Source organism: Streptomyces sp. NPDC041108 (assembly GCF_055592645.1).
This window is the reverse complement of sequence record NZ_JBVIYK010000002.1, coordinates 167388-224850: the sequence shown is the minus strand read 5'-3', so window position 1 is coordinate 224850 and position 57463 is coordinate 167388. Positions and strand designations below refer to the sequence as shown.

The following is a 57463-nucleotide window of genomic DNA, read 5'->3' as shown; positions in this document are numbered from 1 at the left end:
GACCCTGTCCGCGCTGGCCACCGGCGTACTCGGCCTCGGGCTGCACTACTCGACGTACACCGCCGAGGTGTACCGCGCCGGGATCGACGGTGTGCCCGCCGGGCAGTGGGAGGCGGCGACGGCGCTCAGCCTGCCGCGCTCGCGCACCTGGACCGCGGTGATCCTGCCGCAGGCACTGCGCCGGGTCGTGCCCGCTCTCGGCAACTACGTCATCGCGATGCTGAAGGACTCGCCGATGCTGATGACCATCGGTGTACTGGAGATGCTCGGCGAGGCCCGCCAGTTCGGCTCCCGGACCTTCCAGATGAACGAGGCCATCGTGACCGTCGGCATCGCCTTCATCCTCATCGCCTATCCCGCCTCCCTCCTCCTGCGAGCCCTGGAGCGTCGTCTTGTCCGCTGACACCCCGACCGACACCCCGCTGACGAACGAACCCGAGTCCGCCGACCGGCGTGTGGCGGACACGAACGAACTGATCCGCTTCGAGAACGTGACCAAACGATTCGGCAGCAACACCGTCCTCGACCGGCTGGACTTCTCGGTCGACGCGGGCAAGCACGTCACGCTGGTCGGCCCGTCCGGCTCCGGCAAGACGACGATCCTGCGGCTGCTGATGACCCTGGCCAAGCCGGACGAGGGGAGAATCACCGTCGGCGGGCAGCAGCTGTACCCGGCGAGCGAGAAGCAGTGCCGTGAGGTCCGCAAGAACATCGGCATGGTGTTCCAGCAGTTCAACCTCTTCCCCAACATGAAGGTGCTGCGCAACATCACCGAGGCGCCCGTCAACGTCCTCGGCCTCTCCAAGGACGAGGCCGAGGCGCGCGCCCGCGAACTGCTCGACATGGTGGGGCTCGCCGACAAGTGCGACTCCTACCCGAGTCAGCTCTCCGGCGGGCAGCAGCAGCGCGTGGCCATCGCGCGGGCGCTGGCCATGCGCCCGCAGGTGCTGCTCCTCGACGAGGTGACCTCCGCGCTCGACCCCGAGCTGGTCGCGGGCGTCCTCGACCTGCTCAGGGACATCGCGCGCACCACCGACATCACGATGCTCTGCGTGACCCACGAGATGAACTTCGCCCGGGACATCTCGGATCAAGTTCTGATGTTCGATTCCGGCCAGGTGATCGAATCGGGCAGCCCCGAGAAGATCTTCGGCGATCCGTCACACGAACGTACGCGCGAATTTCTCGGTGCGGTCATCTGACTACGCCGAGTGAAGCGGTGAACGCGTGGGAACATCCGAGGTCCGCCCGCCGGGCCATGCCTCAGGCATATGCCAGAGTGCTGGTCCGGCAGTTGGGAGGGTGGAGGGCCCGGGGAAATTCTCGTGAACAACCCCTCCGCGCAGGGCCCTTGAGCCGTATCGTGGGAAACGGCAAGCTGTCCGAAAAACGGCCCGAGAAGCGCAGGGGGAAACCGTGGCGCTCAAGCACGAGCCGACCGCGCCGTACCACTCGGCCCAGGACGCCCTGCGCGTCCTGGAGACGGTGGCGCGGCACGCAGGTGGCGTCACCGACGCCGAGATCGCCCGTCGCACCGGCGTCGACAGCGAGCGGCTGACCGCGCTCCTGCGGATGCTGCGTCGCGAGGGATACGTGGAGCAGACCACCGACGGCGCCTACGTCACCGGTGCCGCACTAGCCAGGCTGGGCTCGACGGAGGGTCACGACCAGGCCCTGCGCGAGCAGCTCCAGCACACCCTCGACCGGCTGCGCGACTCGCTCGGCGCCGCCGTCTACGTCACCCGTTACCTGGACGGTGAGATCCAGGTCACCGGCTGGGCCGACAGCGCGGCCATGCCCGCGGTCCACGAGTGGGTCGACTTCCGCTCCTCCGCCCACGCCACCGCCTTCGGCAAGGGCCTGCTGGGCCAGCTCGACCTCAACGGCAGGCGCGACCACCTCTCGCGCCACCGCCCGGCCCGGCTCACCGCCCGCACGATCACCAACGAGAAGGTGCTGCTGAGCAAGCTCGACGCCCAGACACCCACGGTTCCGGTCCTCGACCTCCAGGAGTACGCGCCGGGCACGGTCTGCGCGGCCGTCCCCCTCACCGCGGGCTCCGCCGTCGGCTGCCTCGCGCTGTCGCTCCCACTGGAGCACGCGCACCGGCTGCGGGCGGCGGCGCACACGCTGAACCGGGGAGCGGCGCCGGTACTGCTGTCGCTGGCGATCTAGACAACCCGGATCCCGCGGAGATCCAGCTCACGTTTAACTGGTCGAAGGCACCCCCGCGGACCAGGTAGTATTTTCTCTGTCGCCAGCCGCGAAGGCGGAAGAGCGACAGAGTCTGCGCCGCTAGCTCAGTTGGTTAGAGCAGCTGACTCTTAATCAGCGGGTCCGGGGTTCGAGTCCCTGGCGGCGCACAGAAAGAAGGCCCCTCGCTCCGGCGAGGGGCCTTCTGCGTGACCCCTTCCACGCCCCCGTCATGCCCGCAGGTACGCCAGCACCGCCAGCACCCGGCGGTGGGTGTCCTGCGCCGGCGGCAGGTCCAGCTTTCCCAGGATGTTGCCGATGTGCTTGCCGACGGCCGCCTCGGTGACGACCAGCTCCCGGGCGACGGCCCCGTTCGACCTTCCCTCGGCGACCAGCGCGAGCACCTCCCGCTCGCGCGGGGTGAGGGCCGCCAGCGGATCACGCCGACGCCGCAGCAGCTGTCGTACGACCTCGGGGTCGACGACCGTACCCCCGGCCGCCACCCGCTCCACCGCCTCCGCGAACTGTTCGACCTGGCCGATGCGGTCCTTGAGGAGATAGCCGACGCCGCTGCCGTCACCGGTGTCCAGCAACTCGGCCGCGTAGGCCCGTTGGACGTACTGGCTGAGGACCAGGACGGGCAGGGAAGGGTGTGCGGCACGCAGGGCGAGGGCGGCGCGCAGCCCCTCGTCGGAGAGGCCGGGCGGCATCCGTACGTCGGTGACGACGAGGTCGGGGGCGTACGACGTCACCGCCGCCGTCAGCGACTGCGCGTCCCCGACCGCCGCGACGACCTCGTGCCCGAACCGGGTCAGCACGCCGACCAGACCCTCCCGCAGCAGCACGCTGTCCTCGGCGAGCACGATCTTCAGCGCTGGGGGCACGGGATCTCCAGGGACAGGACGGTCGGGCCGCCGGCCGGGCTGTGGACGGACAGTGTGCCATCGAGCACGGCGAGCCGGTCGGCGAGGCCGGTGAGGCCGGTGCCGTGCGCGGGGTCGGCACCGCCCGTCCCGTCGTCCCACACCTCCACCCGCAGCACACCTCCGGCGTACCGTCCGCCGATCCGGGCCCGCCCCGCCCCGCTGTGCCTGCCGATGTTGGCGAGGGCCTCGCGGACCGCGAAGTAGGCCGCCGATTCCACGGGTTCGGCGAACCGGGGCAGGTCAACGTCCAGTTCCACGGGTACGACGGACCGGTCGGCCGCGTCCGCGAGGGCGTCGGGGAGGCCGTAGTCGGCCAGCACCTGCGGATGGATGCCGTGGATCAACTCCCGCAGCTCGCCCAGGACCCGATCGGCCTCCTCATGGGCGGCGGCGAGCCGGCCGGCCAGTTCCGGCGGGGCGTCGAGGCGGGCCAGGCCCAGGATCATGCTCAGGGAGACCAGGCGTTGCTGGGCCCCGTCGTGCAGATCGCGCTCGATCCGGCGCCGCTCCGCCTCGAAGGCCGCCACCAGCCGGGCCCGTGACCGGGTCACCTCGCCCAGTCGCCGTTCCGCCTCCGCCTCGCTCGGGGCGAGCAGCAGCCGGGCGAGCGCGGCCCGCAGCCGCGCGTACCGGACGAGGGGCCACAGCAGCGCGAGGAGGAGGACGGCACCGGCGGCCGTGCACAGCAGGGCCTGCCCGTAGGAGTCGATCAGCCAGAGCTTGGCGATCCGCGCGTCACCGCTGGCGCTGCCGGTCGTCGCCAGCTGCGCGGGCGCTCCGATCATCGCGCCCGGCACGACCAGCGCGACGAACAGCGCGACCACGTCCAGCGGCCACAGCACGAACGCGAGCAGGGCGGTGTACGCCAGCTCCCGCCAGGTCGCCCGCTCGGTCAGCCGCAGCCGGGTCCAGGCGGCGAGGCCGGGCTCGGCGGGGGTGGCGTGCGGGCCTGGCGGCGGCGGGGTGCGGGTGAGGGCCAGCCGCCGCCGTTCGAGGGCGCCGACCGGGATGCCCGACAGGACGGCCACGGCGAGCAGCGGCAGACCCACCAGGACCGGGGTCAGGGCAAGGCCGAGGAGCCCCAGGACCAGCAGCACCACCAGCAGCGGAACGCCGACGAGGACACCGCTCAACAGGTAGGCCACCGCGCGCGGCAGCTCCCGCAGGACCGTTCGGATCATGGGATCACGGTAGGCGGGGGCGGCGGGCGGCGGCCATGGGCCCAGACGGTGTCCGGGGGTATGCCCAGCCCTACCTCGTCAGCAACTCCTCCCGCCCGCGCGCCCGGTACTCCGCCACCAGCCGTGCCAGGTCGACCGCCGAGAACTTGCGGTAGGCCCACTTCCCGGGCGGCCGCCACCAGACCGGGTCGGGGCAGCGGAAGCCCTCGCGGCGGAGGGTCGCACGCTGGATCTTGTTGGTGGCGGTGACGGGCATGGACGGGACGACCCGGACGAAGCGGGGGGTCATCTTGGTCCCCAGGTCGGGTTGCGACACGAGGAACTCGGCGAAGCCGTCCGGGTCGAAGGCTCCTGCGACGGTCGCCATGACCTGGTCCCCGGCGACGGGGTCGGGCACGGCGTAGACGGCGACGGCCTCGGCGCCCTCGTAGCGGGCGAGGATGTTCTCGATGACGGCGGCGGCGAGGTTCTCGCTGTCGACGCGGAGGCGGTCGTCGGTGCGGCCGGCGAAGTAGAGGAAGCCGTCGGGGTCGCGGTAGAAGAGGTCGCCGGTCCAGTACCAGCCGTCGTGGCGGCGGGCGGCGTCCGCCTCCGGGTTGCGCCAGTAGCCCTCGAAGGGGTTGGGGCCGCGGTTGACCAACTCCCCTATCGCCTCGGTGCCGTTGAGCAGGCGGCCGTCGTCGGCGAGGAGGGCGGGCGGGCACTCCTTCCGGGTCTCCGGGTCGACCACCGCGAGGTCGTCGCCGGGTGCCGCCCGGCCGATGGCTCCCGGCGGTGTCCCGGGCGTCCGCTGGATCGCCGCCCCGCCCTCGGAGGACCCGTACCCCTCCACGAGCCGTACCCCGAAGCGTTCCTCGAACGCCGCCGCGTCCACCGCCCCGGCCTCGGTGCCGAAGCCCATGCGCAGCGGGTTGTCGCGGTCGTCGGGCCGGGGTTCGGTGGCGAGGACGTACTGCACGGCCCGGCCGACGTAGGTGAAGTACGTTGCCCCGTACGCCCGTACGTCGTCCAGGAACCCGGAGGCCGAGAACCGGCGGCGCAGGGCGACGCCCGCGCCGGCGGCCAGGGCGGGGGCCCAGTCGGCGATGACCGCGTTGCCGTGGAACAGCGGCATGCAGACGTAGTGCACGTCGTCCCGCCGCACCCCGAAGCGGTCCACCAGTGCCCGTCCGGCCGCCGCGAGCCGCCCCTGGGAGCAGATGGCCGCCTTGGGGGCGCCGGTGGAACCGGAGGTGAAGTAGAGCAGGAGACGGTCGGTGGGGCCGGCGCGGGTGGGGTCGGGCAGGGCGCCGGCGTAGGGGGCGAGCAGGTCGGTGTACGGCTGGGTGTCCGTCACCAGGATGCGCACACCGGTGAGTTCGAGATCGTCCAGCAGGGGCAGGTGGGCCTGTTCCGTGATGAGCAGGCGGCACTCGGTGTGCAGGATGTCGCGGGCCAGTTCGGGGCCCCGGCGGGTGGGGTTGACACCGGCGACGGCGGCGCCCGCGAGGGCCGCCGCGCTCAGCCAGAGGGGGAATTCCGGGGTGTTGTCCAGGAGGACGCCGAGGTGCGGTTCGGCGGCCGGTGGCAGGAGGTCGGCGAGCAGTGCCGCGCGGGCGGCGGCCCCGGCGGCGACCTCGTGGTGGGTCAGGACCTGTTCCTCGAACCACAGCCCGGGCCGGTGGTCGTCCCACCGGTCGGCGACGAGCTGTGCGACCGTGCGCCTAGTGGACTCCATGTCTGCGCACGGTAATTGACATGCCGTCAGTTGAGGAGGGTCACGGCGTCGGGAACGAGGGGTCGGTGGAGAACCGGTGGTAGGTGACCATGAAGAACACGCAGAACGCGAAGGCCACCCCGAGGAACGCGAGGATGCCGAGTCCGGCCGCGGCCTGCTTGACCCGCTCGCCGGGCGAGTGGGCGGTGGCGACCACCTCCGGGCCGTCGGTGTAGTACACGGTCACGAAGTCGCCCTCGACCGTGGTCATCGGCCCGTCCTCCTCCTCGAAGCGGACGGCACGGCCGTCCCGGGCCGTGAACTCGTACACGTGGTGGACCGTCGTGCGCACGCTGCTGTGCTCGCCCATGCTCCGGCTGACCGTGGTGAACGTCTTCAGGCAGCGCGCCTCGGCCGTCAGCCCGCTGTTCCAGGCGCCTCTGACGCGCAGCCAACGGTTCAGGACCCGGTACGCCATGAAGCCGATGAAGGTCATCATGACCACGGGAATGAGGTAGAAGAAGACGTCCATGGCGGTTCCCCCGGAGTTCGGCGGCCGCCCTGGTCGGCGGCGTGTGGGGAACGTACCCGGGTGGTGGCCCCGCGCAGCTCAAGCGATGCTCAGAACTCGCGGGGCCGGGGTGCCCGGGCTCAGAAGGTGACGTCCGAGCAGGCGTAGAAGGCGTTGGTGGTGTCCGCGATCGTCCAGACCGCGAGGATGACGTGGTGGCCGCTCAGCCCGGACGGCAGACGGCCGGTGTGGGAGAGCGTGGACGGGGGGCGCTGGCCGTTGTAGGGGACGGTGAAGAACGGGGTGAGGTTGAGGTCGGAGCGGGTCAGGGCGTGGTTCTGGTTCCAGCCCGCCCTGGTGACGTAGTACTTGAAGTCGGTGGTGGCGTGCATGGCGGTGAACTGCCAGCGGAACGTGTAGTTCTGACCGCCCGTCACCCTGGTGGTCGGCCAGGCGCCGCCGCCCGGCCTGACGGACGCGTCGAGCCGGCTGAACCTGCTGTTGCCACCGGAACACAGTCGGCCGTCAGCCGGCCCTGAGCCCGGGAAGCCCTTCGGTCCCTCGACGCTCTGCGGTTCCCACTGGATGTCGCCGCAGTTGGTCACGGTGCCGTTCTGACAGAGCTTCTGCCGGCTGACGGGGAGGTCGGTGTAGCCGTGGCCGGAGGCGCCACCACTGGAGAGCACGAGCGCTCCGGTGGTGGCCAGGCCGACCGCGGCCGCGTACCACTTGGTCCTGTTCCGCGCGTGATGGCGCATGCTGCCGCTCCCTGGAGTACGTGGGGTAGTTTCCAGGTCTAGACCAAGTCCCAGATTATGGGCGACCGTTGGCCGTGTCCATATCAAAAGCGCGTCCGAACGGATTCGGCGGTTCAGGGTCACTGCGGCGGTTCAGGGCGACACCTCGCGCCGCCCCGTGTAGAACGCCACCGTCAGGTCCTTCACCAGCGCCTTGCGCTCGTAGTCGTCGAGTTCGACCAGGCCGCGCAGGGTCAGCCGGGTCACGGTGTCCTCGACCGAGTCGACGACGGAGGTGAGGACGGTGTCCCGGTGCTGGGCGTCCAGCGCGGCGATCCGGCGGCGCTGCATCACGGCGGCCACCTCGGGCGCGTACTCGATCCGGATCGGCTGGACCGAGAAGACCTCCATCCCGACCGGCGCCGTGTCCGCCGCCACCAGCCGCGTCAGCGCCTCGCCCACCGCCTCCGTGTTCCGCAGCGTCTCGTCCCTGACCAGCGCGCCCGGCGGCACGTCCGCGGGCAGTCGCGCCAGCACCCGGGAGACCGCCGCCTCCACGCACTCCCGCAGATACCGCTCGTGGTCCTCGATCCCGAGCACCGCCCGCGCGGTGTCCCTGACCCGCCACGCCACCAGGACGACGACACGCATCGCGACCCCGTTGGCGTCGACGGCCGCCATCGGCTCGCTGCGCCAGTGCCTCAGCCGTACGTCGACCCGGCGGCGCAGCACCAGCGGGTTCACCCAGAGCAGGCCGGTGCGGCGGACGGTCCCCCGGTAGCGCCCGAAGAGCCCGAGCACCCAGGCCCCTCCGGTCCGCCCCCGCGCCAGCCCGCCGAAACCGAACATCGTCAGGGCCCCGGCCCCGGTGTACGCGGCCCACTGCGCCGGGCCGAGTCCGGCACCCGCGTACGCGGCCGGCAGTCCGAGCGCGCGCGCCGCGAGCGCCGGCAGCACCCCGGCCCACCAGGAGGTGAGGACGCATCCGGCCACCCCGCAGACCCCGCCCAGCACTCCCAGCGCGCCGGGAACCACCCGCGCCGGCCGTTCGACCAGCTCGGGGTCGACCTCGACGGCGGGGCGCGGCTCGGCGGACGCGAGCCCCGGCCGCACCCGCGGCTGCTCGCCGGTACCGCGCCGCCGGCCCACGACGGCGGGCGTGACCGGGACGGCCACCGGTACGGGGTCGTCGCGGAACAGCAGATGTACGGGGATCTCGGTGGTCGTCTCGTTCTGGATGAGCCGGGCGGGCCGCACGGGCCCTTCGGACTCCGGTGTGGGTGGGGTGGTCGTACTCATACGTGCCTCCATGCCTCCGCGCAGGAAGAACCGTGGTGAGAGCCCCACCGGTTCGGGTGGGACATCGGGCCGGGGACCGGCCTGGGATCGGGCCGAGGGTGGGGCCGGGGGTCGGGCCTGGGGTCGGTACGGGGGCCGAGTCGGGGATCGGGCCTTGGATCGGGCCGGGAAGAGGAAGGGGGTGGTCGGCGGATCCGCGCCCCGGCGGACGCCGGCCCTGCCGTCAGGAGAACAGCCGGCGCCAGGTCTCGGGGCCCGGGTAGCCGTCCGCCGCGCCGCCGCGCCACCCCTGCGCCCGCTGGAACGCCTCCACGTTCCGCCGGTCCGACTCACCCCAGCGCGACCCCGGACCCGAGGTGTAGTACTTGCAGAATCCCCTCCTGACCAGCTGCTTCCCCAGCCGGGTGACGTACGCGTTGTCCGCGCCCGGCCGGAACATGCCGCGCCCCGGATAGCCGGGGACGCCGTGCGAGGCGGGCGACAGGGGTCCGCCGGGAGCCGCCGGAGTCCCGGAACCCCCCGGCGGCGCGGGGGTCGCGGGGGTCGCGGGCTTCCGCGGCGGGCCGGGCGGGGTGGGCTTCACCGACGGCGCTCCCGGTGGGCGGGAGGCGCCGCGGGTGCCGGGCGGGGCGGGGGTGCCGGGCCCTCCCGCCTTGCCCGGCCGCCGGTGCACCACCGGCGGCTTGGGCGCCGCCGGCTTCCCCCGGGGGCCCGGATTCCCGGCCTGCGGAATGTCCCGGCCCTGCCCGGTGACCAGATACGACCAGGTCAGCGGACCCGGGATGCCGTCGGCGAAGTGGCCCGACCAGCCCTGCGCCCGCTGGAAGGCCCGGGTCGCCCTGCGGTGGGCGTCCGACCAGACCGGTCCCGGTCCGCCGGTGTAGAAGCGGGCCCCGCCGCGTCGCACCAGCATCCGCCCCAGCCGGGCCACGTACTTGTTGTGCGCGCCGGGCCCGAAGGCCTCGGGGCCAGGGAAGCGCTCCCCTCCGGAGGGCCCGGCGGCCCCTTTCGCGTCCGGCGTCTCCGGCGTCCTCGGCGGGGCGGCGGGCGAGCCGGGGCCGCCGGCGGAGTCGGTCCCGTCGTCCGGCAGGTCGGCGTCGTCGGCGATCAGCCCCTTGTAGCGGTACGGCACATAGCGGGTGGCGTTGTCCCAGTACCCGTACGGGGTGGCCTGCCTGCGGGCGTACGGGCGGGTCGACTCGTAGGCGATGTAGTGGGTCTCCGTGTAGTCCGTCCAGCCCCCGAAAATGACGACGTGCGAGCCCTTCTGGGGGTCCTTCGGATTATGGAAGAGCAGCATGTCGCCCGGCTTCAGCCGTTCCTTCGAAATGCGCTGTGCGAACTTGCCGAGGCTGCCTGTCCATTCGTTCCCGGGAAGGTTCCAGGCCATCGAGACGAACCCCGAGCAGTCCTGCCGATAACCGTCGGACCAGTACTCGCGCATGCTGTACGGAACCTCGGCCTCGATCCAGGCCCTGGCTCTCCTGATGATGTCGGCGCGGGTGGTGGGCGGCAGCGTCACCTCCTTCGGCGGCTTCTCCCCGTCCGCCGGACGACCTCGGGGGCCGTGCAGCGCACCCTTCTTCCCCTGCGGGGTGTCAGGCCCCTCACCTGCGGGAACTACACCGGGACGCACCGGTCCGTGGGTCGCCGCGACCGCCGGTACGACATGCCCCGCGCCGAGTGCGGCACCGGCGGCGGTGGCCACCACCAGGGCGTTCCTGACGGCCGTGCCCGCCGGGTGACTCGTATGGGCGTACTGGACCGAATACGGCATGACCCGCCGCCAGTGGACACAGCCGGGGCATTCGCAATCGGTCCCCGGATCGATCTCCTCGAATACCGGAGTCTCCATACGATTCCCCTCGCGAACCGACCGAAGAATTCCACGCATCTGCACGCCCGTCAGTTTCTCAACTGTCTCCCGGTGCCGCATGCTGACGGTCCAAATGATGTACTCCGCCGCTCCCGGCCGCGACCGGTGCGCGTTCGCTCCCCCCGGGCGGCCGACGGCCGGCCGGGCACCCCTGACCGACGGCCGGCGGGCGGCGGGCGGAGAGCGGCGGGCGGCTGTCGCGTCGGGCGGGGCTCGGACGGTCGCTCGGGATCGACCGCCCGCGGCTCTGGGCGACCGAAGCGGGCGGACAATGTGTTCGAGGCCAAGAACCGCACCATCAGCCAGTTCTACGTCAAGAACCGAGCACGCCGGCCGGTCGCCCGACTCCCCCCGCCGGGAGCCGGGCGACCGGCCGTTTCCCCTGCGGTCCCGCGATCCCTCCCGGACCACGCGGTCAGAAGCACCCCGGCACCTCCGCTAGACTTTTCCTCGCGCGCCGCTAGCTCAGTTGGTTAGAGCAGCTGACTCTTAATCAGCGGGTCCGGGGTTCGAGTCCCTGGCGGCGCACCACCCGAAGAGGCCCCTCGCGAGCGTGCAGCGCGAGGGGCCTCTTCGCATGCCCCCTTATCTTTTCGCAGGCCCATCTCCCCGCGCGCTCCTCTCCCCGCATGCTCCTCTCCCGGCATGCCGGCCTCCCCACACCTGCCCGCCGTCTCCCGCGCGCCCCCTGGGGTCTCCCCGCGCGCGCCCCCGGCTCCCCGCCCCTTTCGCACGCCCGTGCCATGGGCGAATTAGCACCGAAATACGAACCCCAAACTCTCACCGAGGCACACGACGTATGCGCTCAGGAACAAAAGATGCCGGGCAGGCATCAATGCAACCGGATGGCCGCCACCCCGTGTCTCCATGGTGTAGATCACATGGTGACGATGACGCATTGATGTGTCCGTAACGGTCGAGGGGGACCGATTCGGACGAAAGACCGACGAACACACACTCGATGTGTGTGCGGGGGGAATGACCCATGACGTCGACGCCGACGGGCGCCCGGCACAATCACGACCCATCCGAAACAACCCGGCTCAAGGTACCGTCGCCTCGGACCGGAGCATTCCGCAAGCTGCGGAAGACCCTTCCGCGCTACGACTACGAGCACTACAGCCGCCTCGCGGGACCACTCACCCAGCCCGATCCGACCAAGCCCTACACGGTGCAGTACCGCTCGCTGATCTCCCAGGAGCCGCACCGTCTGCGGGTGGCCCTGATGCTGGCCGCCGCACCGCTGCTCTCCCTGGTCCTGCTCGGCTGGCTGCTGCAGCAGGAGCACTGGACCAAGCGCGACTACGTCGAGTACGACTTCCTGCCCGCCCTCGACATGGTCATGCTGGTCTCGATCGGCCTGATCGAGTTCTTCCGCTGCATGAACGTGCTGTCGAACGCGCACGCCACCCTGGTCGCCCGCGACCCCATCCCGGTGGTGCCCGAGACCGGCACCAGAGTCGCCTTCCTCACCTCCTTCGTGCCCGGCAAGGAACCGCTGGAGATGGTGACGAAGACCCTGGAGGCGGCGGTGAGACTGCGTCACCGCGGGCTGCTGCACGTGTGGTTGCTCGACGAGGGCGACGACCCGGCCGTGAAGGCGGTCTGCGCGCGCCTGGGTGTGCACCACTTCTCCCGCAAGGGGATCGCGAAGTGGAACCAGCCGAAGGGGCCGCACCGCGCCAAGACCAAGCACGGCAACTACAACGCCTGGCTGGACGCCCACGGCGACGACTACGACTTCTTCGCCTCGGTCGACACCGACCACATCCCGCTGCCCAACTACCTGGAGCGGATGCTCGGTTTCTTCCGCGACCCGAACATCGGCTTCGTCATCGGCCCCCAGGTGTACGGCAACTACGACAACTTCGTCACCAAGGCGGCCGAGTCCCAGCAGTTCCTGTTCCACGCACTGATCCAGCGCGCCGGCAACAGGTACGGCGCCCCCATGTTCGTCGGCACCTCCAACGCCGTACGGATCAGGGCGCTCAAGCAGATCGGCGGGCTGTACGACTCCATCACGGAGGACATGGCGACCGGTTTCGAGATCCACCGTCACAAGAACCCGGCGACGGGGAAGAAATGGCGCTCGGTGTACACACCGGACGTGCTCGCGGTCGGTGAGGGGCCCAGCGCCTGGACGGACTTCTTCACCCAGCAGATGCGCTGGTCGCGGGGCACCTACGAGACGATCCTCAAGCAGTACTGGAAGGGCTGGTACTCACTGCCGCCGAGCAAGCTCTTCAACTACACGATGATGATCATCTTCTATCCGATGTCCGCCCTCAACTGGATCCTGGCGGCGCTGAGTTGCGCCCTGTTCCTGGGCCTGGGCGCCTCGGGTGTGAACATCGACCCGACCGTGTGGCTGATGCTCTACGGCAACGCCTCGGCGCTCCAGATAGGTCTGTACGTGTGGAACCGCCGGCACAACGTCTCCCCGCACGAGCCGGAGGGCTCCGGCGGTGTGGCCGGCATGGTGATGTCCGCGCTGTCCGCGCCGCTCTACGCGAAGGCGCTGATCGACTCGGCCCTGCGCCGCAAGAGCAAGTTCGTGGTAACCCCCAAGGGCGACTCGGCAAGCCCCGACCGGTGGTTCGGCACCTTCCGATACCACTGGTACTTCATCGTCATCTTCGGGGCCTCGATCGCCGCCGGCCTCGTCCTCGGCCACGCGCATCCCGCGATGATCATCTGGGCCACCTTCGCCATGATGATCACCGCTCTCCCGATCGTCGTCTGGCGTCACATGGTGCGGCAGGACCGGAAGAGGGCCGCCGCGGCCGCCGAACTCCAGGGTTCGATGGTGGCACCCCCCGAGGCGGCGCCCGCGCCCTTCGCGCCACAGTCCGCACCACACGCCCCGCCCGCACCCCACGCTCCCCGGCACAAGCCGAGCTGGGCCGCGTCCGGGCCGGGCAACGGGGGTAGCGAGCAGACCATGCAGATCGCCCTGGGCGGACTGGGGGGACGTAAGGAATGAAGGACCGTGCAGGCCGCCGCCGCGCCCGTCGCCTCGCGATCGGCGGGGCGGTGGTCCTCGCGCTCGCCGGGACGAACGGGCCCTGGGTGTACCGCTTCAGTACGGAGAAGTACCACGAGTACAAGATCAACAGGCCGGAGTACAAGGCCGCCAACGGACACTGGCAGATCGTGGAGTTCCCCGAGGAGTACCGGCAGAACACGATCCACGCCGCGCTTCTGCACACCGGCAAGATCCTGTTGATCGCGGGCTCCGGCAACGACGCCGACAACTTCGACAAGAAGAAGTTCGACACCCGCGTCTGGGACCCGGTCAAGCAGACGATCAAGCGGGTGCCGACCCCGGCCGACCTGTTCTGCACGGGGCACACCCAACTGGGCAACGGCAACCTGCTGATCGCGGGCGGCACCAAGCGCTACGAGAAGCTGAAGGGCGATGTCACCAAGGCCGGCGGCCTGATGATCATCCACAACGAGAACCCCGACAAACGGATGAGGATCAGGGCGGGGACCAGGTTCGTCGGCAAGGAGAACGGCAGGACCTTCGTCCTCAAGGACACCGTCGACATCAAGAAGGCCGTCAAGACCTTCGATCCGGACACCGGGAAGTTCACCGGCAACAAGCCGGGCATCGCGCGCGCCTACGTCGAGGCCGAGCGGCGCGGCAAGAAGTACGAGACGGGCACGGAGGACAACTACCGGGTCGTGGGCCTGAAGGGCGAGGACGCCCGGAACACGTACGGCATCGCGCAGAAGCTCGCCCTCGACAAGAAGGACTTCCAGGGGATCAGGGACGCCTACGAGTTCGACCCGGTCGCCGAGAAGTACATCAAGGTCGACCCGATGAACGAGGCCCGCTGGTACCCGACGCTCACGACGCTGTCGGACGGCACCGTCCTGTCGCTCTCCGGCCTCGACGAGATCGGTCAGCTGGTCCCGGGCAAGAACGAGATCTACAACCCCGCGACGAAGAAGTGGACGTACACCAAGGACATCCAGCAGTTCCCGACGTACCCGGCGATCTCCCTGATGCAGAACGGCAAGCTGTTCTACTCGGGCGCGAACGCGGGGTACGGGCCGGACGACATCGGGCGCGACCCCGGTGTCTGGGACCTGAGGACCAACAGGTTCACGAAGCTGCCCGGCATGAGCGACAGCAAGCTCCTGGAGACCGCGGGGACCGTGCTGTTGCCTCCGGCGCAGGACGAGACGTACATGGTCATCGGGGGTGGCGGGGTCGGTGAGTCGGAGCGGTCCAGCAGGAGGACCCGGCTGATCGATCTGCTGGCGGACAGGCCGAGGTTCGTGGACGGGCCGCAGATGGCGAAGGGCACGCGGTATCCGCAGACCTCGATCCTGCCCGACGACACGGTGCTCATCTCCGGGGGCTCCGAGGACTATCGCGGGCGCGGCGACTCCAACATCCTGGAGGCGCGGCTGTACGACGCCAGGTCGGGCGGGATGCGCCGGGTGGCCGACCCGCTGGTCGGCCGGAACTACCACTCCGGGTCGATCCTGCTGCCGGACGGACGGGTCGTGTTCTTCGGGTCGGACTCCCTCTACGCCGACAAGGCCAACACCAAACCGGGCGAGTTCGAGCAGCGGATCGAGATCTACACGCCGCCGTATCTGTACCGGGACGCGCGGCCGACGCTGACGGGTGGGCCGAAGACCGTCGCGCGCGGCGGGACGGCGACGTTCGGTGCGCGGGACGCTTCGGCGGTGCGGTCGGCCCGGTTGATCCGGCCGAGTGCGTCGACGCATGTGACGGACGTGGACCAGAAGTCGATCGAGGTGGACTTCGTGGCGAAGGGCGACCGGATCACGGTGACCGTGCCGAAGAACCGGAATCTGGTGCAGTCGGGGTGGTACATGCTGTTCGTGACGGACGAGGCGGGGACGCCGAGCGAGGCTCGGTGGGTGAAGGTGCCGTAGGGGAGGTTCCGGGGGCGTTTCCGAGGCGGGTGCGGGGGAGGGGGTGCGGGGGGCGGAGGGGGTGCGGGGCGCTGGTCGCGCAGTTCCCCGCGCCCCTGAGAGGCAGGGGTTGCGCCCCGTGCCTTCCCTCCCCCGCACCCCTCACCCCGTCAGGCGCCCCTCAGTCGGACGCCTTCGCCAGGGCCAGCGCGTACTCCGGCCACCACTCCCCCGCCTTGGGTCCGCCCTTGCACTCCCCGTCGGATTCACCGGGACGCTTCACCCACAGGTACGCGTCCACCAACTCGTCCTGGGTCCTGGTCGTCGGGGTCTCCCCCAGGGCCCGCCCCGGTGGGTTGCACCAGCGTTCGTCCTCGTCGCCCTCGGTCCAGGGGCCGTTGCCGTTGCGGCTGGTGTCGACCACGAACGGCTTGTCGCCGATCTTGGACGAGAGCTGCTTGCCGTACTTGATGGAGTCCTTGGTGGTGTAGAAGTTCGAGACGTTGACGGCGAAGCCGTCCGCCTGCTCGATCCCGGCCCATTTGAGGGGCTCGTAGATCTCCTCGGGGTCGCCCCAGCCGGCATTGCCCGCGTCCAGGTACACCTTGGTGTTCTTCAGCGCGCCGAGCCTCTCGATCGCGCCCCTGAGCAGGTCGTACCGCTCCCCGTGGAACTCCTCCGGGGTGCAGCCGTCCACCACGTGGAGCACCGCGTCGGGCTCCAGGACGACCGTGGCCGCCCGGTCCCCGATGCCCCGGGCCACCCCGTCGATCCACGCCCGGTACGCGTCGCCGTCGGCCGCGCCACCACCGGAGTACTGGCCGCAGTCGCGGTGCGGGATGTTGTAGAGGACGAGGACGGCGTCCCGGTCCGCCTCCTTCGCGGCCTCGGTGAAGCCCCTGGCCTCCCGCTCCGGGTTCTCCGGGCCGATCCACTCACCGGTGGGCTGCTCGGCGATCATGCGGATCAGCTTGGCGTCCCTGTCCTTGCCGGCCTTCTCGTAGGCGGCGACCTGTGCCGCCGCGTTGCCTCGCGGATTGACCCAGAACGGGTCGGTGCCGTTCGGCTGTTGGGTGATACCGGGTCCTGAGGTCCGGTTCTCCCCGCCGTCGCCGTCGTCCCCCCCGGAACAGCCGGCGAGCGATATCGCCGCCATCACCACCACGGACGCCCGAACCCCGGCACCCCTCCTGCCGTACATCCAACTCCCCCTTGGGTGCACCGTGTCGTAAGCCCCAATCCTGACATAAGTACCGCCTCGCCAAGGGGGTCGTCACACCCTTGTCCAGGTGCTGTCGACTCCTGATCACGATGGTGGGACGACACGTCCGGACGGAGACGGAAACCGCTCGTACGGCCCGCCGGGACACCGGCCGAAGCGGGTCGCCCGGTCCACAACTCCGTTGCCCCCAGCTCTCCATGACGTGTAGTCATGCGTTCCCGGACCGGTGTCGAACCGGGCGCCGACCGGGCCAGGTGAGCCGGCACCACTGGTTCGGCTCAGGGGCCGGGGCTCAGGGACCTGTCCCGCTCAGGGACCTGTCCCCCTCAGGGACCTGTCCCGCTCAGGGACCTGTCCCGCTCAGGTACGCGGAGACGACGACGTTCGCGGCGTACGTGCGGGTCGCCTTGTCGAAGGTGCCGCCGCAGGTGACGAGCCGGAGTTCGGCCCGCCCCGACTGCCGTACGCCATAGGCCCGTTCGGCGTCGAAGTCGTCACGGCCGATGACCTGGACGTCGTCCACGGTGAACTCGGCGATCCTGCCGTCGCTGCGGGTGACCCGGATCTTCTCGCCGATGCCCAGCGCGCTGAGCTTGTAGAAGACGGCGGGCCGGGTCTCGGTGTCGACGTGTCCCACGAACAGCGCCGCTCCCGGCGCCCCTGGCCGCGCACCCGCCGCGTACCAGCCGACGACGCCCGGCTGACCGTAGGAGGGCGGTTCGATCGCCCCGTCGCGGTCGAGGCCGCGCGCCACGACCGGCGCCTGCACGCCCATCGCGGGGATGTCCAGCCGCTGCGGCCGCGCGTCCCTCAACGGCGCTGCGGCGGGCGGGAGTTCGGCCTGCGCAGGGCGCCCGACCGCCGCGACGTCACCGGTCATGGGCGCGGACTCACCCGCACGTACGTCGGTGATCTCACGCCCCCACAGCCACAGACCGAGCAGCAGTACGGCCCAGGCGACACCGGCCACGACCCGGCCGGTTCCGCTGCCTGACCTGCCCCCCGCGCCCGCCCCGATCGTGCTCTCGTTGTCGGAGTAGTCCCGTTTCGACACGGCGCCCCCTCACTCCGTGCCGCGGCCGCGGCCCCGGCGCGCGCCCCGCGCCACGACCGCCGCCGCCGCGACCCCGGCGAGGACCAGGCCGACCACCGCGTGGCGGGCGCCGGGGCCCGCGTGCCGGGCGTCGTCCATGGAACTGGCCGGGTCGGCCGAGCCCCGGGCGTCCGCCGGCCCCGCCGCGAGCCGGGTGGCCGCTCCGCCGCCGCCCGCGCGCACGGGGGCGACCGGGGAGGCGGGGGCCGCGGGCCGCGGGACGGAGCCGGACTCGGCGCCCGGTGGCCTGGGGGCCGAGGGGCCGGCGGCTTCGGGCCTCCCGTCGCCGACCCTGAGGGTCCCCCTGATCCCGTCCTCGACGCCTGGGCAGGTGACCCGTAGCTCGTAGGTACCGGGGTGGAGCGAGGATCGTACGCGGGTGTCCCCGGCGAGGGTGCCGAGGCTCCCGTCGCCGGGGCGGGTGAGCAGCGCGTCCGCGACGAACGCCTCCGAGACGGCCGTTCCGGACTTTCCCGCGCACCCCGCGGCCCGCACCTGGATGTCGCTGCCGGGCGGCGGGGAGGCCGGCACCACCGAGACGCGTCCCGGGTCGGACGCGAGGGCCGGGGACGCCGACGCGGCCAGTGCGGCGGCGAACACCGCACCGGCGCAGAGAGTGACTCGTGATGAGCCCATGGTGAACCTCCAGACACCTGAGACTCCCCCGCCGGGCAGCGGGCCGCATCCGGGGAGGCGCCGCGACTGCTCCGTACGGGTGTCCTGGGGTTTATCCGGTGGGTCCGGCCGGTGGGGTCGTCCGATGGGTCTGGCCGGTGAGGCCGTCCGGTGGGCCTGGCCGGTGAGGCCGTCCCGTGGGTCTGGCCGGTGAGGTCGTCCCGTGGGTCTGGCCGGCGACCGGGCGAGCGGCCCGGCGGTGGGTTCAGATGCGGTCGACCAGGTCCGCGATGGAGTTCACGACCTTCGACGGGCGGTACGGGAACTTCTCGATCTGGTCCGGGGTCGTCAGGCCGGTGAGGACCAGGTAGGTCTGCATCCCGGCCTCGATGCCCGCGAGGACGTCGGTGTCCATACGGTCACCGATCATCGCACTGGTCTCGGAGTGCGCGCCGATCGTGTTCAGGCCGGTGCGCATCATCAGGGGGTTGGGCTTGCCCGCGAAGTACGGGTTCTTGCCGGTCGCCTTGGTGATCAGCGCGGCCACCGCTCCGGTCGCGGGCAGCGCGCCCTCGGCGGAGGGGCCGGTCTCGTCCGGGTTGGTGGCGATGAACCGGGCGCCGTCGTTGATCAGCCGTACCGCCTTCGTCATGGCCTCGAAGGAGTACGTGCGGGTCTCGCCGAGGACCACGTAGTCGGGCTCGTGGTCGGTGAGGACGTACCCGATGTCGTGCAGCGCGGTCGTCAGCCCCGCCTCGCCGATGACGTACGCCGTGCCGCCGGGCCGCTGGTCGTCCAGGAACTGGGCGGTCGCGAGGGCGGAGGTCCAGATGTTCTCCACGGGCACGTCCAGGCCCATGCGGGAGAGACGGGCGTGCAGGTCGCGCGGGGTGTAGATCGAGTTGTTGGTGAGCACCAGGAAGGGGCGCCCGGACTCACGGAGCTTCTTTATGAAGGCGTCGGCGCCGGGGATCGGCACGCCCTCGTGGATGAGCACCCCGTCCATGTCGGTGAGCCACGACTCGATGGGCTTGCGCTCTGCCATGTGCGATCTCCTGCCGACCTGTGCCGATTCCCGCGTACGCCCGTACGCCCGTACGTCCGGGCCCGCCCCAACCCTAGTGAGAGCTGGCTGAAAAGAGGAGGCCGATCTTGGCCGCTGAGACCGCCCGCATCAGGTCAGCGGCGGTGCGCGTGGGCGACGGGGCGCCGGGCCGGTGTCAGCTGGTTCGCCTGCGGACCCCCGCGACCAGCAGCCCGCCGGCGGACAGGAGCAGCAGCCCGCTCACGTACGGCAGTGCCGCGCGCATACCCGAGGCGGCCAGCTCGCCGGGGCGCTGCTCCGGGTAGAGCCGCGGCTCACCCCGTACGGTGCCTCCGCCCTCCTTCGCGGGCCCGCCGCCGTCCCGGGCGTTGCCCTCCTTCCCCGTCCCCGTCCCCGTCCCCGTCTCCGTCTCCGTCTCCGTCTCCTCGTCGACCTCGCCGTCCTCGCCGTCGGTGATCCGGAAGCGGTAGTCGTTCGACTCCCCCACCCATTCGCTGTCGTCGCCGCGCCGCTCGACCACGGCGGCGTTCGCCACGACGTCGTTCGGTACGGTCGCGTCCGAGGTGAGGGAGAGGCGGACCCTGACGGTGAGGGTGCGGCCGGGGGGAACGGTGAAGCCGGGCCCGTGTCCGCCGAGGACACCGACCAGTTCGTCGGAGTCGGTCCGCTCGAAGGTCACCGGCCGGGGGGTCGTGCCCTCGATGTCGTCGGCGTCCCCGGTGCCCCCGGTGTCCCCGGTGTTCTCGTAGTACTCCAGCTGCGGCTGCGTCCGTTCCAGCGTGCGCGCGCCGTCGGTCAGCACGACCACCGGGTGGATGTTCCCGCAGGTCCGGGTGGTGGTGTTGGTCAGCTCCAGCGCCCAGGTGTGGAACCCGCCACCGGCGACATAGGTGGCGGGCCCACCGCGGATACGGGTCCGCAGGGGAAACGTGCCCCTCTCCGTCCCGGCGCAGGTGGGCCGCCGGTCGGCCGACACCGCGCGCGGGGGCCCGCCTGCAACGGGGGCGCTGTCGAGCGCCACCGCGGGACCACTGACGACTACGGCAGCGGCAGCAGTGGCGGTGGCGGTGGCCGCGCCGGCCAGGACGAGGGTCAGACAGGTAGACGTTCGCATGAACACATGACCATGCCATCTACCTGCGCGGGGGTGTGCCGCCACGCCATCGGGGCGGCGGTGGCGGGGGTGAAGTCCGCTCGATCAGCGGAGTGACGGCGTGCCGAATGCACGGCTGTTCCGCACCACGGCTGTGCCGAATCCACGGCCGTTCCGCAGCCGGGCCGTTCCGCAGCCGGGCCGTTCCGCAGCCGGGCCGGCAAGGACGAGGGGCGCCCCCGGCCACCCCTCACCCGTCCTCGCGCCCGAACAGCGGTGCCAACAGCAGCTGGGCCGCCCCCTCGGCGACCGCGGACGTCCCGCCCTCCACCACGCGGACCGGCACGGCCGGATCCTCCCCCTGCCGCCGCGCCCACTCGTCGAGCACGAACCCCACGCCCCGTACGAACGCGTCCGGCCGCGCCTCGACCGTGCGCCCGCCCAGCAGCACCAGCTCGATGTCGAGCAGCCCCACCAGGTTCGCGACGCCCGCGCCGAGCACCCGCGCGGCCTCGTCCACGTCTCCCCGCCCGACCGCCGCGAGGCACAGCGCCTCGATGCACCCTCTGTTGCCGCACTCGCACAGCGGCCCGTCCAGCTGGACGACCTGGTGCCCGAACTCCCCGGCCCGGGTCCGGGCCCCCCGGTGCACCGCCCCGTCGATCACGAGCCCCGCCCCCAGCCCCGTACCGAGGTGAAGGTAGGCGAAGGATCCGTGCGCCCCGGCGGCCGCCGCGAGCCCCAGGGCCGCCGCGTTGGTGTCCTTGTCCACGACCACCGGCAGGCCCAGGCGCCGCACCAGCGCCGCCCGCAGCGGAAACCCGTCCCACTCCGGGAAGCCGGTGACCCGGTGGAGGACGCCGTGCAGATGGTCGAGGGGGCCGGGCAGGGCGACACCGACTCCGAGGACGGGCAGGAGGGGGGAGCCGGGGGAATCGTCCCCGGGGTCGGCCGGTACGACGGAACGCTCCTCACCGGCCGTCGCCAGCAACGCCTCCACCTCCGCCGCCGCGCCCTCGACCACGGCGTCCGCCCCGGCCCCGAGGTCCAGCGGCGCCCGCCGCTGAGCGACCACCGAGCCGGTCAGATCGCAGAGGACGGCCGTCAGCTCGTCCCGGTCGAGATGGAGACCGACCGCGTGTCCGGCGTCGGGCACGAGCCGCAGCACGGTACGCGGCTTGCCCCCGGTGGAGGCCCGGTACCCCGCCTCCGTCACGAGCCCGTCCGCCCGCAGCCGAGCGGTGATCTTACTGACGGCCTGCGGGGTGAGCCCCGTCCGCTCGGCCAGCTCCAGCCGGCTTATCCCGGCCACGCCCGCGCCGCGCAGCAGGTCCAGCACCAGCGCGCCGTTGTGGCTGCGCAGGGCGAGCAGGTTCACGCCGGTCACCCCCGGGGGGCGTCCTCCACCCCCGAGGCCACCGCTCGTACCGCCACCGTTGCCGATCCCGTTGCCGTTCACCCTCCCATTGTCCCTCGCGCTTGCACTTTGGCAACAGCGTTGCTTAAGTGGGCGTATGACTGGCACCAGCACAGGCAGAACCCCTCGCGTCGCGCTCGTCGGCTACGGCCTCGCAGGCTCCGTCTTCCACGCCCCGCTGATCGCCGCGACGGACGGCCTGATCCTCGACACGGTCGTCACCTCGAACCCGGAGCGGCGGGCGCAGGCCCGCGCCGAGTTCCCCGAGGTGCGGTTCGCGGTCACGGCCGACGAGCTGTGGGGCCGGGCGGACGAGCTGGACCTGGTCGTCGTCGCCTCCCCGAACAAGACGCACGTCCCCGTGGCCACCGCCGCCCTGGAGGCCGGCCTCGCGGTCGTCGTCGACAAGCCCGTCGCCGGTACGGCGGCGGAGGCACGCGAGCTGGCCGCCCTCGCGGACTCCCGCGGCCTGTTCCTCTCCGTCTTCCAGAACCGCCGCTGGGACAACGACTTCCTGACCCTCCGAAAGCTCCTCGCCGACGGCGAACTGGGCGAGATCCGCCGCTTCGAGTCGCGCTTCGAACGCTGGCGCCCCCAGCTCAAGGGCGGCTGGCGCGAGTCCGGCGACCCCGCAGAGATCGGAGGTCTCCTCTACGACCTGGGCAGCCACGTCGTCGACCAGGCCCTCACGCTCTTCGGCCCCGCCACCCTCGTGTACGCCGAGTCCGACGTCCGCCGCCCCGGCGCCGAGGTGGACGACGACACGTTCATCGCGGTCACCCACGCGAACGGCGTCCGCTCCCACTTCCACGCCTCCGCCGTCACGCCCCAACTCGGCCCGCGCTTCCGGGTGCTGGGCTCCGAGGCGGGCTACGTCAAGTACGGCCTCGACCCCCAGGAAGCGGCCCTCCGCGAGGGCGAGCGGCCCACCCCCGGCGCCGACTGGGGCCGGGAGCCCGAGGACCTCTGGGGCCGCGTCGGCACCGGCGACTCCCCCCTGACCGGCGGCGGCCGCCCCGTGCCGACCCTCCCCGGCGACTACCCCGCGTACTACACGGCCGTGGCCGCCGCCCTGCGGGGCACCGGCGAGAACCCGGTGACGGCGCACGAGGCGGCCGCCGCGCTGGACGTACTGGAGGCGGCGCGCAGGTCGGCGCGCGAGGGTGTGGCGGTGCGACTGTGACGACCGACGACCCCACCCCTCCCGCCGTCCCGACCATCGAGGAACTCGAAGCCCAGGAACGCCGGCTGGTACTCCCCCGGTTCACGCACGACGACGCCTGGGCGCTGGGCTCCCTGCTGGTGGACCTGGCCCGCGAGCAGGGCGCCCCGGTCGCCGTCGACATCCGACGCGGGCCCCAGCAGCTCTTCCACGCCGCCCTCCCCGGCTCGACCCCGGACAACGACGCCTGGATCGACCGCAAACGCCGTGTGGTGGAGCGCTACGCCCACTCCTCCTACCTGGTCGGAGCCCGCTTCCGAGCCCAGGGCACCACGTTCGAAGCCTCGTCCCGCCTCGACCCCGACCACTACGCCGCCCACGGTGGCTCCTTCCCCCTGGCGGTGGAGGGAGCGGGAGTCATCGGCACGATCACGGTCTCGGGCCTCCCCCAACTGGAGGACCACGCGATGGTGGTCCAAGCCCTGACCCACTTCAGGCAAACCCTGTAACCACCGAGCGCCCCCGCACCCCCGCGCCCCTCACGCAAGTGCCGCGGGGGCCTGCGGGTTCCCCAAGGACGCAGGGAACGGCAGGTTTTCAGGGTCGCGGGGAGGCGCGGGTTCCCTGAAGACACGGGGAACCCCAGGCTTCCAGGGGCGCGGGGAACTGCGCGACAAGCCACGACGAACCCGCAGCCGCCGACGAACCGCAGTCCCCCACCCCTCACGCGCGCCTCAACCGCAGCCCCACCCCCTCACGCACGCCTCAACCGCAGCCCCACCCCCTCACGCGCCCCTCACGCATCCAGGAACGTCTGCCTCTGCCGCCCGAGCCCGTCGATCTCCAGCTCCACCACGTCCCCGGCCCTCAAGAACGGCTTGGGTTCGGGCTCCCCCAGCGCCACCCCCGCCGGCGTCCCCGTATTGATGACATCCCCGGGATACAGCGTCATGAACTGACTGACGTACCGCACGACCTCGCTCACCGCGAAGATCTGCTCCCCGGTCGTCCCGTCCTGCTTCAGCTCCCCGTTGACCCACAGCCGCAGTCCCAGCTTCTGCGGATCGGGCACCTCGTCCGCGGTCACCAGCCACGGCCCCAGCGGATTGAACGTCTCGCAGTTCTTGCCCTTGTCCCACGTGCCCCCGCGTTCCAGCTGGAACTCCCGCTCGGACACGTCGTGCGACACCGCGTACCCGGCGACATGCGCGAGCGCCGCCTCACGCGACTCGACGTACCGGGCCGTACGCCCGATCACGACCGCCAGCTCGACCTCCCAGTCGGTCTTGGTCGACCCGCGAGGCACCAGCACCGTGTCGTGGGGCCCGACCACCGTGTCCGCCGCCTTGAAGAAGATCACCGGCTCGGCGGGCGGCTCGGCCCCCGTCTCGCGCGCGTGGTCGTGGTAGTTGAGCCCGATGCAGACGATCTTCCCGATCCGGGCGAGCGGCGGCCCGACGCGCAGCCCCGCCGCGTCCAGGGCGGGCAGCTCACCGCTCCCGGCGGCGGCCCTGACCCGGCCGAGCGCCTCCTCGTCCGCGAGCAGCGCGCCGTCGATGTCCGGGACGACGCCCGACAGGTCCCGCAGGACTCCCTCGGCGTCGAGCAGCGCGGGCCGCTCCGCACCCGCCGTACCGACTCGCAGCAGCTTCATGATGGCCATCTCCCTCGGTCGTCCGCCGCCCGGCCGATGGGTGCAGCCATCGGAGGACTGGTCGATCGTCCAAGGTCACGGTCCACTCCGCAATACCCGGTTCACGGAGTGGACCGCCCCATTCGCCCCGCCGGCGTTCTACCGAGCCGCGGCGGCCGACGACGCACCGGTGCCGCTACCCGTCGCGGCCCCTGCCGGCGCGGTGGGCAGCGGGTAGAGCAGCGCCCGCTCCACCGCGCTCCACGTCGTACTGGTCACCACGTACAGCGCGGCCGCCAGCGGCACCACCGCCACGCTGAGCAGCGTGAAGAAGGACATGAACGGCATGAACTTGCTGACGGCCCCCATGCTCGCCGCCATCCCGGGCACCTGCTCGTCCGACACGGCCGGCATCCCGGCCGTACCCGCCGCCATCATCCGCTTCGTACGGCGGAAGTTGAAGGTCGCGATCCCCGCGACGATCACGAACAGTCCCACGTAGACGAGCCCCTGCGGCCCGAAGACACCACCGTCGCCGAGCGCGTCGTGCCAGCGGTCGCCGAGCGGGGCCGCGAAGAGTTTGTGCGTGAGGAGGGCGTTGGCCTCGCCGCCGATCGTCCGGTTGGAGAAGAGGTGGTAGAGGAGGAAGAAGGCGGGCAGCTGGCAGAGGCTGGGCAGGCAGCCGGACAGCGGCGACACCTTCTCCCTGGCGTGCAGCTCCAGCATGGCCTTCTGCAGCTTCTCCGGGTTCTTGGCGTGCTTCTTCCGCAGCTCCGCGATCTGCGGCTGCAGGGCGACCCGCGCCCGCTGCCCCCGCGCCGCGGCCCGGGACAGGGGGTGTACGAGCAGCCGTACGAGCGCCGTGAACAGGATGATCGCGAAGGCCGTCGCGGAGGCGTGGAACAGCGGCTGGAGCAGATCGGCGAGGTGTCCGACGAGGTCGGCGAAAACGGACATGGGTGTGAGCCCTCCAGGGGTCTCGTCGTGCCAGGGATCGGTCCGAGACGGGTCCGACGGGGGACCGTGACCGGGACCGGATCGGGATCAGGTACCGGCGCGACGGCTCGCACGAGGAGCACGGACCTCCGGACGGAGGGAAACGTGGAAACGTGCTCTACGCGACGGCCGTCAGGAGGGCGTGTCCGGGCGCCCTGGGCCGTGTACGGCCGCGGGCGTCGGGATCGCGTTGGGACAGGAACGCCGTACGGCGCTCACGGTCCCGCATGGCTGTCCGTACGCGCGTACGCGGCACGACGGGGGCGCAGCGTGAGGCGATCACCGCACAGGCGGCGAACGCGGAGCCGGCGGCGGCGGTCGCGGCGAAGGCGACGGCCGCGGAGAGCGTGCCGGTGTCGAGGACGGCGACCTCGAAGAGGAACAGCAGCAGCATGGCGACGGGACGCAGGTCGATCCGACTCCGGATCATCTCGCACCCCTTTCCCTGCTCTGCTTCCCGTTCGGTCGTCTGCTCGGTCGCCCGCTCCGTCGGCCGCTCGGTCGTCTGCTCCGTCGGCCACCGTGTCACCTGGCGTGCTTGCCTGCTCCGTGGTGACTCGCTCGCACACATGCTCTCATCTGAGCCGCACCGAGCGCAGCTTCCCCCACACTACGAGTCGGTACGTGGAGGTGTACGCGGGCGTGCAGGTGGTGAGCGTGAGGTAGTGGCCGGGCTCGGCGTACCCGTACGACGGTCGCACGTCGCTGCGCGGAACGGGCCGCAGGACCCCGCCGTCGCCGGGCGCGGTCTGCGGGAGCGCCCGGTCGACGACGTACGTGTGGACGGCGTCCCTGGTCTCGACGCGGACCTCGTCGCCGGGCACGAGCCGGTCGAGGTGGCGGAAGGGTTCGCCGTGGGTGTTGCGGTGCCCGGCGAGCGCGAGGTTCCCGGGCCGGCCCGGCTGCGCGGTCCCCGGGTAGTGCCCGACGTATCCCTTGTCGAGGACGTCCGCCCGGCCGACCCCCTCGGCGACGGGCGCGCGAAGGCGGAGACGGGGGATGTCGAGGACGGCGTATGCCTCGGCCGCACGCTCCGGCTCCCCGCGCCTCTGCCGAACCGTCTCTCCCGCACCCACCCCCTTCCCCTCCCGCCCCCACTCCCTCTCCAGCGCGGCCACCTGACGAGCCGCCCCCTCCTGGGCCAGCCGGTTGGTCCACCACAGCTGATGGGCGACGAAGAGCAGGAGGACGAGCCCGAGTGTGACGGCGCCCTCGGCGGCGACCTGGAGCACGCGGGAGCGGGCGACTTTCATCTCCCCTTCTCACAACCGTTGAAAGAAAGAGGAGAAAGCGCTGTCACACCTCTCGACAACCTCACCTTTCACCCCTGACTCTTCCGATGTCCCACTCAGCAGTTCGGAAGGTGGCCGGTCCCCCAACCCCACCTTTCCCTCCCTTCGGCACCCGCATCCCCCGGAGCTGACATGACTGCATCCCCCGACCCCAAGGACATCCAGGCGAGACCTGCCCCGGAACCCTCCGCCACCGACCGGCCCCCGACCGCCTTCGGCCGCCGAGCCCTCCTGGCCGCGGCCGGCGGCGCCGTGGTCGGTACCGCCCTCGGCGCGGGCACGGCGCACGCGGACGCGACCATCACCGTCAACCCGGCTATCAAGTACGGGACCTGGGAGGGCTGGGGCACATCCCTGGCCTGGTGGGCCAACGTCTTCGGCGCCCGGGACGACTTCGCCGACCTGTGGTTCACCACGAAGACGACGACGTACAACGGCACGGCCCTGCCCGGCCTGGGCATGAACATCGCCCGCTACAACCTCGGCGCGTGCAGCTCGAACTCCATCAACGGCGAGTCGATGGTGAAGTCCCCCAACATCCCCGCCTTCAAGCAGATCGAGGGCTTCTGGCAGGACTACACCAACGAGAACCCGGCCTCCTCGGCCTGGAAGTGGACGGCGGACCCGAACCAGCGTGCGGCCCTGACGAAGGCGGTGGCGCGCGGGGCGACGACGGAACTCTTCGCCAACTCCCCCATGTGGTGGATGTGTTCGAACCACAACCCCTCGGGCGCCTCCGGCGGCGGCAACAACCTCCAGACCTGGAACTACCGCCAGCACGCCTCCCACCTGGCGGCGGTGGCCCTCTACGCCAAGAACAACTGGGGCGTGAACTTCGCGACGGTCGACCCCTTCAACGAACCGGCGTCCTCCTGGTGGACGGCGACCGGCACCCAGGAGGGCTGCCACATGGACCCGGCGGTCCAGGCCGCCGTACTGCCGTACATGCGAAGCGAGTTGGACGCGCGCGGCCTGAACTCGGTCCGTATCTCGGCCTCCGACGAGACGAACTACGACACGGCCCGCTCGACGTGGAACTCCTTCAACGCCTCCACCAAGGCCCTGGTCAGCCAGGTGAACGTGCATGGCTACCAGGGCGCGGACGGCCGCCGCGACCTCCTCTACACGGACGTGGTCACCACCGCCGGCAAGAAGCTCTGGAACTCGGAGACGGGCGACAGCGACGGCTCGGGCTGGACCCTGGCGCGGAACCTCTGTTACGACTTCCGCTGGCTGCACCCCACGGCCTGGGTCTACTGGCAGGTGATGGACCCGACGGCGGGCTGGGCGATGATCGCCTACGACGCGAACACCCTCCAGCCGACGACGGTCCAGACCAAGTACTACGTGATGGCGCAGTTCAGCCGCCACATCCGCCCCGGCATGACGATCCTGGACACGGGCTCCGCCTACACGGCGGCGGCGTACGACGCGGCGGCGCGGCGCCTGGTGATCGTGGCGATCAACACCGCCTCCTCCACCCAGACCCTCACGTTCAACCTCGCGAACTTCACGACGGTGACCGGCGGCACGAACGGCCTGGTCCCCCGCTGGAACACCCACACCTCGGGCGGCAGCGACCGCTACCGCGCGTACTCGGACACCCGCCTGAGCGGCAAGACGGTGGCGGTGCCGTTCGCGGCGGGGGCGGTGCAGACGCTGCAGATCGACGGGGTGACGATCTAGAGGAACCGGCGCTGCGGGCCGGTGGGCGCCGGCTCCCGGTCCGCGCGCTCCCTCCCACCTCTGCCCGTACCTCACCACCATCCCCGTACCTCCCCCACGGGCAGTACGGTGTCGTCCATGCGCCCCGACACGCCTGCCGAGAACGTCGACCACAACGCCGAAGCGGCACGCCTGGAGCGGACCGCCGACCTCTACCCCGAGGACGCCGAGCACCTCCTCCTCCAGGCCGCCGCCCACCGCGAACTCTCCGGCGACCGCCCCACGGCGACAGCCCTCTACGACCGCCTCCTGTCCTCCTCCACCCCCCTGGACAACCCCCACCTCGTACGAGCGCTGAAAGCGTCCAACCTCTGGGAGTACGGCCACGAGGCGGAGGCCCGCGCGATCATCGACGGCGTCCGCGCGGCGGCCCCCCGCGACCCGGCCCCCTGGGTGATCGTCGCCGAGGCCCTGGAGGCCCACGACGAGCTGGAGGCGGCCCAGGACACGTTCACCTCAGCCGTGACCCTCCTGCTGACCGACGTCCCGGAGCCCCCGTACGCGACCCGCGCCCTGCTCTTCGGCCGCCACCGGGTGCGCCGCATGCTGGGCTCGGTCCACGACGAGTGGGACGCCTTGGCGGACACGCTCCACTCGTCCTCGGTGTCCCTCGACGAACTCCACGACCCCAAGCGCGTCTGGTCCCTGGGCTCGGACAACCCGGCGGAGCTGCAGGCCGAGATCTCCCGCCTGCGCGCGGAGCTGGGCGCGTACCGCGAGGCCCTGTCCCGCCCGTTCCCGGTGGCGGTCCTGCACTGGCCGGCCGCCGAACTCGCGGAGCTGGTCTCGGCCTACCCGGGCCTGACCGCCGAATACCCGTCCCACGAGGAACACCTCGCGACGATAGAGGCCTCACTGAGGGAACTGTCGGCCTCCGGCACCCCGAACCTGGGCATCGTCACGGGCACGGTCCCGTCCTACGAGGCGTTCGCGGCCTCGGAGGGCTCGTCCCCGGACGACAGCACCCTCCTCCCCCAGTACGCCACCACGCTGGCGGCGCGGGGGCTGGCTGTGGCTTGGCCGCCGCAGCGGGGGGCTGCTTGTTGGTGTGGGTCGGGGCGGGTTTATGGGGAGTGTCACGGTAACGAGGGATGATGACGGCCTGATGCGGAGCGTCTCACCTCAGGTGCCCTCTCAACGATCTGGCTCAGCATCCTCAGGGTGTTGCTGAGAGCAGCATGGACCGACGGCTGGGAGCACTCGCCCCGGTCGTCGGCGTTGGTATCCCTGCACAAGGTGTCCGTGCCTGTTGCCGTCTCTTCCTCTCCGTCCGTCTCGGCCCCTACGAGCCGCCGGGGCTCTCGCGACAAAGCAGCCGAAGGTAAACGGGCAGTAGTGATACCAGAAGCTGGACCGTAACAAGGCAGCATGTAGCGGAGACTGCAGAGGTCCTCAAGGCGGCTGAGTAGGAGCCCCTGAGGTCCTGAGAACTTGTCATCGCTGCCCATCCCGTCACCGAATGGCGCTTGTTAGGGTCATGACATGATGACCAAGACTCACGCGATCGTTCCTGGAGATGTGTGTACGCGGGCACAGATCCGGGAGACGTTCGGAGGAAGCGGACAGGGCGGAATATGCCCCTCCGTCGAAAAAGAAAGCGTCAACCTCTATTCGGACCCAGCCGTTGGAGAGGTGAATGGATACTACGATGGCTGGCTGGCCGAAGAAGACGATTTAGGACCCATCTTCGAGTACACCGGAGCAGGGAAGTCCGGCAACCAGACATTCACTGGAGTTGCAGGCTCAGGAAACCGCGCCATCCTGCGTCACGCCGAGCAGAATCGAACGTTGCGAGTTTACACGCAGGTCGGCTTAGTACCCGGCAGCGGAACTAAGACACATCAGTACGTTGGAGAATTTACCCTGGACACACTGGAGCCCTACGTGTGGCGCAGGGTGCACGGCAAGGATGGCAAGGATCGCGATGTCATCATATTTCGCCTTCGGCCCGACGGCGAATTTCAACGCTTATCCAAGAACCTGATACCAGCCGCAACAGAGACTACCTGGGAACTCGTACCTTTCGAGATAGTCACTGCAGCCACCCTACACCACGCCCCCGCCACCATAGGGGAACTCCCAGCCCCTAAGAGGCCAAAAGGGAAGGCAAGCCCTCCGCGGAAGGCAGTCGAGAATTCCGCCACGAGCGGCACGTTCGTCGTATCAGAGGCATTCAACAAGAGGATGAGTCTTCGCTCGTCGGCCGCGGCACATATCGCCGTTCGCCGTGAGGCTGAGCTGACTCGCACCTACATGGCCTATCTCAAATCTGTCGGACGGAAGACAGGCGCCTTCCAGATAAAAGTTAAGGGCCTCACATCCACCCTAAAGACTGATCTGTACGACGCAACGGAACATGTGCTTTACGAAGCTAAGGGCTCCAGCGCACGCGAGGAGGTAAGAATGGCTCTTGGGCAGATTTTAGACTACAGCCGGTATGTGCGAACTGAAGATCACCCTGAGCCCCCCAAGCGCGTCATCCTTCTCCCCGCCGCGCCCGACCTGGACATGTTCGATCTGTGTAGGTCATACGGAGTGGACATAGTCTACAGATCGGAAAACGGGAGCTTCATAGGGGAGTCAGTGCCAGCAGGATAGCTTCTTCACCACCCCCTTTACGGGCCTTCCAGCATTTTGAGAGGCCGTCCCGCGGGAGTCATCCGCCACCGACGCGATATAACGCCGAGGCGAGTGGCTCCCGCATAAGGAATGAGATCCAGGGAGTTCATCCACGCATCGGAGAAGTGAATATTTAAGTGCAGCGCGAGAGCCAAGAGGATGTCCTGAGATGCATCCGCATCAATTTGGGCAAGCAGAGACCCGGGCTCAGGAGAGCGCTCAAGTAGGTGACTATCAGGATTCTGCCACTGTAGGTGCCCCTTACCTAGCACCCATACACTGTCGGGCCATTCGACCGGCGGCCGAGTCTGACACCATTCCATGAGATGATTACCAATTGTCTCCAACTTGAGACCGTTGAAGGCAACGATGATCCCAGAGGTTGGAAAGTAGTCGTAAGTTCTTCCATAGGCCAACGTTTTTCGCGGTATAAGCCCAGGCGTCGGACGATACGAATCCTTCGACATGCGTCGCAGTTTACTGATCTTGTTACACGCATCCACGAGTTGCTCTCGGTCTAGCTTGGTCTTCACTTCGACAACGCCATACACGCACTCGTTTGGGAGAATTCGATACCCATTCAGGGTAGTAAAGGGTGGAGTGCCTCGGTCCGCGAGGACGATGTCACACTGAGGGGAGGTCTCACCTAAAGCAGTAACGATCTCCGCATTGTGTACCGTTTCTACATGAGACGGTAGATAGCTGGCGAGGAACTCGCGAACAAGGGCTTCTCGGGAAGTTCCCGCTTCCCCGTTATGACTGAAGTTCCTTGACTGCTCGAAGTCTGCGCGCATCCGCATGGCGACTGAGCTGAGGATCTTTCCAAGTTTCTCTTGAGCCATGCAATGATTCTAGGCATGCGCCATGCTGCTTCAGCTGGGGCAGGCAATCCCCCTCTGTCCCCCAGTCCAGCAGTCGAACCAAGCTCTGCGCACTGTCAGCGTCCTCTGTTACACATAGGCACAACTGCTGACCGTTCGAGGGAGCCAGAGTGTCGGAACCGGGGGATCTCGCACAGCCTGCCGTGGGGGCGTACGAGCAGCTGATCACCGTCCGCTTCGAGCAGACGCTGAAGGAGTTCGCAAGCCTCGGCTGGCATCCGGTGAGTGACACAGTAGGAGCCGAATCCGGCCCCCACGTCCTAGCAAGACACATCGCCCAGACAGTACGTCGCGTGCTGCAAGGCTTGCCCGCCGAGGAGCGGGTGTACGCGGTCAACCACATCTTGGAGTCCATCAGCACGCTGAAGGGAGCCCAAGAGTGGGTGGATTTGGTGGCGGAGGGACCTCGTCAACTTCTGGCGCTGACCCGACAGGAGGCCCCCGGGGTCTACGCCGTCCGACCCGGCATCCCACTCTCCGACACTGCACTCCTCACCAACGCCCCAGAAGACCCCAACTTGGGCTTCGAGTTGCGAGCAGAACTCGCGACTGCTGATCACGTCGACCTGCTCTGCGCCTTCGTGAAGTGGCATGGCCTGCGCATCATCGAGCAGTCTCTACAAGCAGCCCGCGAACGGGACGTACCCGTCCGTGTCATCACGACGACATACATCGGCGCCACCGAGCGTCGTGCACTAGATCGGCTAGTGCAGGAATTCAACGCCGACGTCAAAGTCAACTACGAGACCAGGTCGACGCGCCTCCACGCCAAGGCATGGCTGTTCCGCCGGAATAGCGGTTACGACACCGCGTATGTCGGCAGCTCCAACCTCTCCAAAGCAGCACTGCTCGACGGCCTGGAGTGGAACGTCCGGCTGTCCTCTATCGCCACGCCCGACGTACTGCGGAAGTTCGAGGCGACGTTCGAGGCTTACTGGAGCGACCCATCCTTCGAGGTGTACGACCCGGACGTCGATGGAGCTCGGCTCCAGGAAGCGCTGGCGATCGCTGGCGGCACATCGGCTACAGCCGGTGCGGAGCGCAGAATCACCTTGTCTGGCCTCGAAGTACGTCCCTATCCGCACCAGCGCGACATGTTGGAGCGGCTCGAAGTTGAGCGGGAAGTACATGATCGGCACCAGAATCTATTGGTGGCCGCGACCGGGACCGGTAAAACCGTGATGGCGGCTCTGGACTACAAGCAGCTACGCAAGAAGCACGGCCGTGACCTGCGCCTGCTCTTCGTTGCTCATCGCAAGGAGATCCTCCAACAGTCCCTGAGGACTTACCAAGACGTCCTTGTAGATGCGAACTTCGGCGAGTCCTTGCACAGTGGCGAGATCCCGGAACGCTGGACGCATGTCTTCGCCAGCGTGCAGTCACTCAACGCACGGACACTGGATCGGCTCGCTGCTGATCACTTCGATGTCATCGTGATCGACGAGTTCCACCATGGGACCTCACCGACATACCGAAAGATTCTCGATCACTTTGAGCCACTGGAGCTGCTTGGGCTGACGGCGACCCCCGAGCGCATGGATGGCAAGAACATCCAAGACGAGTTCTTCGGTGGGCGTATCGCTGCCGAGATGCGCCTGTGGGAGGCCTTGGAGAATGATCTCCTCAGCCCCTTCCACTACCTCGGCATCAGCGACAGCACCGACCTGAGTGCGGTGAAGTGGCATCGTGGGGCCTACGACGCAAGCGCTCTGAACGAGGTGTTGTCCGCCAACCACGCCCGGGCGCGGCTCGTCGTTAAGGCGGTACAGGAGAAAGTCGCCGACCCCAGTGCCATGCGCGCCTTGGGCTTCTGTGTTTCAGTCGCGCACGCGCACTTCATGGCGGATGCCTTTCGAAGCGTTGGACTCAACGCCGTGGCCTTGTCTGCCGGGACCCCTGCCGATGAGCGGAAGCAAGCGCTGGCTGACCTCGCATCTGGGGCGCTGCAAGTGATCTTCTCGGTCGACCTCTTCAACGAGGGCCTGGACGTCCCCGATGTAGACACGCTGCTCCTGCTACGTCCCACCTCCAGTGCAACGGTGTTCTTGCAACAGCTCGGCCGCGGTCTCCGACGCACCGAGAACAAGGCGGTGCTGACCGTACTGGACTTCATCGGTCAGCACCGCAAGGAGTTCCGCTTCGAGAACCAGTTCCGCGCTCTGACGAACCTGACCCGCAAGCGGCTCTTGGACAACATCGAGCATGACTTCCCACAGCTCCCCTCCGGCTGCCAAATCATCCTTGAGGAGAAGGCGAAGAAGACCATCATCGCCAACATCAAGGACCAAATTGGCGTCAACGTCACGGTCTTGGCACGCGAGGTGGCGGATTACGCCGAGCCGAAGCTCAGCCGCTACCTCGCCGAGAGCGGACGCGAGCTCAAAGAGCTCTACCGAGGCCACGGGAACTCTTGGACGGGTCTACTCCGTCGCTCCGGTCTCCTGAAAGGTGCCGCTCCGGAAGGCGAGGCCGCACTGCTCAAGCGCATCTCAGCGTTCCTCCACGTAGACGACCCCCTCCGGGTCGCTACGTACACGCTGTTGCTGGAGGACGAGGCCCCCGCCTACACCGCCCTTGACGAGCAAGGGCAGGCATACGCTCGTATGCTCTTCTTCCAGTTGTGGCCCCTCGGCGGCGTTGTCCGCAAGGGGTACGCCAGCTATGACGCCGGATTTGCAACCCTGCGCAAACAGCACGCCTTCCGCAGTGAGCTGCGCCAAGTACTGGAGTACAACCTCGCCCACACCGAGCACGTACCCATCCCTCTCCTGGGGGTAGGTGGTCAGAGGGGCGTCCCCCTCACCGTGCACGCTTCCTACAGTCGAGAAGAGATCTTGCCTGCGCTGGGACAGTCACACATCGGCGGTTTCATGCCGGCCGACTTCCGCGAGGGCGTGAAGTGGTGCGACTCGATCAAGACAGACGCACTCCTCATCACGCTGGAGAAGGACGAGAAGGACTTCTCACCGCAGACCCGATACCACGACTACGCACAGAGCGAGACCCTCTTCCACTGGGAGTCCCAGAACCAGACATCTGAGACCTCCCCAACTGGTCTGCGCTATCGGCATCATGTTGCTGAGGGCAGCCACGTGCTGCTGTTCGTACGCCGTTACAAGAGCACCGATATCGGCGGCGCCCAGCCATGGATACTGCTCGGCCCGGCCGAGTATCAGAAGCACACCGGAAGCAAGCCGATGGCGATCACGTGGAAGCTACAGCACGAGATCCCTGCGGACGTGTGGACCTACTCCACGATCAAAGCTGGGTGACGTCTCACGTCGCGTTGCCCGCCACTCCCACTTCTGCTTCGAAGTGCCTCTGGGCTCGGTCCAAGGCATCCTCCGCATCGAGGCCGTGCGCCTGGAGCCAATGGAGAAGGTCGGCAATAACACCGATCGCTGCCTCCTCAGCCGTGGCTGCGCTCAGCCGACTTGGCTCGCCCCCGATCCACGGCTGCGCGCCACCGTAGAGGCCGAGCACCTCCTCCGCTCTCGTGAGGTGAGGTCCTCCGCTGTGACCGTTGGGCGAGGTCAGGGTGGTGGGAAGCTCGCACCACGTCATCTTGCGGTCCGCGAGGAGTTGTACGCCCCAGCGGTCGGCGATGGCATCGACGAGTGCCATGCCACGCCCGCTCTCCGAGTCGGACGTCGCATCCAGGAGTGCAGGGAGGGCCCGTGTGTCGGGATCGTGGACCTCGATGCGCAGGTGTGTGCCGCTCATCGAGACGGCGAGTGTGGCCGGAGTCCCATGACCGACGTGCGTAATGACGTTCGACACGAGTTCGCTGACGCATAGTTGAGCCTCGTCGACGACGTCATGCAACCCCCAGAGCCCGAGGTGGATCCGCATGATGCGCCGCAGAGCCGCTACTTCCTCAGGATCGGCGGTGAAGGCCAAGTCCCACGGTTTCCGAGACATACACGGTTGCCTGATCACGGAGACCTCTCTCGTCGCAGGTCGACTCGGCACCGACCTCATCGCACGATTAGCAGAGTGTTACCTCTGCTCACGGTGAGTGGCGTTGAAGCAAGAATGGTGGCGGAGCATCCCGTCGTGCAATGTGCACGGCGGGATTCCCACTTCTGAGTGATTGGCAGGCACACCCCTTGGCGCAAGACTGAACGCCCGCTATTCGGCAGATGGTTGAAGAGGTTGAGATGGCCGGTTCACCGACGGCGCGTCGGCGTCGTCTCTCGATCGAGCTCAAGAAGCTTCGCGAGAAGAGCGGGCTGACGTGTGCCCAGGTCGGCGCCGCGCTGGACTGGAGCGGGTCCAAGGTCAACCGGATGGAGACGGGTAGTGGTCGAGTCCAACCGTCCGACATCGACGCCCTGTGTCGGTTCCACGGTACGAGCGATGAGCTGCGTGAGTTCCTGAAGTCCCTAGCTCGGCAGGCCAAGACACGCGGTTGGTGGCAGGTGCATGGTGCGGGCGTTCCCGAGTGGTTCAACATCTACATCGGGTTGGAGCAGGATGCCTCTGCGGTCCGCCAGTACCAGTGCGAATTGGTGCCTGGCCTCATGCAGACGGAGTCCTATGCCCGCGAACTGCACACGACGGGCGCGCACATGTCTGCCCAGGACATCGACAAAGCCGTACGGGTCCGCATGGAGCGCCAGTCCATGCTCACGCGACCTGACGCACCCGACGCCTGGTTCATCGTGAATGAAGGGGCCATTCGCCACGTCATCGGGGATCGGGCGCTGATGCGAGAGCAGCTTGAACACGTCCTGGATGCAACCGCCCTACCGCCCGTGACCTTGCAGGTACTCCCCTTCGACTCGGGCACCTGCCCGGCGACCGGCTCCTTCACAATGCTCGGCTTCCCCGCCCCCGAAGACCCGGATCTTGTGTACCGAGACGGCATCACCGATGCCGTCTACCTGGAAGGCGAGCATCATGTCCGGGAGTACACCAGGGCGTTCGACGGGCTGCGAGCCGCAGCGCTGAGCCCTCAGCGGTCCACCCGGTTGATCGAGTCCATCCTGAAGGAATTCGCCAGATGAGCATCGCAGAGCCCAGCGACGACGACCGTCTGACGTGGTTCACGTCTTCGTACAGCAACGGCGCGGGGGGCGAGTGCGTGGAGTGTGCGATATCCGACGACCACGCACGCGTACGTGACTCCAAGAGCTCGCACAGCCCTGTCCTCGCGGTCGGGATCACTGCTTGGTGTTCCTTCGTCCGTGCTCTGAAGCGCAGGGAGCTGCCACTGCTGTAGAGGTCACGCCACTCGAAGTGTCTTCGGCGTTGCCCGGTCAACCGACGGACAGCAAGCGCGTCTCTGCGGCGTCCGGGAACGGCTTGGCCCACCAGTGGTCGTAGCGCCCGTACGGGGCGAGGTCGCCCCGGTCGGCGAGGAACGTTCGTAGGGCGGTGGCCTCCGTCGTCAGGGACTCCCAGACCTCGTCCGGGAGCGGGTGGAAGGCCGTGGCCTCGATCGCTTCGCCGGCCGGGCGCCATACCCCCGCCACATAGCCGTCCACCAGCAGCGTCGGCAGGACGTCGCCGTTCACGCGGGTCACGTGTCTGCGGTACTCGGTGGGGAGCAGGCGGCCCCGGTCCGCGTAGGCCAGGAGCGTGCTGTCCCACATGGCCATCAGGCGGGGTGGGGCGGGGGTGTCCTCCGGGGGCCGTGGGGCGTCCGGGATGTCGTACAGGGTGTGCCCGGTGTCCGTGGCCCGCAGGGTTTCGAGTTCCTCCGTCATGGAGGCCAGCGCCGTCTTGATGCGTGACTGCTGGACCAGGGCGAACTGGGCCATGTCCGCCACCGATGCCGGGCCGAAGCCCCGGAGGTACCGGCGGATCAGGGTGCGTAGGCCGTCCTCCGCCGCGCCGGGGTCGGTGAGTGCGGGGCGGGGGGAGGCCGCCACGTACGACTGGCGGGTGTCGAAGGACCAGGGGCCGCCCGTGGGGGCGTGCCACAGGGGCGCGTAGTGGCGGAGCATGCGGTGGCCGCCGGTGTCCAGGGCGGTGGTGGTGCCGAGGTGTTCTTCCAGCCAGGTCCTGAGTTCGGCGGCGGTGCGCGAGGAGCCGTCGGCGTAGGTCAGGAGGGGTGGGAGGAAGGTGTCGGCGTCGGCGGCTGTCAGGCCGGAGGCGCGGTAGCGGGGGTCGCCCAGGCGGGAGCCTCGGAGGGTGGGTTCCATCGCCTCACGGAAGGGGGTGTAGTCGTCCGCGTGGACGGTGTGGACCGTGATCCGCATCAGGGTCGCCCTGACCAGGCTGTGGTCGGTGAGCGCCGCGTCCAGGGCCGCCGGGTCGAAGGGGGACAGGCGGTTCCACAGGGCGATGTACGGGGAGGCCGGCTGCTGGGCCTGCACGGCCACGATGCGCCGGACCGCCTCCGTCACCGCCAACGGTTCGCGGGCGAGGAGGAGTTGGCGGGCGAGAGTGGCACGGTTGAGTGCGCGGGCGGTGAGTTTCGGGGTCCCCATGGCGTGATTCTCTCTTCCCCGCTTCGGTGGAGGGCCCCCGTACTGCGGGCCCTGCCCCCCCAGAGGGGACAGGGCCCGCGTCGCGTGGGTCAGCGCGGCCGGTTACGTCCTCGCCTCGCCCTTCGTCAGCAGCCACTCCTCGTGCAGCGCGCCGAGCGGGATCTTCGTCTGGAAGATCGGGGTGCCGAAGATGGAGAGCTGGATGTTGAGCGTGCCGGTGAGGTCGATGCCGCCGTACAGGGCCCAGGAGCCGGAGGCGGAGCCCGTGCCGTCGGCCGAGCCCTCGGCGGTCGCGTCGGCCTCGGCGCGGAGGTAGGGGGCCACGTCGGCGGTGACGCCGACCGTGCCGTAGAGGCCGACCGTCGCCTCGGCGCCCATGGCCGCCTTCACCTTGCCCGCCGCGGTGACGGTCGTCTTCAGCGGCTCACCCGTCATGTGGGACTCGCTGACACCCTTCCAGCCCTTGGACCAGGTGAAGTTGCCGCCGACCTTGAAGTCGCCCTTGAGGTCCTGTTCGACGTCGACCGTGACGCGGCCGTCGGCGGTCACCTCGAAGTAGCAGACGAGGTCGAGGTTGACGACGATCGGGACCGGGCCGGCCTGGATCACGGGGTCGGCGTGCAGTTCGGCGAAGGGGATACGGATCGGCTTGCCGTCGGTCGAGCCCGCCGCGCGGCCCTTCAGCGACCACTGGGAGGCCCAGTCGCCGGTCAGGCCCAGGAACGCGCCGCCGGGCGAGGAGCCCGTGCCGGAGCCGGAGCCGTCGTAGGAGAAGGCGACCTCGGGGGCGAGCTGGACGAAGCCCTCGACCGACGCGGCGGCCGAGGCGGGGGCGCCGGGAGCGGTCTCCACGGCGGCGCCCACGTCGATCCGCAGACTGCCGAGCGGGAGTTTCGCGCCCTCGGGGCCGAAGCTCAGGTCGCCGGTCTTCGCCCAGGAGACCTTCACGCCCTGGACGAGCGGGTCGACCTCCAGGGTGGACGGGTCGACGGGGACCGTGCCCTTCGCCTCGCGCTCGCCGAGGACCGCGTCGAGCGTGGCCGGCTCGGTCTCGACCGTCGTACCGCCGTCCTTCGCGGTGTCGACGACCTCCGTCACCTCGGCCAGTACGCCGTCGGGGGCGCCGGGGGCGGGAGCGCTGGCTATGACGTCGCCGACGGCCACGGCGGCCTTGGGTTTCGCGGCGCCGGAGCCGGAGTCGGCTCCGGTGTCCGAGGGCGTGTCGGGGTCGTCCGGAGCGGGGGTGGCGGGGGTGTCCGTCCGCGAGGGGGGCGCCGACGGCTCGGTGTCCGAGTCCGACGGCGGTGCCGCGATGACGGCCCGGCCGCTCTTCCTGTCGTACGAGGCGACCTTGAGCGCGGACTTCTCGGCCTTGCCCCGGTCGTCCGCGCGCGCGTCGGCCACGGCGGTGGGGGTGGCGCCGCCGGTCGGGGCGGAGACGACGGCGAGCTGTTCCCCGGCGGCGTCGGGCTCGGGGGCCTCGGCCGTGGTGGCGGCCGCCTTGCCGCTGGTCGTGGTGGGGGATCCGGTGGAGCAGCCGGTGGCCAGGAGGGTCGCGACGGTGATCGCCGACAGTGCCGTGACCAGGGCATGTCTTCTGAGCTTGTGCACGCGTGAGTCCTCGGGAGCGGTGACAGGGGGGTGCGCTTCAGGAGGGACGGCTGAGCAGCATGGCGACGACGCCATGCCGGCAGGCCGGAGAGCAGGCGCGCGTGGTGAGGTGGCGCCTGGCGGTGGGGGGTGGGCCGGGCGGCACAGCTGTCCTCATGACAGTGCGCACGCGGTGGTTACCTCCCAGTAGCCATGCATGAGCATGCCAGGCCGCCGGAGCGCCGCCCACCACTTCCCCCGCACCTTCGCTATGGCGTGGATCACATTTCGACGGGACTCAACTGCCGCGCCCGAGAGGGGAGTTGCGGAAGCCGGCAGGCCGGGGGCCGGCCTCCGGGAGCGGGCAGCCGGTGACGGACGCACAGGAGGGGCGGGAGGAGTGAGTGGCACAGGCGATTGCCGTGCGTCTCACCCTCCCGCCCCTCCGGTGCGGGCGCGGGGCCGGCTCAGCGGTCGAGCTGACGGCGGTCGGCGCCGCCGCTGACCTGGATCTTGCGCGGCTTGGCCTTCTCGGCGACCGGGATGCGCAGCGTCAGGACGCCGGCGTCGTACGAGGCGTCGACGCGGTCGGCGTCGAGGGTGTCGCCGAGGAACAGCTGGCGGCTGAAGACACCCGTCGGGCGCTCGGCGGCGATCATCTCGGCGCTCTCGGGGGCCGGGGAGCGGCGCTCGGCGTGCACGTTCAGGACGTTGCGCTCGACGTCCAGGTCGATGGTCTCCGGGTCGACGCCCGGGAGGTCGAAGTGGACGACGAAGTCGTCGCCGGACCGGTAGGCGTCCATCGGCATGACGGCGGGCCGGTTGTCGGAACCGAACACCTGCTGCGCGAGTCGGTCGAATTCGCGGAAGGGGTCGGTGCGCATGAGCATCACGGGCACTCCTCTCTTCTGACGTTGGGTGCGACGCCCTCTGAATTCCTACGACTTCTTATATAGCCCGAAGGAGGAAAGTTGACAACCCTCGACTCAGGTTCTCATACCGGGGGCGCCTCGGAGCTAGCCTCGCGTCGGATGCCGGGCCAGGTACCGAGGACGGCGTCAGGAACGGCACAGGAGGCAGGGATGGCGAAGATTCCTACGGCGGCGGTGGCCGCGAGCGGGCTCATCGGCGGGTACGGGGTGGCTCGCTGGACCAAGAGGCGGCCGCTCGGCGGGGCGGTGCTGGCCGTCGCCGGGGCCGCGGCCGCCCGGCAGTGGCAGCGGGCGGCCGGAGCCAGGGCGGCGGGGGCGCTGACCGCGGGGTACGTGGCCGCGTTCGCCGGGTCCCACCCGCTGGCGAAGAAGGTGGGCGCCTGGCCGGCGGTGTTCGGGGTGGCCGGGGTGGTCGCGGCGGCTTCCTGGGTGGTGGCCGACCGGAAGGCGTAGGGGCGGCGCGGACCCATCGGACGGCGTACGAGCCCGGGCCCACCGGACGGCGTACGAGCCCGGGCCGCCGGAAGACGTACGGGTACGGCCCGCCGGAAGACGTACGGGCACGGAGTGTGCAGGGCGTACGGGGCTGTGCAGGCCGTACATGGGTGCAGGGCGTACAGGGCGCACCGGGGCCGTACGGGGCGCACCGGCCGTACAGGGCGCACACCCGTACGGGGCGACGGGTCGCCCACAACCCATCGCGCACCCCGCCGCCCCCCTTCCTTCCTGAACCCCGCCGCGCTCACTCCCCCCGGAACGCCCGCCGGTACGCGTACGGGCTCGTCCCCACGACCCTCTTGAAGCGGTCCCGGAACGCCGTCGGGGAGCCGAAGCCCGCCTGGGCCGCGACGCGTTCGACCGTGTGGTCGGTGGACTCCAGGAGGTACTGGGCGCGGCGGACCCGTGCCCGGTGCAGCCACTGCAGGGGCGTCGTACCGGTCTGTTCGCGGAAGCGGCGGTTCAGGGTGCGGGCGCTGGTGCCGGCGTGCAGAGCGATGTCGTCCAGGGTCAGATCCCGCTCCACGTTCTCCTCCAGCCAGCGCAGCAGGGGCTCCATCGTCGCGCCGGCGGGGGCCGCGGGCTGGTCCTGGACGATGAACTGGGCCTGGCCGCCCTCCCGTTCGAGAGGCATGACGCACATCCGGGCGGTGAACGCGGCGACCGCCGAGCCGTGGTCCCGGCGGATCATGTGCAGGCACATGTCCATGGCCGCGGCGGCGCCCGCCGAGGTGAGGAACTGGCCGTTGTCGACGTAGAGGACGTTCGGGTCGACGGTGATCTCCGGGTGGCGGGCCGCCAGGTCGGGGGCCGCGATCCAGTGGGTCGTGGCGCGCAGCCCGTCGAGCAGGCCCGTCGCCGCGAAGAGGAACGCGCCGACGCAGATCGAGGCGATCCTCGTGCCGATCGCCGCCGCCGCGTGCAGCGCCTCCGCCACACCCGGCGGCAGCGGCGCGGTCGGATCGGCCGTCCCCGGCAGGATGATCGTGTCGGCCTCGGCCAGCGCCTCCAGCCCGTAGGGCGCCCGCACGCTGAACGGCCCCGCCTTCACCTCCCCGCCCCCTTCCACCGAGCAGACCCGCACGCGGTACGCCTCCCGGCCGTCCGGCAGCCGGGCCCAGCCGAAGGTGTCGATGGGGGCCGACATGTCGAAGGGGATCACGTCGTCGAGCGCCAGTACGGCCACGGTGTGCATGGCGGGATCGTAGGTTCGCACCGGGTTTCCGCCAAGCCTGCTCTGCCTGTTCCCTCGCGGCCCAGTCCCCTCACCGACCAGGCCGGGCCTCTGGCGAGAATCCGTTGCCCTCTGGCAATCCCGCCACTTCCACGGGATTCCGGGTGCGCCCTAGCGTCCCCTCGTGACCAAGTTGCTGCTCTCCCTCCACGTCCTCGCCGCGATCATCGCCGTCGGGCCCGTCACCGTCGCTGCCAGCATGTTCCCGCCGAGCGCGCGCAAGGCGCTGGCCGAACCCGGTAGCGAGCGGGCGGTGGCGGCCGTACGGCTGCTGCACCGGATCTGCCGGGTGTACGGCGGTGTGGGCATCGCCGTACCCGTGCTCGGGTTCGCCACGGCGATGAGCATGGGGGTGCTGAACGACGCCTGGCTGATCGTGTCGATGCTGCTGACCGCCCTCGCGGCGATGGTCCTGCTGGCGCTGGTGCTGCCCCGGCAGGAGGAGATCCTGGCGGGGATCGGAGGCACCGCCGCCGACACCGCAGGCACCGCCGCCGACACCGGGAGCACCACCATCGGCATCCGAAGCACCACCGCCGGCACCGCGGGCACGACCGTCGACGCCCGCGCCACCGCCCGACTCGCCATGTTCACCGGAGTGTTCAACCTGCTGTGGGCGACGGTCACGGTCCTGATGATCGTGCGGCCCGGTTCGACCACGGGAGCGTGACGCAACCCCGCCTTCCCAGCGGTGCCGGGGTGGGTGCATGATCCGGCCATGCATCCACAGCAGTCGCCCTCCCAGACCTATCTCGCCTCCGTGGCCGCCCGTCTCGCCGCCGACGAATGCCGCACGTGGTGGGAGGAGTGGGCCGGGGTGCCCGTGCTCGTCGGGCGCCGGGCCGACTTCAAGTGGAGCTGGATGGGGACCAAGCTGCATCTGTTCACGGTCGCGGCGGCGGTCCAGGAGATAACCATCCCCACCATCGAGACCTTCACCGACCAGGTGCTGACGTACGCGAAGAAGACCAAGGGCGGTATGCCGGTCGGCATCCAGAACGGGGTCGCGGCGTTCCCCGTCTTGGTCAGCGACCGGGTGGACCCGGCTGCCGTCCGCTGGGCGGAGGCCCAGCAGCGCAACAAGTGGGCGTGCATGGCCCGGCCCGTGGTGGTCGACAGCGCCCAGCAGTACGTGGGCTCGTACCGGGGCACCCCGGCCATCGGCCTCGTCTACTCCTCGTACTTCGAGGACAAGGCCCGGCGGTACTTCTACGGCTGACCGGCGGCCGAACGGTCCTGGGACCGGCCGCGGATCAGCCACCCCTCGTCCACCGGCTCCGCCCGGAACCGCCGCGCCACCGATGACGCCACCAGTACCCACGCGGCCAGCACCAGGGTGAAGAAGGCCCAGGACAGGGGCCATACGGCCGCGTCCGGGGGCTCGGTGGGGGCGTGGAAGGACACGTACATCAGGGCGGACGGCGGGACGGCGACCAGGAGCAGCGGCCAGGCCAGGGCGTCCCGGTGGCCGAAGTAGGCCGCGAGGAGCAGGAGGACGACGGCGAGGGCGATCACGCCCGTGACGGTCACGGGGTTCGTCTCCGTCAGGGAGCCCTCCAGCTCGGGCCGGTCGCGCAGGTCCCACGGAAGGCAGAGGCGGTACGCGGCCGCGGCGAGGGCGGCGCCGAGCAGGCGGGTCAGCCAGCGTTCCGGCCAGGGGCGCGTGCGCAGGGGGCGGAGCAGCTTCTCGGTCATGCGTACGAGGGTTCCGGGGCGGGCGGCGGGCCGACAGAGTACGCGTACTCAGACCGGCCTGCTCACCCATACCCAGAAGTCGCCCGGCCGGGCCGCGCGCCCCGGAGGGGGCGGGGGGGGGAACCGTGCGCCCGGCCACGACGGCGCGCCGGTCGGCGAACGTCGCCGAACCGCCCGGCCCGGCACCCGGCCCGGCACCCGGCCCCTCTAGGCGGGGCTCCGCGCCGACAGCGGCTCCGCGATGTCCTCCAGCGAGCGCCGCTCCGCGCGTACCGCGAGGAAGGCCGCCACCAGGCCCGCCGCACACATCAGGCTCGCGCCGATCTGGAAGGCGAGGACGGTGTCGCCGGCGACCCCGGACTCGGTCAGCTCGGCGAAGATCAGCGGGCCGCTGATTCCGCCGGCGGCCGTGCCGAGGGCGTAGAAGAAGGCGATGGCCATCGCGCGGGTCTCCATGGGGAAGACCTCCGACACCGTCAGGTACGCGCTGGAGGCTCCGGCCGACGCGAAGAAGAGGACCACGCACCAGCAGGCCGTCAGGGTCACCTCGTCGAGCGAACCTCGGCCGAACAGCCAGGCGGTGCCGAAGAGCAGCAGACCCGAGAGCAGATACGTCGACGAGATCATGATCCTGCGGCCGACCGTGTCGAACAGCTTGCCGAGCAGCAGCGGGCCGAGCAGGTTGCCGGCGGCGATGACGGCGAAGTAGTAGCCGGTGTCCGAGGTCGGGACGTCGTAGAACGTGGTGAGGATCGCGCCGAAGCCGAAGGTGATCGCGTTGTAGAGGAACGCCTGGCCGATGAAGAGGGAGAAGCCGAGGACCGCGCGGCGGCGGTACTGGGAGAAGACCGTACGGGCGATCGTGCCGAAGCCGATGCTCTCGCGCTGATGGACGGTCATCTCCCGCTCGGCCGTGGGCAGCGGGCGTCCTTTCTCGGCCTCGATCCGCTCCTCCGCGTCCCGCACCAGCCGGTCGGCCTCCTGTTCCCTGCCGTGGATCAGCAGCCAGCGTGGGCTCTCGGGGACGTTCCGGCGGACCAGCAGGATCACCAGGCCGAGCACGACACCGAGGGCGAAGGTCAGCCGCCAGCCGACGTCGGCCGGGAAGATGTCGGTGTTCAGGGCGACGATCGACAGCAGCGAGCCGCCGATCGCGCCGAGCCAGAAACTGCCGTTGATGACGATGTCGACGCGGCCCCGGTACTTGGACGGGATCAGTTCGTCGATGGCGGAGTTGATGGCCGCGTACTCGCCGCCGATGCCGAAGCCGGTGAGGAAGCGGAAGAGGAAGAACCACCAGGTGGAGAAGGAGACGGCCGTCAGCGCGGTCGCCCCCAGGTAGACCAGCAGGGTCACCATGAACAGCTTCTTGCGGCCGAACCTGTCGGTCATCCGGCCGAAGAAGAGGGCGCCCGCGCAGGCGCCCGCCACGTACAGCGCGGCCGCGGTCCCGGTGACCTGCGCGGAGCTGATCGGCAGTCCGCTGCCCTCCTCGGAGAGCCGCCCCGCGATGTTTCCGACGACGGTCACTTCCAGACCGTCGAGGATCCACACGGTGCCGAGACCGATCACGATCGTCCAGTGCCAACGCGACCAGGGAAGACGGTCCAGGCGCGCCGGTACGGCGGTAGTGATCACACCTGGTGACTTCGAGTCTGTGACGGACATGGGCTGGGGCTCCCTCCACCTTGAGCGAACCCGGACCGGGTGCCCGCGCGAGCAGGGATCACGCCCGGCCTACGCCCCCAGCGCCCGCGACACCGTGTAGATCAACAGGCCCACCAGGGAGCCCACGACCGTGCCGTTGATCCGGATGAACTGCAGATCGCGGCCGATGTTGGCCTCGATCTTCTTCGTGGTGTGCTCGGCGTCCCAGCTCGCGACCGTCTCGGTGATCAGGGAGGTGATCTCCGCACGGTAGGTGGTCACGACGTGCACCGCCGCCCCCTCGATCCACTTGTCGAGCTTGTCCTGCGCGCTCGGCTCGGTGGCCATCCGGGTGCCCAGCGACAGCAGGGAGGCGCGGACCCGCAGCCGCAGCTCGCTGCGCTCGTCCTCGGCCGCGGACACGATCATCGACCGTACGGCCGTCCAGGCGGAGGCGATGAGGTCCTGGACCTCGCCCCGGCCGAGCACCTCGCCCTTGAGCCGCTCCACGCGCGCTCGGGTGTCCGTGTCGGACTGGAGGTCGGTGGCGAAGTCGGTGAGGAAGCGGTCCAGTGCGCCGCGCGCCGGGTGGGTGGGCGAGTCGCGCATCTCGGTGGTGAAGCGCAGCAGTTCCTTGTAGACCCGCTCGCCGATGCGCCGGTCGACGAACCGGGGGGTCCAGCCGGGGGCGCCGCCCTCGACCGCGTCCATGACCTGCTCGTCATGGAGTATCAGCCAGTTCTGGGCACGGGCGCAGACCAGGTCCACGATCCGCCGGTGGCCGCCGTCCGTGACGATCTTTTCCAGCATCTTGCCGATGCCGGGCGCGATCTCCTGGGCGTTGGCCCGCCGGGTGATCGCCTCCCCGACGACGGCCTGCACGTCCGAGTCGCGCAGCACGGTCAGCGCGCCCCGCAGCGCGGTCGCCAGCTCGGCCGTCACCCGGTCGGCGTTCTGCGGTTCGGCGAGCCAGGCGCCGAGCCGGCTGCCGATGCCGACGGCCCGCAGCCGCTGCCGTACGACATCCTGGGAGAGGAAGTTCTCGCCGACGAACTCACCGAGCGAGACGCCCAGTTGGTCCTTCTTGGTGGGGATGATCGCGGTGTGCGGGATGGGCAGCCCGAGCGGGTGCCGGAACAGCGCGGTCACGGCGAACCAGTCCGCCATCGCACCCACCATGCCCGCCTCGGCGGCCGCGGCGACATAGCCGGCCCAGGCTCCCGCGCCCTCGTGCGAGGCCCACTTGGCCAGCACGTACACCACGGCCACGAAGAGCAGCAGCCCGGCGGCGATGAGCTTCATCTGCCGCACGCCGCGCTGTTTCTCCTCGTCGGCGGCGCTGAAGGTGGTCATGGTGCGGTGCGACGCACGCGACTGGGCGCCTGCTGCCGCGTCCGCCGGGTCCGCCGCGTTCCGGGCCTCCTCGGCCCGCTTCCGCGCCGGTCCGTCCTGTTCCGCTTCCGTACGGTCCATTCGCTCCACCCGTTCCTGTCCCCCGTACACATTGTCCGTTCTTCGACGCCTTCCCCGGCGCTGCGACTCTTGGTGACGTACTCCATAGGTCTATCGAGACCTACTCCTGGAACGAAACAGGAGTTCCCCGCGTCTGTCCGGGTGGGGGAACCGATGGGGGTTCTCGCAAGCAACCCCCATCCCATGCCGCATCATGGGGTGATCACATCGGAGCCTCGGGGCTCCACAGCCCGAGGAGTAACCCGCCGCATGACCAGGCATCACGGTGGGGGTGTCGGGGTGCCCCCCACGAGGCACCGCGCAGTTCTGGCGGCCATCGCCGCCCTGGTCGTGGCGATCTCGGCCGCGATATACATCGTCGTCGGCACCGACGACGGCACCCCCCGGCAGCAGACCTTCGCCCGCGCGCCCCACAACAGCGCCGCCCCCGCCTCCACCGGCGTCTGGGTCGGCGCCTGGGCCGCGTCGCCGAGCGGTTCGGAACCGGGCACCGAACAGGACGGCCTCGCCGGCCGCTCGGTGCGCAACGTGGTGCACACGGCCGCCGCCGGTACGAGTGCCCGCGTCACCCTGTCCAATCTCTACGGCCAGCAGCCGCTGACCATCACTCACGCCTCGCTCGCCGTGGCCGCGTCGGTGAACACCCCGGCCGCGGCCGCCGACACCATGCGCCGCCTCACCTTCGGCGGCAACCCGACGGTCGTCGTCCCGGCGGGTCGGCAGGTGGTGAGCGACGCAGTACGGGTGCCGATCCCGCACGACAGTGACGTACTGATCACCACCTACTCCCCCGTGCCCTCCGGCCCCGCGACCTACCACGCGCACGCCCGGCAGATCTCCTACACCGCCGAGGGCGACCTGACCGAGGACATCACCGGGGAGCGGTACACCGAGCAGTCCCCGTACTGGCGGTACATCACCGCCCTGGACGTGCTGAGCAACGAGTCCGACGGCACGGTCGTGGTCCTCGGCGACTCGCTCACCGACGGCGTCACCTCCACGGTCGGCGAGAACCGGCGCTGGACCGACGTCCTCGCCGGCCGCCTGCGCGCCGCCACCGGCTCCTCCGACGTGCCCCGCTACAGCGTCGTGAACGAGGGCATCAGCGGCAACCGGGTCCTGACCGACGGCTACGGCCGCCCCGCCGAGAACCCCAGCGGCCTCGCCCGCTTCCAGCGCGACGTCCTCGGACGGACGGGCGTCAAGGCCGTGGTCATCGACCTCGGCATCAACGACATCCTCAAGAACCCCGGCCGGGCCGACCCCGAGGCCGTCACCGCCGGACTCCGCAGTCTCGTCGACCGGGCCCACGCCCGCGGCCTCCGTGTCGTCGGCGCCACCCTGATGCCCTTCGAGGGCCACCGCGGCTACTCCGACCAGCGCGAATCCGTCCGCCAGGCCATCAACGCCACGATCCGCTCCGGCAGCGTCTTCGACACCTACGTCGACTTCGACAAGGCCCTGCGCGACCCCTACGCCCCCCGCCGCCTCCGCCCCGACTACGACTCGGGCGACCACCTCCACCCGAGCGACGAGGGCTACGCGCGGATGGCGGACGTCTTCGACCTGGCGAAGCTGAAGGGCGCGGCACCGGCGGAGCTGTAGCCGGAGCCGTAGCCGGGTCCGTGGGGTGAGGGTTCCCCGCGCGCCTTCAGGGGTGCGGGAACCGCGCGACCGGCCGCGGCGCGCCCGCGGCCGGACCCGGCCTACCGCTCCCGCCTCCGCCGCCGTTCCCGCTCCTCCTCGCGCCGCGAGCGCACCGCCTCCCTGATCTGGTCCATGGCCTCGCGATGCGCCTCGTGCATCTCGTGCGTGTGGTCGCGATGGGAGGCGTGCAGTTCGCGGCGGGCCCGTCGGCGTTCCAGCCGGTCCTGCCGCCGCGCCTCCTTCAACCGCTGCCGCTCCGCCTTCGGAATCTTCCGCTCCACCCCGACCCCGCCCCAGAACGCGAACCCGGTGATGATCACCCGCGGTGCGCCCGGCTCCCCGGGTACGCCCTCCTGGCCATGGTCGAAGCCGCCCATGATCCCGACGCCCCGGACGACGACCTCGACCCCGGGCGGCACGACCACGTTGATCCCGCCCATGATCGCCACACAGTTGATCGTGACCTCGCGGCTCGCGAAGTTCGCGTCCCGCAGGTCCAGTTCACCGCCGCCCCAGAACGCGAAGCAGTCGAACCGCTCGGGCACGGTCCACCGCCCCTTGCGCTCGAACCCGGACAACACCGCCACGCCCCACGTGGACGTCCCGTCGCCGCCGACGATCCGCTCGGGCCAACTCGCCTCCCCCGCCGGCCCCTTGACCAGCGACACGGACGGCGGCGACACGAGGGCCGGCGGTGCCACGGCCCCCGCGCCGGGCAGGTCACGGATGATCGGCGCCAACTCGCCGTACGTCCGCGCCTTGTACGTCGCGTCCAGCCGCTCCTCGAACTCCTCCATGTCGAGCCGCCCTTCCGCGAGGGCGTCCCGCAACTGCTCGGAGACTCGTTCACGATCGGCGTCGGAGGCACGAAGGTCCGCGGCGGCCGGAACATCCGGCAGGTCGTCCGTCATACGGATCAGCGTACGAGGAACCCCCGCGCCGGGCTATGACACGGCCTGCCCCGACTCCCCCACCCGCTCCGCCTGCTGCGCGTACATCCGGGCGATCACGGCTTCGATGTCCGGCTCCCGCACCGACAGGTCCACCAGCGGATACTCCGACGCGATCCGCGCCACCAGCGGGGCCGCCGACTCCGACGCCGGGAAGGCGAGCCACTGCCGCGGCCCCTCCACCCGGACGACCCGGGCGGGCTCGGCCTCGATCGGCGGCAGCTCGCGCTCCAGGTCGACGACGAGGGTCCGCTCGCTCTCGCCCACCTCGTGCAGCCCGGTCAGCGGCCCGTCGTACATCAGGCTCCCGTGGTCGATGACCATCACCCGGCGGCACAGCTGCTCGATGTCCTGGAGGTCGTGCGTGGTCAGCAGCACGGTCGTGCCCCGCTCGGTGTTGAGTTCCCGCAGGAACTCCCGGACCTTGGCCTTGCTGATGACGTCGAGCCCGATGGTCGGCTCGTCCAGGTACAGCACCTCGGGGTCGTGCAGCAGGGCCGCCGCGATGTCCCCGCGCATGCGCTGGCCGAGCGAGAGCTGCCGGACGGGAACGTCCAGCAGGTCGCCCAGTTCGAGGAGTTCGACACAGCGGTCGAGGTTCTCGCGGTAACGGGCGTCGGGGATGCGGTACATGCGGTGCATCAGCCGGTAGGAGTCCACGAGGGGGAGGTCCCACCACAGGGTCGTCCGCTGCCCGAACACCACGCCGATACGCCGGGCCAGCCGCGTCCGCTCGCGGGACGGGTCGATGCCGGCGACCCGCAGCCGGCCCCCGCTCGGGGTCAGGATGCCGGTGAGCATCTTGATCGTCGTCGACTTCCCCGCGCCGTTCGGCCCGATGTAGCCGACCATCTCGCCCCGCGCGACCGTGAAGGAGATCGAGTCGACCGCCCGCACCTCACGCCGCTCCCGTCGCAGGAACCCGGTCTTCCTGCGGACGTCGAAGACCTTCTCCACCCGGTCGAGTTCGATGAACGTGCTGTCCGTCACCTGTGCCGTCACGTCTGGCTCCCTAGCTCCCCGTACTCCGATACGAACGCAGCCCCGCCCGCCACGCGACCCCCGCCAGCGCGCAGCAGGCCACACCGACCAGCGGGGGCGCGAAGGCCAGCCAGGACGGCAGGTCGAGGGGGTAGGGGCGGCCCAGGACGTACAGTCCGGGCACCCAGTTGACGAAGGCGAGCGGCAGGACGAAGGTCACCCCGCGCAGCAGGTCCTTGGCGAAGAGGGCCGGTGGGTACTGCAGCAGGGTCGCGCCGCCGTACGTGAAGGCGTTCTGCACCTCGGAGGCGTCCTGGGCGACGAACTGGAAGGCCGCGCCCGCGACGAACACCGCCCCGAAGATCAGCCCGCCGCTGCCCACCATCAGCGGGATCATCAGCACCTTGGCCGGAGTCCAGGCGATGTCGAGCGTGGCCAGGGCGTAGCCGAGGACGAACAGGCCCTGGGTGATCCGGCCGAGGCGGCGCAGCGCGAACTTGTCGGCGGCGACCTGGGCGAGCACCGGCGCGGGGCGGACGAGCAGGGTGTCCAGCGTGCCGTCCCGGACCCGGCGGCCGAGCCGGTCCATCGAACCGATCATCAGATCCGCCAGGCCGAAGGCGACGGCGGAGGTGCCGTAGAGCAGGGCGATCTCGGGCAGGGTGAACCCGCCCAACTCGTCGACCTGCGAGAACATCAGCAGGATCGCGACGAAGTCGAAGGAGGTCGCCGCGAAGTTCCCGAACGTCGTCATCGCGAAGGACGCGCGGTAGGCCATCGTGGAGCGGATCCACATGGCGGCGATCATGCGGTAGGCGCGCAGCCCGTCGCGGACGCGGCCGTACGCGCCGTACTCGGCGAACGGGTTCTCCCGCTCGGCGCCCGCGACGGGGCGCTCGTCCACGTCAGCCACCCTGGACCACCACCTTCCGGGTCGCCGCCGACTGGACCAGTCGCCCGACCGCCAGCAGCACCGCCGCCCAGGCGAGCTGGAAGGCGTAGGTCCGCCAGGGGTCGGCCTCGCCCAGCAGGACGTCCGCCGGGGCCTGGAGCAGGGCGGACCAGGGCAGGGCGCGGGCGAGGTCGCCGAGCGCGCCGGGGAAGACGTTCAGAGGGAGGAGCATCCCGGAGAAGAAGACTCCGGTGAGCCAGGTGATCTGCATCGCTCCGGCGCCGTCGAGGAGCCAGAACGCCGACAGCGCGACGATGTACCGGATCGCGAAGCTGACGAGGGCGCCGAGGGCGACCGCGACGAGACACGCGAGCCAGGGCAGCGGGCCGTCGGGCAGGGCCAGGTCGAAGAAGAGGGCGCCGCACACCATGGGGACGACACCGCGTCCGAGCAGCTGGAACAGGGCCCGGCCCAGGTCGGCGGCGAGCCACCACAGCTGGAGGTCGACGGGCCGGTACAGGTCGACCGCGATGTCCCCGGTCCGGATCCGCTCGATCAGCTCCTCCTCGAAGCCGACGCTGCCCAGTACCATCACCGCGAACATGGCCTGGCCGACCCAGACATAGGTGAGGGCCTGGGCCTGGTCGTAGCCGCCGAGGTGGGGCTTCTCGTGCCAGAGGGCCAGATAGGTGTATGCGAGGATGAAGCCGAAGACGGTGTTGGTGAACACCCCCGCGGCGGTGGCCACCCGATATGTCGCGTACCGCCTGAAACCACCGGCGGCGACGGCGGCGTACAACCGCCCTGTGCCCACGAGGAAACCCCCATCCGCTGCGAAGAGTTAGGCGAAAGGCCGAGGCCTGGACCGATTCGGGCCGAAGCGAAGAAGCCTAGTCCGCGGCCGGAGGGGCCTGCCACGCATTTTCGGGGGCGGACGGTGGTGCTCGTGTGGTGTGCGGGGCACGTGCCGGGATCCGGGAACGGATCGAACGGAACGAGAGTCTTACTCAAGGGTGCAGAACCGGCCCGGAGCGGGCGCAAAGCGTACGAGTCCGTACGGAAATGAACGTACGACGCGGAAACAGGAGCACGGCAGCACGATGAGCGACGAGCCGCAGCCGAAGCGGAACGGCCCGGGCTGGACACCGAGAGACCCGGAGCGACGCACTCCGGGCACGACTCCGGGGTCCGGCGACACCGCCGCCAAGGGGAACGCCGACGGCCGACCCGGCCCGGCACCGGGCGACGGCCCGAACCCGACGCCGGACGGGACGCCCGCCACGGCCTCCCCGCGACGCCCCGACACGGCGTCCACCGGGCGCCCCGGCACACCGCCGTCCACCGAACGCCCGGGCACGCCTCCCGCCGGGGAGCGGGACGGGCGGTCCGGAGGGGCGGCCGGAGGCCGGTCCGGTGGAACGGCCGGCGGCCAGTCCGGTGGAACGGCCGGCGGCCAGTCCGGTGGGCGGGCCGGTGCGGGGACCGATGAGCGGGCGGACACGTCCGGCGGGCGGCCCGGTTCGGCGTCCGGCGGACAGTCGGGCGGGCAGTCCGGCGAGCGGTCCGGCGCGGGATTCGGCGGGCGGTCCGACCGGGAGCCCGGCACGGCGTCCGGCCGGCGGCCCGGCGCGGCGAGCGACGGGAAGTCCGGCGGGCAGTCCGGCTCGGCGTCCGGCGGGACGTCCGGCGGGCAGTCCGGCTCGGCGTCCGGCGGGAAGTCCGGTGGGCAGTCCGGCTCGGCAAGCGGTGGACTGGCCGGCCCGGCCGGGGAGCGGTCGGGTTCGGTGTCCGGCGGGCAGTCGGGGACGTCCGGCGGGCAGTCCGGTTCGGCGTCCGGCGGGCAGCCCGGTTCGGCGTCCGGCGGAAAGAGCGGCTCGGCTTCCGGTGGAGACTCCGGTGCCGTGAGCGGCGGCAAGCCCGGCGGGCAGTCCGGCGCGGCGTCCGGTCGGCAGGCCGGCGTACGGTCCGGCGGCGTTTCCGGCGCACAGGCCGGTGCGGGGTCCGGCGGCAGGACCGGCGCAGCGGCCGGCGGGAAGCCCGGTGCGCAGTCCGGTGCCGTTTCCGGCGCACAGGCAGGTGCGGCGTCCGGGGGGAAGACCGGCGTGGGGTCCGGCCGGGCTCCGGAGGGCAAGGCGGCGTCGTCCGCCGGGGGCCGTGACGGCGGGGCCGCCGACGCTCAGGGCCGTGACTCCGTGGGGCCCGGCGCCGCAGGCGCCGGCAGCCCCTCCGGAGTCCCGGACGCCAGGGCCGCCCGAGCCGCTCGGGCGGCCAGGGCCGCCGGCGCGAAGGCCGGCGGCACCGCCGCCGGTGCCGCGTCCGGCACCGCCGGGGAAGACACCCCCACCAGCACCCTGGCCATCACACCGGGCCGCAAGCCCGCGCCCGCACCGGCGGCCGCCCGGGCCGGGGGCGACACGCCGACCCAGGCCCTCGGCGTCATCTCGGCCCCGAAGGCCGCCGCCGCGGCACCCGCCGCCGCGCCCGAGGTCTCGCCCGCTTCCACGGCCGGGGGCGGCAAGGCCGAGAAGCCCAAGCGGCGCAAGCGCACCGGCTGGAGAAGGCTGTTCCCCACCTGGCGCATGGTGCTCGGCGCCTTCGTCATCGGCCTCATGCTGATCGTCGGCGCCTTCGTGCTGGGCTACAACATGGTCCACATCCCCAAGGCGAACGCGTTCGCGACCAAGCAGAGCAACGTGTACCTCTACGCGGACGGCTCCCAGATCGCCCGCGACGGCGAGGTCAACCGCGAGAACGTCCCGCTGTCGAAGGTCTCCAAGGCCGCCCAGCGCGCCGTACTGGCCGCCGAGGACCGCGACTTCTACTCCGAGCCGGCCATCGACCTCAAGGCCATGCTCCGCGCCGCCTGGAACACCGCGAGCGGCAAGGGCAAGCAGTCCGGCTCGACGATCACCCAGCAGTACGTGAAGAACTACTACCTGGCCCAGGACCAGACCGTCACCCGCAAGGCGAAGGAGTTCTTCATCTCGATCAAGCTGGACCGTGAGGTGACCAAGGACGAGATCCTGGAGGGCTACCTCAACACCAGCTTCTTCGGCCGCAACGCCTACGGCATCCAGGCCGCCGCCCAGGCGTACTACGGCGTGGACGCCGACGAGCTCACCGCCGAGCAGGGCGCCTACCTCGCCGCCCTGGTCAACGCGCCGAGCATGTACGACGTCGTCGCCCACCCCGAGAACAAGAAAGCGGCCGTCGCCCGCTGGAACTACGTCCTCGACGGCATGGTCAAGGAGGGCTGGCTCAAGCAGTCCCAGCGGACCGGCGCGAAGTTCCCGATGCCGAAGCAGGCCACCACCTCCTCCGCCTTCTCCGGACAGCGCGGCTACCTCGTCGAGGCCATCAAGTCGTACCTCATCGAGCACAAGATCATCGATGAGAAGGCGCTGGAGAACGGCGGTGGCTACCGCATCACCACCACCATCCAGCCCAAGATGCAGGACGCCTTCATCAAGGCCGTCGACGACCAGCTGATGGACAAGCTCGACAAGAAGAACCGCAAGGTCGACAACTACGTCCGCGCCGGCGGCGTCTCCATCGACCCGAAGACCGGCAAGGTCATCGCGATGTACGGCGGCATCGACTACACCAAGCAGTACGTGAACAACGCGACCCGCCGCGACTTCCAGGTCGGCTCCATCTTCAAGCCGATCGTGTTCACCGCCGCCGTGGAGAACGCCTCCAACAACCAGAACGGCCAGGCGATCACCCCGAACACGGTCTACGACGGCACCAACAAGCGCCCCGTGACGGGCTGGCCCGGCCCCGCGTACGCCCCCGAGAACGAGGACTACCACAACTACGGCAACATCACCGTCCGCCAGGCCACCGAGAGTTCCGTGAACTCGGTGTACGCGCAGATGGCCGTCGACATCGGCCCCGAGAAGGTCGAGAAGACCGCGATCGACCTCGGTGTCCCCAAGAACACCCCGGACATGAACCCGTACCCGTCCATCGCCCTGGGCACCGCCACCGCGAGCGTCCTCGACATGACGGAGGCGTACGCCACGCTCGCCAACCACGGCAAGCACGGCACGTACACGATGATCGAGAAGATCAGCAAGGACGGCCAGGCGGTCGACCTCCCCTCCACGGAGTCCACGCAGGCCGTCAGCCGCAAGGCCGCCGACACCACCACCTCCGTGCTGCGGAGCGTGGTCCAGAGCGGTACCGCCACCGCCGCGCAGGCCTCCGGCCACCCGGTCGCCGGCAAGACCGGTACCGCCGAGGAGGACAAGGCGGCCTGGTTCGCCGGCTACACCCCCGACCTCGCCACCGTCGTCTCCGTCATGGGCCAGGACCCCAAGACCGGCGCCCACAAGCCGCTGTACGGCGCGATGGGTCTGCAGCGCGTCAACGGCGGCGGGGCGCCCACGGAGATCTGGGCGCAGTTCACCAAGACCGCGCTCAAGGGCAAGAAGGTGAAGGACTTCGACCTCGACCTCCAGGTCGGCGCCGACGTCGTCTACACCCCGCCCAGCACCCCCGCCGACGAACCGGGCGCCACCGGTGACGAGGAGACCGGCGGCGCCACGGGCGACGAGGAGACCGGCGGACCGACGGACGACGACACCGGCGACGGCACCTCCACCGGCGGCACGCCCGCCACGGACGGCGGCACGACGTCCACGGGCGGCACGGCCACGGACGGAGGTACCACGTCCACCGGCGGCACCTCGACGGACGGCGGCGCCACGTCGACGGGCGGCGCCACGACCGACGGCGGCACGGGCTCCACCGGGGGCCCCACCACCGACGGCGGTACGACGGACGGCGGAGCCACCACGCAAGGCGACACCTCGGTGGGGCCGTTCGGTTGACCAGGGCTGCTCAGTGGCCGGAGGTGGCCTTCAACCCCACCACGGCCACGAGCAGCAGACACACGAAGAAGATCCGGGCGGCGGTGGCCGGCTCCCCCAGCCACACCATGCCGAACACCGCCGCCCCGGCCGCGCCGATCCCCACCCACACGCCGTACGCGGTACCGATGGGCAGCGTTCTGGCGGCGTAGGAGAGCAGCAGCATGCTGGCGACGATGCCGGCGCCGGTGAGGACGCTGGGCAGGAGCCGGGTGAAACCGTCGGTGTACTTCATCCCGATCGACCAGCCGACTTCCAGCAGTCCGGCGACGACCAGCAGAACCCAGGCCATGAGGCACCTCCGTGATCCATGAAGGGAATCGGGGGTGCGTCGTCTTTGCGAGTCCCGGTACGGCGCGTCTCGTCGGGTTCTCCAAAGGTAGCAAACACAGGTGTGGGGGGGGGGGGGGGAGAGGTGTCGGGGGCCCACAACCGTGGGGGGGGGGAGTGTGGGGGGACAGGGCATGGGGGATTCTTGGACCCCTGACCAGGTTCTTGGTCCAGG

At 70.3% G+C, this 57463-nt stretch carries 49 protein-coding genes, 2 tRNA genes and 1 riboswitch (1 of these 52 running past the window's edge); of the genes, 20 read left to right on the top strand and 31 right to left on the bottom strand.

The window, feature by feature from the left end; all coding sequences use genetic code 11:
* From ehuD to ACZ6BB_RS06945, 4 genes are all read left to right on the top strand, one after another.
* A protein-coding gene (gene ehuD / locus ACZ6BB_RS06960) for an ectoine/hydroxyectoine ABC transporter permease subunit EhuD (protein ID WP_471614276.1) crosses the window boundary here: on the top strand, positions 1-403 show its 3' portion. The gene continues 248 nt to the left of window position 1, outside the view; the window shows 403 of its 651 coding nt (coding positions 249-651); the start codon falls outside the window, past its left edge; the stop codon is at positions 401-403.
* Between the two features lie 19 nt (positions 404-422).
* A complete protein-coding gene (gene ehuA, locus ACZ6BB_RS06955; protein WP_471614712.1) occupies positions 423-1202 on the top strand; it encodes an ectoine/hydroxyectoine ABC transporter ATP-binding protein EhuA in 780 nt (259 codons plus the stop codon).
* Positions 1203-1416: 214 nt separating this feature from the next.
* Entirely contained in the window at positions 1417-2175 is a 759-nt protein-coding gene (locus tag ACZ6BB_RS06950; protein WP_471614275.1) for an IclR family transcriptional regulator, read from the top strand.
* Positions 2176-2289: 114 nt separating this feature from the next.
* Positions 2290-2363 (top strand) — tRNA-Lys (locus ACZ6BB_RS06945).
* Positions 2364-2423: 60 nt separating this feature from the next.
* Here the strand turns inward: ACZ6BB_RS06945 and ACZ6BB_RS06940 are convergent.
* From ACZ6BB_RS06940 to ACZ6BB_RS06910, 7 genes are all read right to left on the bottom strand, one after another.
* Positions 2424-3077, bottom strand: coding sequence for a response regulator (locus tag ACZ6BB_RS06940; protein ID WP_471614274.1), 654 nt, complete (start codon positions 3075-3077; stop codon positions 2424-2426).
* A complete protein-coding gene (locus ACZ6BB_RS06935; RefSeq protein ID WP_471614273.1) occupies positions 3062-4300 on the bottom strand; it encodes a sensor histidine kinase in 1239 nt (412 codons plus the stop codon). Before ACZ6BB_RS06935 ends, ACZ6BB_RS06940 begins: the two co-directional genes overlap by 16 nt.
* 70 nt (positions 4301-4370) lie before the next feature.
* On the bottom strand, positions 4371-6017 hold the full coding sequence (locus ACZ6BB_RS06930) for a long-chain-fatty-acid--CoA ligase (protein ID WP_471614272.1): 1647 nt from the start codon (positions 6015-6017) through the stop codon (positions 4371-4373).
* 40 nt (positions 6018-6057) lie between these two features.
* The gene (locus ACZ6BB_RS06925) at positions 6058-6528 is read right to left on the bottom strand and encodes a DUF3592 domain-containing protein (RefSeq protein ID WP_471614271.1); all 471 of its coding nucleotides are present in this window, start codon (positions 6526-6528) and stop codon (positions 6058-6060) included.
* Between the two features lie 119 nt (positions 6529-6647).
* Entirely contained in the window at positions 6648-7265 is a 618-nt protein-coding gene (locus ACZ6BB_RS06920) for a lytic polysaccharide monooxygenase auxiliary activity family 9 protein (protein ID WP_471614270.1), read from the bottom strand.
* A gap of 132 nt (positions 7266-7397) precedes the next feature.
* Positions 7398-8543, bottom strand: a complete 1146-nt coding sequence (locus ACZ6BB_RS06915; protein WP_471614269.1) for an SPFH domain-containing protein — start codon at positions 8541-8543, stop codon at positions 7398-7400.
* 223 nt (positions 8544-8766) lie between these two features.
* Positions 8767-10398: a peptidoglycan-binding protein gene (locus ACZ6BB_RS06910; RefSeq protein ID WP_471614268.1), complete on the bottom strand. Its 1632-nt coding sequence runs from the start codon at positions 10396-10398 to the stop codon at positions 8767-8769.
* Positions 10399-10873: 475 nt separating this feature from the next.
* On the opposite strand from ACZ6BB_RS06910, the gene ACZ6BB_RS06905 reads away from it, so the two are divergent.
* From ACZ6BB_RS06905 to glxA, 3 genes are all read left to right on the top strand, one after another.
* Positions 10874-10950 (top strand) — tRNA-Lys (locus tag ACZ6BB_RS06905).
* A 454-nt stretch (positions 10951-11404) separates the two neighbouring features.
* Positions 11405-13402, top strand: coding sequence for a glycosyltransferase family 2 protein (locus ACZ6BB_RS06900; RefSeq protein WP_471614267.1), 1998 nt, complete (start codon positions 11405-11407; stop codon positions 13400-13402).
* On the top strand, positions 13399-15336 hold the full coding sequence (gene glxA, locus ACZ6BB_RS06895) for a radical copper oxidase GlxA (protein ID WP_471614266.1): 1938 nt from the start codon (positions 13399-13401) through the stop codon (positions 15334-15336). The genes ACZ6BB_RS06900 and glxA overlap by 4 nt, the downstream gene beginning before the upstream one ends.
* Before the next feature lie 160 nt (positions 15337-15496).
* On the opposite strand, the gene ACZ6BB_RS06890 is transcribed toward glxA, so the two are convergent.
* The 6 genes from ACZ6BB_RS06890 to ACZ6BB_RS06865 form a co-directional block, all read right to left on the bottom strand.
* Positions 15497-16516 (bottom strand): glycoside hydrolase family 6 protein, encoded by a 1020-nt coding sequence (locus ACZ6BB_RS06890; protein ID WP_471614265.1) that lies wholly within the window; start codon positions 16514-16516, stop codon positions 15497-15499.
* A 364-nt stretch (positions 16517-16880) separates the two neighbouring features.
* Positions 16881-17591 (bottom strand): class F sortase, encoded by a 711-nt coding sequence (locus tag ACZ6BB_RS06885; protein WP_471614264.1) that lies wholly within the window; start codon positions 17589-17591, stop codon positions 16881-16883.
* 9 nt (positions 17592-17600) lie between these two features.
* On the bottom strand, positions 17601-18266 hold the full coding sequence (locus ACZ6BB_RS06880) for a hypothetical protein (RefSeq protein ID WP_471614263.1): 666 nt from the start codon (positions 18264-18266) through the stop codon (positions 17601-17603).
* A 244-nt stretch (positions 18267-18510) separates the two neighbouring features.
* Entirely contained in the window at positions 18511-19290 is a 780-nt protein-coding gene (locus tag ACZ6BB_RS06875; RefSeq protein ID WP_013003320.1) for an HAD-IIA family hydrolase, read from the bottom strand.
* A gap of 175 nt (positions 19291-19465) precedes the next feature.
* Positions 19466-20410, bottom strand: coding sequence for a cell wall protein (locus tag ACZ6BB_RS06870; protein ID WP_471614262.1), 945 nt, complete (start codon positions 20408-20410; stop codon positions 19466-19468).
* A 223-nt stretch (positions 20411-20633) separates the two neighbouring features.
* Positions 20634-21842: an ROK family protein gene (locus tag ACZ6BB_RS06865; protein ID WP_471614261.1), complete on the bottom strand. Its 1209-nt coding sequence runs from the start codon at positions 21840-21842 to the stop codon at positions 20634-20636.
* A gap of 55 nt (positions 21843-21897) precedes the next feature.
* Here ACZ6BB_RS06865 and ACZ6BB_RS06860 point away from each other — a divergent pair, with 55 nt between their 5' ends.
* Together ACZ6BB_RS06860 and ACZ6BB_RS06855 are read left to right on the top strand one after the other, a co-directional pair.
* The gene (locus ACZ6BB_RS06860) at positions 21898-22983 is read left to right on the top strand and encodes a Gfo/Idh/MocA family oxidoreductase (protein ID WP_471614260.1); all 1086 of its coding nucleotides are present in this window, start codon (positions 21898-21900) and stop codon (positions 22981-22983) included.
* The gene (locus ACZ6BB_RS06855) at positions 22980-23471 is read left to right on the top strand and encodes a heme-degrading domain-containing protein (RefSeq protein WP_471614259.1); all 492 of its coding nucleotides are present in this window, start codon (positions 22980-22982) and stop codon (positions 23469-23471) included. Before ACZ6BB_RS06860 ends, ACZ6BB_RS06855 begins: the two co-directional genes overlap by 4 nt.
* Before the next feature lie 287 nt (positions 23472-23758).
* Here ACZ6BB_RS06855 and ACZ6BB_RS06850 read toward each other — a convergent pair whose 3' ends face one another.
* From ACZ6BB_RS06850 to ACZ6BB_RS06835, 4 genes are all read right to left on the bottom strand, one after another.
* A complete protein-coding gene (locus tag ACZ6BB_RS06850) occupies positions 23759-24616 on the bottom strand; it encodes a fumarylacetoacetate hydrolase family protein (protein WP_471614258.1) in 858 nt (285 codons plus the stop codon).
* Positions 24617-24754: 138 nt separating this feature from the next.
* Complete coding sequence (locus ACZ6BB_RS06845) at positions 24755-25552, bottom strand: YidC/Oxa1 family membrane protein insertase (protein WP_471614257.1); 798 nt, start codon at positions 25550-25552, stop codon at positions 24755-24757.
* A gap of 157 nt (positions 25553-25709) precedes the next feature.
* Positions 25710-26021, bottom strand: a complete 312-nt coding sequence (locus ACZ6BB_RS06840) for a DUF6412 domain-containing protein (protein ID WP_471614256.1) — start codon at positions 26019-26021, stop codon at positions 25710-25712.
* Positions 26022-26166: 145 nt separating this feature from the next.
* The gene (locus ACZ6BB_RS06835; RefSeq protein ID WP_471614255.1) at positions 26167-26844 is read right to left on the bottom strand and encodes a class E sortase; all 678 of its coding nucleotides are present in this window, start codon (positions 26842-26844) and stop codon (positions 26167-26169) included.
* A 171-nt stretch (positions 26845-27015) separates the two neighbouring features.
* On the opposite strand from ACZ6BB_RS06835, the gene ACZ6BB_RS06830 reads away from it, so the two are divergent.
* The 3 genes from ACZ6BB_RS06830 to ACZ6BB_RS06820 all read left to right on the top strand — a co-directional run bounded on the left by ACZ6BB_RS06830 (position 27016) and on the right by ACZ6BB_RS06820 (position 31206).
* On the top strand, positions 27016-28569 hold the full coding sequence (locus ACZ6BB_RS06830) for a glycoside hydrolase (protein ID WP_471614254.1): 1554 nt from the start codon (positions 27016-27018) through the stop codon (positions 28567-28569).
* A gap of 117 nt (positions 28570-28686) precedes the next feature.
* Positions 28687-29703 carry an SEC-C metal-binding domain-containing protein gene (locus tag ACZ6BB_RS06825; protein ID WP_471614253.1) on the top strand — a complete coding sequence of 339 codons (1017 nt, stop codon included), beginning with the start codon at positions 28687-28689 and terminating at the stop codon, positions 29701-29703.
* A gap of 387 nt (positions 29704-30090) precedes the next feature.
* Positions 30091-31206 (top strand): SRA domain-containing endonuclease, encoded by a 1116-nt coding sequence (locus tag ACZ6BB_RS06820; protein ID WP_471614252.1) that lies wholly within the window; start codon positions 30091-30093, stop codon positions 31204-31206.
* Positions 31207-31223: 17 nt separating this feature from the next.
* Here ACZ6BB_RS06820 and ACZ6BB_RS06815 read toward each other — a convergent pair whose 3' ends face one another.
* On the bottom strand, positions 31224-32021 hold the full coding sequence (locus tag ACZ6BB_RS06815) for a DUF6602 domain-containing protein (RefSeq protein ID WP_471614711.1): 798 nt from the start codon (positions 32019-32021) through the stop codon (positions 31224-31226).
* 197 nt (positions 32022-32218) lie between these two features.
* Here ACZ6BB_RS06815 and ACZ6BB_RS06810 point away from each other — a divergent pair, with 197 nt between their 5' ends.
* Complete coding sequence (locus ACZ6BB_RS06810; RefSeq protein ID WP_471614251.1) at positions 32219-35380, top strand: DEAD/DEAH box helicase; 3162 nt, start codon at positions 32219-32221, stop codon at positions 35378-35380.
* 4 nt (positions 35381-35384) lie between these two features.
* Here the strand turns inward: ACZ6BB_RS06810 and ACZ6BB_RS06805 are convergent, their stop codons facing one another.
* Positions 35385-36029: an ATP-binding protein gene (locus ACZ6BB_RS06805; RefSeq protein ID WP_471614710.1), complete on the bottom strand. Its 645-nt coding sequence runs from the start codon at positions 36027-36029 to the stop codon at positions 35385-35387.
* Positions 36030-36268: 239 nt separating this feature from the next.
* On the opposite strand from ACZ6BB_RS06805, the gene ACZ6BB_RS06800 reads away from it, so the two are divergent.
* Positions 36269-37117 (top strand): helix-turn-helix domain-containing protein, encoded by an 849-nt coding sequence (locus ACZ6BB_RS06800; RefSeq protein WP_471614709.1) that lies wholly within the window; start codon positions 36269-36271, stop codon positions 37115-37117.
* Positions 37114-37332, top strand: coding sequence for a DUF397 domain-containing protein (locus ACZ6BB_RS06795; RefSeq protein WP_471614250.1), 219 nt, complete (start codon positions 37114-37116; stop codon positions 37330-37332). Before ACZ6BB_RS06800 ends, ACZ6BB_RS06795 begins: the two co-directional genes overlap by 4 nt.
* 37 nt (positions 37333-37369) lie before the next feature.
* Here the strand turns inward: ACZ6BB_RS06795 and ACZ6BB_RS06790 are convergent, their stop codons facing one another.
* The 3 genes from ACZ6BB_RS06790 to ACZ6BB_RS06780 form a co-directional block, all read right to left on the bottom strand.
* Positions 37370-38545 carry a winged helix DNA-binding domain-containing protein gene (locus ACZ6BB_RS06790; RefSeq protein WP_471614249.1) on the bottom strand — a complete coding sequence of 392 codons (1176 nt, stop codon included), beginning with the start codon at positions 38543-38545 and terminating at the stop codon, positions 37370-37372.
* Between the two features lie 102 nt (positions 38546-38647).
* A complete protein-coding gene (locus tag ACZ6BB_RS06785) occupies positions 38648-40156 on the bottom strand; it encodes a hypothetical protein (RefSeq protein WP_471614248.1) in 1509 nt (502 codons plus the stop codon).
* Positions 40157-40602: 446 nt separating this feature from the next.
* Entirely contained in the window at positions 40603-41025 is a 423-nt protein-coding gene (locus ACZ6BB_RS06780; protein ID WP_471614247.1) for an Hsp20/alpha crystallin family protein, read from the bottom strand.
* A gap of 192 nt (positions 41026-41217) precedes the next feature.
* Here ACZ6BB_RS06780 and ACZ6BB_RS06775 point away from each other — a divergent pair, with 192 nt between their 5' ends.
* Positions 41218-41520: a hypothetical protein gene (locus tag ACZ6BB_RS06775; RefSeq protein ID WP_471614246.1), complete on the top strand. Its 303-nt coding sequence runs from the start codon at positions 41218-41220 to the stop codon at positions 41518-41520.
* A 289-nt stretch (positions 41521-41809) separates the two neighbouring features.
* On the opposite strand, the gene ACZ6BB_RS06770 is transcribed toward ACZ6BB_RS06775, so the two are convergent.
* Positions 41810-42760 carry a GlxA family transcriptional regulator gene (locus ACZ6BB_RS06770; RefSeq protein ID WP_471614245.1) on the bottom strand — a complete coding sequence of 317 codons (951 nt, stop codon included), beginning with the start codon at positions 42758-42760 and terminating at the stop codon, positions 41810-41812.
* A gap of 163 nt (positions 42761-42923) precedes the next feature.
* Here ACZ6BB_RS06770 and ACZ6BB_RS06765 point away from each other — a divergent pair, with 163 nt between their 5' ends.
* Entirely contained in the window at positions 42924-43469 is a 546-nt protein-coding gene (locus ACZ6BB_RS06765) for a protease (RefSeq protein WP_471614244.1), read from the top strand.
* Positions 43470-43517: 48 nt separating this feature from the next.
* Positions 43518-44018: a levansucrase gene (locus tag ACZ6BB_RS06760; RefSeq protein WP_471614243.1), complete on the top strand. Its 501-nt coding sequence runs from the start codon at positions 43518-43520 to the stop codon at positions 44016-44018.
* On the opposite strand, the gene ACZ6BB_RS06755 is transcribed toward ACZ6BB_RS06760, so the two are convergent.
* The 3 genes from ACZ6BB_RS06755 to ACZ6BB_RS06745 all read right to left on the bottom strand — a co-directional run bounded on the left by ACZ6BB_RS06755 (position 44009) and on the right by ACZ6BB_RS06745 (position 47614).
* The gene (locus ACZ6BB_RS06755) at positions 44009-44494 is read right to left on the bottom strand and encodes a hypothetical protein (RefSeq protein WP_471614242.1); all 486 of its coding nucleotides are present in this window, start codon (positions 44492-44494) and stop codon (positions 44009-44011) included. The genes ACZ6BB_RS06760 and ACZ6BB_RS06755 overlap by 10 nt on opposite strands.
* Positions 44495-44701: 207 nt before the next feature.
* On the bottom strand, positions 44702-46162 hold the full coding sequence (locus ACZ6BB_RS06750; protein ID WP_471614241.1) for an MFS transporter: 1461 nt from the start codon (positions 46160-46162) through the stop codon (positions 44702-44704).
* A gap of 69 nt (positions 46163-46231) precedes the next feature.
* Positions 46232-47614 carry a DUF445 domain-containing protein gene (locus tag ACZ6BB_RS06745; RefSeq protein ID WP_471614240.1) on the bottom strand — a complete coding sequence of 461 codons (1383 nt, stop codon included), beginning with the start codon at positions 47612-47614 and terminating at the stop codon, positions 46232-46234.
* 249 nt (positions 47615-47863) lie between these two features.
* Here ACZ6BB_RS06745 and ACZ6BB_RS06740 point away from each other — a divergent pair, with 249 nt between their 5' ends.
* Entirely contained in the window at positions 47864-49219 is a 1356-nt protein-coding gene (locus ACZ6BB_RS06740) for an SGNH/GDSL hydrolase family protein (RefSeq protein WP_471614239.1), read from the top strand.
* Positions 49220-49320: 101 nt separating this feature from the next.
* On the opposite strand, the gene ACZ6BB_RS06735 is transcribed toward ACZ6BB_RS06740, so the two are convergent.
* Genes ACZ6BB_RS06735 through ACZ6BB_RS06720 form a run of 4 tightly spaced genes read right to left on the bottom strand, consistent with a single transcriptional unit; the run spans position 49321 to position 52898 of the window.
* Positions 49321-50172 (bottom strand): DUF1707 SHOCT-like domain-containing protein, encoded by an 852-nt coding sequence (locus ACZ6BB_RS06735; protein WP_471614238.1) that lies wholly within the window; start codon positions 50170-50172, stop codon positions 49321-49323.
* A 33-nt stretch (positions 50173-50205) separates the two neighbouring features.
* Positions 50206-51201 carry an ABC transporter ATP-binding protein gene (locus tag ACZ6BB_RS06730; protein ID WP_471614708.1) on the bottom strand — a complete coding sequence of 332 codons (996 nt, stop codon included), beginning with the start codon at positions 51199-51201 and terminating at the stop codon, positions 50206-50208.
* A 22-nt stretch (positions 51202-51223) separates the two neighbouring features.
* Positions 51224-52105: an ABC transporter permease gene (locus ACZ6BB_RS06725; protein WP_471614237.1), complete on the bottom strand. Its 882-nt coding sequence runs from the start codon at positions 52103-52105 to the stop codon at positions 51224-51226.
* Positions 52098-52898 carry an ABC transporter permease gene (locus ACZ6BB_RS06720; protein ID WP_471614236.1) on the bottom strand — a complete coding sequence of 267 codons (801 nt, stop codon included), beginning with the start codon at positions 52896-52898 and terminating at the stop codon, positions 52098-52100. The genes ACZ6BB_RS06725 and ACZ6BB_RS06720 overlap by 8 nt, the downstream gene beginning before the upstream one ends.
* 1378 nt (positions 52899-54276) lie before the next feature.
* On the opposite strand from ACZ6BB_RS06720, the gene ACZ6BB_RS06715 reads away from it, so the two are divergent.
* On the top strand, positions 54277-56919 hold the full coding sequence (locus tag ACZ6BB_RS06715; protein ID WP_471614707.1) for a transglycosylase domain-containing protein: 2643 nt from the start codon (positions 54277-54279) through the stop codon (positions 56917-56919).
* Positions 56920-56929: 10 nt separating this feature from the next.
* On the opposite strand, the gene ACZ6BB_RS06710 is transcribed toward ACZ6BB_RS06715, so the two are convergent.
* The gene (locus ACZ6BB_RS06710; RefSeq protein ID WP_471614235.1) at positions 56930-57250 is read right to left on the bottom strand and encodes a DMT family transporter; all 321 of its coding nucleotides are present in this window, start codon (positions 57248-57250) and stop codon (positions 56930-56932) included.
* A gap of 33 nt (positions 57251-57283) precedes the next feature.
* Positions 57284-57346, bottom strand: a riboswitch (guanidine-III (ykkC-III) riboswitch).
* Positions 57347-57463 lie beyond the last annotated feature (117 nt).

Coding starts and splice junctions, on each gene's coding strand:
- ACZ6BB_RS06830 (WP_471614254.1), top strand. CDS start 27,016: ATGACTGCATCCCCCGACCCCAAGGACATCCAGGCGAGACCTGCCCCG.
- ACZ6BB_RS06860 (WP_471614260.1), top strand. CDS start 21,898: ATGACTGGCACCAGCACAGGCAGAACCCCTCGCGTCGCGCTCGTCGGC.
- ACZ6BB_RS06710 (WP_471614235.1), bottom strand. CDS start 57,250: ATGGCCTGGGTTCTGCTGGTCGTCGCCGGACTGCTGGAAGTCGGCTGG.
- glxA (WP_471614266.1), top strand. CDS start 13,399: ATGAAGGACCGTGCAGGCCGCCGCCGCGCCCGTCGCCTCGCGATCGGC.
- ACZ6BB_RS06800 (WP_471614709.1), top strand. CDS start 36,269: ATGGCCGGTTCACCGACGGCGCGTCGGCGTCGTCTCTCGATCGAGCTC.
- ACZ6BB_RS06840 (WP_471614256.1), bottom strand. CDS start 26,021: ATGATCCGGAGTCGGATCGACCTGCGTCCCGTCGCCATGCTGCTGCTG.
- ACZ6BB_RS06820 (WP_471614252.1), top strand. CDS start 30,091: ATGATGACCAAGACTCACGCGATCGTTCCTGGAGATGTGTGTACGCGG.
- ACZ6BB_RS06795 (WP_471614250.1), top strand. CDS start 37,114: ATGAGCATCGCAGAGCCCAGCGACGACGACCGTCTGACGTGGTTCACG.
- ACZ6BB_RS06805 (WP_471614710.1), bottom strand. CDS start 36,029: ATGTCTCGGAAACCGTGGGACTTGGCCTTCACCGCCGATCCTGAGGAA.
- ACZ6BB_RS06875 (WP_013003320.1), bottom strand. CDS start 19,290: ATGGCAGAGCGCAAGCCCATCGAGTCGTGGCTCACCGACATGGACGGG.
- ACZ6BB_RS06775 (WP_471614246.1), top strand. CDS start 41,218: ATGGCGAAGATTCCTACGGCGGCGGTGGCCGCGAGCGGGCTCATCGGC.
- ACZ6BB_RS06780 (WP_471614247.1), bottom strand. CDS start 41,025: ATGCTCATGCGCACCGACCCCTTCCGCGAATTCGACCGACTCGCGCAG.
- ACZ6BB_RS06835 (WP_471614255.1), bottom strand. CDS start 26,844: ATGAAAGTCGCCCGCTCCCGCGTGCTCCAGGTCGCCGCCGAGGGCGCC.
- ACZ6BB_RS06890 (WP_471614265.1), bottom strand. CDS start 16,516: ATGTACGGCAGGAGGGGTGCCGGGGTTCGGGCGTCCGTGGTGGTGATG.
- ACZ6BB_RS06745 (WP_471614240.1), bottom strand. CDS start 47,614: ATGGACCGTACGGAAGCGGAACAGGACGGACCGGCGCGGAAGCGGGCC.
- ACZ6BB_RS06740 (WP_471614239.1), top strand. CDS start 47,864: ATGACCAGGCATCACGGTGGGGGTGTCGGGGTGCCCCCCACGAGGCAC.
- ACZ6BB_RS06790 (WP_471614249.1), bottom strand. CDS start 38,545: ATGGGGACCCCGAAACTCACCGCCCGCGCACTCAACCGTGCCACTCTC.
- ACZ6BB_RS06825 (WP_471614253.1), top strand. CDS start 28,687: ATGCGCCCCGACACGCCTGCCGAGAACGTCGACCACAACGCCGAAGCG.
- ACZ6BB_RS06930 (WP_471614272.1), bottom strand. CDS start 6,017: ATGGAGTCCACTAGGCGCACGGTCGCACAGCTCGTCGCCGACCGGTGG.
- ACZ6BB_RS06935 (WP_471614273.1), bottom strand. CDS start 4,300: ATGATCCGAACGGTCCTGCGGGAGCTGCCGCGCGCGGTGGCCTACCTG.
- ACZ6BB_RS06850 (WP_471614258.1), bottom strand. CDS start 24,616: ATGAAGCTGCTGCGAGTCGGTACGGCGGGTGCGGAGCGGCCCGCGCTG.
- ACZ6BB_RS06760 (WP_471614243.1), top strand. CDS start 43,518: ATGCATCCACAGCAGTCGCCCTCCCAGACCTATCTCGCCTCCGTGGCC.
- ACZ6BB_RS06815 (WP_471614711.1), bottom strand. CDS start 32,021: ATGCGCGCAGACTTCGAGCAGTCAAGGAACTTCAGTCATAACGGGGAA.
- ACZ6BB_RS06845 (WP_471614257.1), bottom strand. CDS start 25,552: ATGTCCGTTTTCGCCGACCTCGTCGGACACCTCGCCGATCTGCTCCAG.
- ACZ6BB_RS06770 (WP_471614245.1), bottom strand. CDS start 42,760: ATGCACACCGTGGCCGTACTGGCGCTCGACGACGTGATCCCCTTCGAC.
- ACZ6BB_RS06755 (WP_471614242.1), bottom strand. CDS start 44,494: ATGACCGAGAAGCTGCTCCGCCCCCTGCGCACGCGCCCCTGGCCGGAA.
- ACZ6BB_RS06910 (WP_471614268.1), bottom strand. CDS start 10,398: ATGGAGACTCCGGTATTCGAGGAGATCGATCCGGGGACCGATTGCGAA.
- ACZ6BB_RS06750 (WP_471614241.1), bottom strand. CDS start 46,162: ATGTCCGTCACAGACTCGAAGTCACCAGGTGTGATCACTACCGCCGTA.
- ACZ6BB_RS06735 (WP_471614238.1), bottom strand. CDS start 50,172: ATGACGGACGACCTGCCGGATGTTCCGGCCGCCGCGGACCTTCGTGCC.
- ACZ6BB_RS06880 (WP_471614263.1), bottom strand. CDS start 18,266: ATGGGCTCATCACGAGTCACTCTCTGCGCCGGTGCGGTGTTCGCCGCC.
- ACZ6BB_RS06925 (WP_471614271.1), bottom strand. CDS start 6,528: ATGGACGTCTTCTTCTACCTCATTCCCGTGGTCATGATGACCTTCATC.
- ACZ6BB_RS06915 (WP_471614269.1), bottom strand. CDS start 8,543: ATGAGTACGACCACCCCACCCACACCGGAGTCCGAAGGGCCCGTGCGG.
- ACZ6BB_RS06900 (WP_471614267.1), top strand. CDS start 11,405: ATGACGTCGACGCCGACGGGCGCCCGGCACAATCACGACCCATCCGAA.
- ACZ6BB_RS06920 (WP_471614270.1), bottom strand. CDS start 7,265: ATGCGCCATCACGCGCGGAACAGGACCAAGTGGTACGCGGCCGCGGTC.